Annotated in this window: 49 protein-coding genes, 1 tRNA gene and 1 pseudogene (2 of these 51 cut by a window edge); 22 read left to right on the forward strand and 29 right to left on the reverse strand. The window is 59.0% G+C overall.

Going from position 1 to position 57,671, the window contains the following annotated elements; all coding sequences use genetic code 11:
- The 8 genes from AC1RQB_RS14940 to cobA all read left to right on the forward strand — a co-directional run.
- A protein-coding gene (locus AC1RQB_RS14940; protein ID WP_063343017.1) for a CmpA/NrtA family ABC transporter substrate-binding protein crosses the window boundary here: on the forward strand, nucleotides 1–1,056 show its 3' portion. It extends 156 nt beyond the left edge of the window; only the last 1,056 of its 1,212 coding nucleotides appear in the window; its start codon lies beyond the left edge, outside the window; it ends in the stop codon at nucleotides 1,054–1,056.
- A 15-nt stretch (nucleotides 1,057–1,071) separates the two neighbouring features.
- The gene (locus tag AC1RQB_RS14945; RefSeq protein WP_007896978.1) at nucleotides 1,072–1,647 is read left to right on the forward strand and encodes an ANTAR domain-containing response regulator; all 576 of its coding nucleotides are present in this window, start codon (nucleotides 1,072–1,074) and stop codon (nucleotides 1,645–1,647) included.
- A gap of 337 nt (nucleotides 1,648–1,984) precedes the next feature.
- On the forward strand, nucleotides 1,985–3,196 hold the full coding sequence (locus tag AC1RQB_RS14950) for a nitrate/nitrite transporter (RefSeq protein WP_063343016.1): 1,212 nt from the start codon (nucleotides 1,985–1,987) through the stop codon (nucleotides 3,194–3,196).
- Nucleotides 3,197–3,203: 7 nt separating this feature from the next.
- Nucleotides 3,204–4,874, forward strand: coding sequence for a bifunctional protein-serine/threonine kinase/phosphatase (locus AC1RQB_RS14955; RefSeq protein ID WP_063343015.1), 1,671 nt, complete (start codon nucleotides 3,204–3,206; stop codon nucleotides 4,872–4,874).
- A 387-nt stretch (nucleotides 4,875–5,261) separates the two neighbouring features.
- The gene (nirB, locus tag AC1RQB_RS14960; protein ID WP_063343014.1) at nucleotides 5,262–7,715 is read left to right on the forward strand and encodes a nitrite reductase large subunit NirB; all 2,454 of its coding nucleotides are present in this window, start codon (nucleotides 5,262–5,264) and stop codon (nucleotides 7,713–7,715) included.
- Nucleotides 7,712–8,029: a nitrite reductase small subunit NirD gene (gene nirD, locus AC1RQB_RS14965; RefSeq protein WP_008074088.1), complete on the forward strand. Its 318-nt coding sequence runs from the start codon at nucleotides 7,712–7,714 to the stop codon at nucleotides 8,027–8,029. Before nirB ends, nirD begins: the two co-directional genes overlap by 4 nt.
- Nucleotides 8,029–10,743 (forward strand): nitrate reductase, encoded by a 2,715-nt coding sequence (locus tag AC1RQB_RS14970; protein WP_063343013.1) that lies wholly within the window; start codon nucleotides 8,029–8,031, stop codon nucleotides 10,741–10,743. The genes nirD and AC1RQB_RS14970 overlap by 1 nt, the downstream gene beginning before the upstream one ends.
- A 10-nt stretch (nucleotides 10,744–10,753) precedes the next feature.
- On the forward strand, nucleotides 10,754–11,521 hold the full coding sequence (gene cobA / locus AC1RQB_RS14975) for a uroporphyrinogen-III C-methyltransferase (protein WP_063343012.1): 768 nt from the start codon (nucleotides 10,754–10,756) through the stop codon (nucleotides 11,519–11,521).
- Between the two features lie 170 nt (nucleotides 11,522–11,691).
- Here cobA and AC1RQB_RS14980 read toward each other — a convergent pair whose 3' ends face one another.
- The 8 genes from AC1RQB_RS14980 to ppsA form a co-directional block, all read right to left on the reverse strand.
- A complete protein-coding gene (locus tag AC1RQB_RS14980) occupies nucleotides 11,692–12,726 on the reverse strand; it encodes an OmpA family protein (protein ID WP_007902075.1) in 1,035 nt (344 codons plus the stop codon).
- 107 nt (nucleotides 12,727–12,833) lie between these two features.
- Complete coding sequence (gene sigX / locus AC1RQB_RS14985) at nucleotides 12,834–13,424, reverse strand: RNA polymerase sigma factor SigX (RefSeq protein ID WP_032830573.1); 591 nt, start codon at nucleotides 13,422–13,424, stop codon at nucleotides 12,834–12,836.
- 86 nt (nucleotides 13,425–13,510) lie between these two features.
- Complete coding sequence (locus AC1RQB_RS14990; RefSeq protein WP_007902078.1) at nucleotides 13,511–14,335, reverse strand: mechanosensitive ion channel family protein; 825 nt, start codon at nucleotides 14,333–14,335, stop codon at nucleotides 13,511–13,513.
- Nucleotides 14,336–14,337: 2 nt separating this feature from the next.
- Nucleotides 14,338–14,586: a hypothetical protein gene (locus AC1RQB_RS14995; RefSeq protein WP_007902080.1), complete on the reverse strand. Its 249-nt coding sequence runs from the start codon at nucleotides 14,584–14,586 to the stop codon at nucleotides 14,338–14,340.
- 63 nt (nucleotides 14,587–14,649) lie between these two features.
- Nucleotides 14,650–15,645 carry a zinc transporter ZntB gene (locus AC1RQB_RS15000; protein ID WP_008074093.1) on the reverse strand — a complete coding sequence of 332 codons (996 nt, stop codon included), beginning with the start codon at nucleotides 15,643–15,645 and terminating at the stop codon, nucleotides 14,650–14,652.
- Nucleotides 15,646–15,670: 25 nt separating this feature from the next.
- A complete protein-coding gene (gene rraA / locus AC1RQB_RS15005; protein WP_007902085.1) occupies nucleotides 15,671–16,162 on the reverse strand; it encodes a ribonuclease E activity regulator RraA in 492 nt (163 codons plus the stop codon).
- Between the two features lie 174 nt (nucleotides 16,163–16,336).
- Nucleotides 16,337–17,326, reverse strand: coding sequence for an alpha/beta fold hydrolase (locus AC1RQB_RS15010; protein WP_063343011.1), 990 nt, complete (start codon nucleotides 17,324–17,326; stop codon nucleotides 16,337–16,339).
- A 193-nt stretch (nucleotides 17,327–17,519) separates the two neighbouring features.
- A complete protein-coding gene (gene ppsA, locus AC1RQB_RS15015) occupies nucleotides 17,520–19,895 on the reverse strand; it encodes a phosphoenolpyruvate synthase (RefSeq protein WP_063343010.1) in 2,376 nt (791 codons plus the stop codon).
- 174 nt (nucleotides 19,896–20,069) lie between these two features.
- Between ppsA and ppsR the strand changes: the two genes are divergently transcribed.
- Nucleotides 20,070–20,888, forward strand: a complete 819-nt coding sequence (gene ppsR / locus AC1RQB_RS15020) for a posphoenolpyruvate synthetase regulatory kinase/phosphorylase PpsR (protein ID WP_007902088.1) — start codon at nucleotides 20,070–20,072, stop codon at nucleotides 20,886–20,888.
- A 134-nt stretch (nucleotides 20,889–21,022) separates the two neighbouring features.
- On the opposite strand, the gene prpD is transcribed toward ppsR, so the two are convergent.
- From prpD to AC1RQB_RS15050, 6 genes are all read right to left on the reverse strand, one after another.
- Nucleotides 21,023–22,507, reverse strand: a complete 1,485-nt coding sequence (prpD, locus tag AC1RQB_RS15025) for a 2-methylcitrate dehydratase (protein WP_063343009.1) — start codon at nucleotides 22,505–22,507, stop codon at nucleotides 21,023–21,025.
- Between the two features lie 209 nt (nucleotides 22,508–22,716).
- Entirely contained in the window at nucleotides 22,717–23,907 is a 1,191-nt protein-coding gene (prpF, locus tag AC1RQB_RS15030; RefSeq protein ID WP_063343008.1) for a 2-methylaconitate cis-trans isomerase PrpF, read from the reverse strand.
- Between the two features lie 51 nt (nucleotides 23,908–23,958).
- Nucleotides 23,959–26,553, reverse strand: a complete 2,595-nt coding sequence (acnD, locus tag AC1RQB_RS15035) for a Fe/S-dependent 2-methylisocitrate dehydratase AcnD (protein ID WP_063343007.1) — start codon at nucleotides 26,551–26,553, stop codon at nucleotides 23,959–23,961.
- Between the two features lie 206 nt (nucleotides 26,554–26,759).
- Entirely contained in the window at nucleotides 26,760–27,887 is a 1,128-nt protein-coding gene (prpC, locus tag AC1RQB_RS15040) for a bifunctional 2-methylcitrate synthase/citrate synthase (protein ID WP_063343006.1), read from the reverse strand.
- A gap of 184 nt (nucleotides 27,888–28,071) precedes the next feature.
- A complete protein-coding gene (gene prpB, locus AC1RQB_RS15045) occupies nucleotides 28,072–28,962 on the reverse strand; it encodes a methylisocitrate lyase (RefSeq protein ID WP_063343005.1) in 891 nt (296 codons plus the stop codon).
- Entirely contained in the window at nucleotides 28,959–29,678 is a 720-nt protein-coding gene (locus AC1RQB_RS15050; RefSeq protein ID WP_177319500.1) for a GntR family transcriptional regulator, read from the reverse strand. Before AC1RQB_RS15050 ends, prpB begins: the two co-directional genes overlap by 4 nt.
- 301 nt (nucleotides 29,679–29,979) lie before the next feature.
- Between AC1RQB_RS15050 and rloA the strand changes: the two genes are divergently transcribed.
- The 4 genes from rloA to pabB all read left to right on the forward strand — a co-directional run bounded on the left by rloA (nucleotide 29,980) and on the right by pabB (nucleotide 34,610).
- Nucleotides 29,980–30,516: a retropepsin-like aspartic peptidase RloA gene (gene rloA / locus AC1RQB_RS15055; protein ID WP_007902103.1), complete on the forward strand. Its 537-nt coding sequence runs from the start codon at nucleotides 29,980–29,982 to the stop codon at nucleotides 30,514–30,516.
- A 5-nt stretch (nucleotides 30,517–30,521) separates the two neighbouring features.
- The gene (rloB, locus tag AC1RQB_RS15060) at nucleotides 30,522–32,057 is read left to right on the forward strand and encodes an osmotic stress tolerance membrane protein RloB (protein WP_063343004.1); all 1,536 of its coding nucleotides are present in this window, start codon (nucleotides 30,522–30,524) and stop codon (nucleotides 32,055–32,057) included.
- A complete protein-coding gene (locus AC1RQB_RS15065; RefSeq protein WP_063343003.1) occupies nucleotides 32,057–33,043 on the forward strand; it encodes an alpha-L-glutamate ligase-like protein in 987 nt (328 codons plus the stop codon). Before rloB ends, AC1RQB_RS15065 begins: the two co-directional genes overlap by 1 nt.
- A 229-nt stretch (nucleotides 33,044–33,272) precedes the next feature.
- A complete protein-coding gene (gene pabB, locus AC1RQB_RS15070; RefSeq protein ID WP_063343002.1) occupies nucleotides 33,273–34,610 on the forward strand; it encodes an aminodeoxychorismate synthase component I in 1,338 nt (445 codons plus the stop codon).
- Between the two features lie 92 nt (nucleotides 34,611–34,702).
- On the opposite strand, the gene thrH is transcribed toward pabB, so the two are convergent.
- Nucleotides 34,703–35,320: a bifunctional phosphoserine phosphatase/homoserine phosphotransferase ThrH gene (gene thrH, locus AC1RQB_RS15075; protein ID WP_008074130.1), complete on the reverse strand. Its 618-nt coding sequence runs from the start codon at nucleotides 35,318–35,320 to the stop codon at nucleotides 34,703–34,705.
- A 174-nt stretch (nucleotides 35,321–35,494) separates the two neighbouring features.
- Between thrH and AC1RQB_RS15080 the strand changes: the two genes are divergently transcribed.
- Complete coding sequence (locus tag AC1RQB_RS15080; protein ID WP_063343001.1) at nucleotides 35,495–36,235, forward strand: phosphoadenylyl-sulfate reductase; 741 nt, start codon at nucleotides 35,495–35,497, stop codon at nucleotides 36,233–36,235.
- Nucleotides 36,236–36,293: 58 nt separating this feature from the next.
- Nucleotides 36,294–36,628, forward strand: a pseudogene (locus AC1RQB_RS15085) (aspartate/glutamate racemase family protein); the annotation flags it as partial.
- 507 nt (nucleotides 36,629–37,135) lie between these two features.
- On the opposite strand, the gene AC1RQB_RS15090 reads toward AC1RQB_RS15085, so the two are convergent.
- A complete protein-coding gene (locus AC1RQB_RS15090; protein WP_063343000.1) occupies nucleotides 37,136–38,062 on the reverse strand; it encodes a LysR family transcriptional regulator in 927 nt (308 codons plus the stop codon).
- Between the two features lie 124 nt (nucleotides 38,063–38,186).
- Here AC1RQB_RS15090 and AC1RQB_RS15095 point away from each other — a divergent pair, with 124 nt between their 5' ends.
- Nucleotides 38,187–38,933, forward strand: coding sequence for a 3-oxoacyl-ACP reductase family protein (locus AC1RQB_RS15095; protein ID WP_008074135.1), 747 nt, complete (start codon nucleotides 38,187–38,189; stop codon nucleotides 38,931–38,933).
- 111 nt (nucleotides 38,934–39,044) lie between these two features.
- Here the strand turns inward: AC1RQB_RS15095 and AC1RQB_RS15100 are convergent, their stop codons facing one another.
- Nucleotides 39,045–39,740: an HAD-IA family hydrolase gene (locus AC1RQB_RS15100; RefSeq protein WP_063342999.1), complete on the reverse strand. Its 696-nt coding sequence runs from the start codon at nucleotides 39,738–39,740 to the stop codon at nucleotides 39,045–39,047.
- Nucleotides 39,741–40,003: 263 nt separating this feature from the next.
- Here AC1RQB_RS15100 and AC1RQB_RS15105 point away from each other — a divergent pair, with 263 nt between their 5' ends.
- The gene (locus AC1RQB_RS15105; RefSeq protein ID WP_063342998.1) at nucleotides 40,004–44,881 is read left to right on the forward strand and encodes an RHS repeat-associated core domain-containing protein; all 4,878 of its coding nucleotides are present in this window, start codon (nucleotides 40,004–40,006) and stop codon (nucleotides 44,879–44,881) included.
- Complete coding sequence (locus tag AC1RQB_RS15110; RefSeq protein ID WP_063342997.1) at nucleotides 44,878–45,273, forward strand: hypothetical protein; 396 nt, start codon at nucleotides 44,878–44,880, stop codon at nucleotides 45,271–45,273. Before AC1RQB_RS15105 ends, AC1RQB_RS15110 begins: the two co-directional genes overlap by 4 nt.
- 38 nt (nucleotides 45,274–45,311) lie before the next feature.
- Here AC1RQB_RS15110 and AC1RQB_RS15115 read toward each other — a convergent pair whose 3' ends face one another.
- The 9 genes from AC1RQB_RS15115 to AC1RQB_RS15155 all read right to left on the reverse strand — a co-directional run bounded on the left by AC1RQB_RS15115 (nucleotide 45,312) and on the right by AC1RQB_RS15155 (nucleotide 49,044).
- A complete protein-coding gene (locus AC1RQB_RS15115; RefSeq protein ID WP_081235297.1) occupies nucleotides 45,312–45,659 on the reverse strand; it encodes a hypothetical protein in 348 nt (115 codons plus the stop codon).
- 101 nt (nucleotides 45,660–45,760) lie between these two features.
- Nucleotides 45,761–45,985: a hypothetical protein gene (locus AC1RQB_RS15120; RefSeq protein ID WP_063342996.1), complete on the reverse strand. Its 225-nt coding sequence runs from the start codon at nucleotides 45,983–45,985 to the stop codon at nucleotides 45,761–45,763.
- Between the two features lie 108 nt (nucleotides 45,986–46,093).
- Nucleotides 46,094–46,264 (reverse strand): hypothetical protein, encoded by a 171-nt coding sequence (locus tag AC1RQB_RS15125; protein WP_007902135.1) that lies wholly within the window; start codon nucleotides 46,262–46,264, stop codon nucleotides 46,094–46,096.
- A gap of 126 nt (nucleotides 46,265–46,390) precedes the next feature.
- Nucleotides 46,391–46,816: a glycine zipper domain-containing protein gene (locus AC1RQB_RS15130; RefSeq protein WP_008072997.1), complete on the reverse strand. Its 426-nt coding sequence runs from the start codon at nucleotides 46,814–46,816 to the stop codon at nucleotides 46,391–46,393.
- A gap of 187 nt (nucleotides 46,817–47,003) precedes the next feature.
- Complete coding sequence (locus AC1RQB_RS15135) at nucleotides 47,004–47,369, reverse strand: glycine zipper domain-containing protein (RefSeq protein WP_063342995.1); 366 nt, start codon at nucleotides 47,367–47,369, stop codon at nucleotides 47,004–47,006.
- 339 nt (nucleotides 47,370–47,708) lie between these two features.
- A complete protein-coding gene (locus AC1RQB_RS15140; RefSeq protein ID WP_008072999.1) occupies nucleotides 47,709–47,903 on the reverse strand; it encodes a hypothetical protein in 195 nt (64 codons plus the stop codon).
- 146 nt (nucleotides 47,904–48,049) lie between these two features.
- Nucleotides 48,050–48,370 (reverse strand): YbjQ family protein, encoded by a 321-nt coding sequence (locus tag AC1RQB_RS15145; protein WP_007902143.1) that lies wholly within the window; start codon nucleotides 48,368–48,370, stop codon nucleotides 48,050–48,052.
- 68 nt (nucleotides 48,371–48,438) lie between these two features.
- The gene (locus AC1RQB_RS15150) at nucleotides 48,439–48,621 is read right to left on the reverse strand and encodes a hypothetical protein (RefSeq protein ID WP_008073001.1); all 183 of its coding nucleotides are present in this window, start codon (nucleotides 48,619–48,621) and stop codon (nucleotides 48,439–48,441) included.
- A 333-nt stretch (nucleotides 48,622–48,954) separates the two neighbouring features.
- Nucleotides 48,955–49,044: transfer RNA gene (locus AC1RQB_RS15155), tRNA-Ser, on the reverse strand.
- Between the two features lie 308 nt (nucleotides 49,045–49,352).
- Between AC1RQB_RS15155 and AC1RQB_RS15160 the strand changes: the two genes are divergently transcribed.
- The 3 genes from AC1RQB_RS15160 to AC1RQB_RS15170 all read left to right on the forward strand — a co-directional run bounded on the left by AC1RQB_RS15160 (nucleotide 49,353) and on the right by AC1RQB_RS15170 (nucleotide 52,097).
- A complete protein-coding gene (locus AC1RQB_RS15160; RefSeq protein WP_063342994.1) occupies nucleotides 49,353–50,042 on the forward strand; it encodes a crotonase/enoyl-CoA hydratase family protein in 690 nt (229 codons plus the stop codon).
- Nucleotides 50,043–50,256: 214 nt separating this feature from the next.
- The gene (locus AC1RQB_RS15165) at nucleotides 50,257–50,979 is read left to right on the forward strand and encodes a lysophospholipid acyltransferase family protein (protein WP_008073003.1); all 723 of its coding nucleotides are present in this window, start codon (nucleotides 50,257–50,259) and stop codon (nucleotides 50,977–50,979) included.
- Between the two features lie 146 nt (nucleotides 50,980–51,125).
- Entirely contained in the window at nucleotides 51,126–52,097 is a 972-nt protein-coding gene (locus AC1RQB_RS15170; protein WP_063342993.1) for a magnesium and cobalt transport protein CorA, read from the forward strand.
- Between the two features lie 115 nt (nucleotides 52,098–52,212).
- On the opposite strand, the gene AC1RQB_RS15175 is transcribed toward AC1RQB_RS15170, so the two are convergent.
- From AC1RQB_RS15175 to AC1RQB_RS15185, 3 genes are all read right to left on the reverse strand, one after another.
- Nucleotides 52,213–52,947, reverse strand: coding sequence for an amidotransferase (locus tag AC1RQB_RS15175; RefSeq protein WP_008073005.1), 735 nt, complete (start codon nucleotides 52,945–52,947; stop codon nucleotides 52,213–52,215).
- 107 nt (nucleotides 52,948–53,054) lie between these two features.
- Complete coding sequence (locus AC1RQB_RS15180; RefSeq protein WP_063342992.1) at nucleotides 53,055–55,199, reverse strand: 3-hydroxyacyl-CoA dehydrogenase NAD-binding domain-containing protein; 2,145 nt, start codon at nucleotides 55,197–55,199, stop codon at nucleotides 53,055–53,057.
- Nucleotides 55,200–55,223: 24 nt separating this feature from the next.
- Nucleotides 55,224–56,429 carry an acetyl-CoA C-acetyltransferase gene (locus AC1RQB_RS15185; RefSeq protein ID WP_007902166.1) on the reverse strand — a complete coding sequence of 402 codons (1,206 nt, stop codon included), beginning with the start codon at nucleotides 56,427–56,429 and terminating at the stop codon, nucleotides 55,224–55,226.
- Nucleotides 56,430–57,075: 646 nt separating this feature from the next.
- Here AC1RQB_RS15185 and AC1RQB_RS15190 point away from each other — a divergent pair.
- A protein-coding gene (locus AC1RQB_RS15190; RefSeq protein ID WP_063343934.1) for a c-type cytochrome crosses the window boundary here: on the forward strand, nucleotides 57,076–57,671 show its 5' portion. It continues 226 nt past the right edge of the window; 596 of the gene's 822 nt are visible here — the first part of the coding sequence; it begins with the start codon at nucleotides 57,076–57,078; its stop codon lies beyond the right edge, outside the window.

The following is a 57,671-nucleotide window of genomic DNA, read 5'->3' on the forward strand; positions in this document are numbered from 1 at the left end:
AACCTCAAGCGCCAATCGTCCTGGGCCAACCTGCGTGACAAACTGGTCAGCGGCGAACTCGACGCCGCCCACAGCCTGTACGGCCTGATTTACGCCGTGCACCTGGGCATCGGCGGCGTAGCCTCCACCGACATGGCCGTGCTCATGGGCCTGAACCAGAACGGTCAGAGCATCAACCTCTCCCACGGCTTGCAGGCCCTGGGTGTGACCAGTCCTGAAGCACTCGATCGTCACGTGCACCAAAGTCGCCCAAAACTGACCTTCGCTCAGACATTTCCTACGGGCACCCACGCCATGTGGCTGTATTACTGGCTCGCGAGTCAGGGCATTCATCCGTTGCAGGATGTCGACAGCGTGGTGGTGCCGCCGCCGCAAATGGTCGCGCACCTGCAAGCCGGGCGCATCGACGGTTTCTGCGTCGGCGAGCCATGGGCGGCCAGTGCGGTGCAGCAGAATCTCGGGTTTACGATGGCCACCAGCCAGACCCTGTGGCCCGATCACCCGGAAAAAGTCCTCGGCTGCACCCGCGCCTTTGTCGAGCAATACCCCAACACCGCACGGGCATTGGTGATGGCAATCCTCGAAGCCAGCCGATTCATCGAAGCCAGCCACGAAAATCGCCACAGCACCGCGCAACTGTTGAGTGCGCCGGAATATCTGGATGCACCGCTCGACTGCATCGAACCACGCTTGCTCGGTGATTACGCCGACGGTCTGGGCAATCGCTGGCAAGACCCGCACGCCATGCGTTTCCACGGTGGTGGCGAGGTCAATCTGCCGTATTTGTCCGACGGCATGTGGTTCATGACCCAGTTCCGGCGCTGGGGTTTGTTGCGTGACGACCCGGACTACCTCGGCGTGGCCCGTCAGGTCCAGCAACTAGACTTCTACCGTGAGGCCGCCACTGCTGTCGGTGTGCCCGCCCGGAGTCAGGAAATGCGCAGCAGTCAACTGATCGACGGCAAAGTCTGGGACGGCTCGGACCCGGCTGGCTATGCCCGCAGCTTCACGCTGCACGCCATGAGCGACAGCGCTCCCCTTCTCGCCAGCCGCTGACAGGAGCCTGCGAATATGTTGCGTATCCTGCTGATCAATGACACTGCGAAAAAAGTCGGGCGCCTGAAGGCGGCTCTGACCGAAGCCGGGTTCGAGGTCATCGACGAGTCCGGCCTGACCATTGACCTGCCCGCGCGCGTCGAAACGGTGCGCCCGGACGTGATTTTGATCGATACCGAGTCACCGAGCCGCGATGTGATGGAGCAAGTGGTGCTGGTGACCCGTGACCAACCACGGCCGATTGTGATGTTCACCGACGAGCACGACCCCGACGTGATGCGCCGCGCGATCAAGTCCGGCGTCAGTGCCTACATCGTCGAAGGCATTCACGCACAACGCTTGCAGCCGATTCTCGACGTGGCCATGGCGCGCTTTGAAAGCGACCAGGCCCTACGCGCGCAACTGCACGCTCGCGACCAGCAACTGGCCGAGCGCAAGCGCATCGAGCTGGCCAAGGGGCTGCTGATGAAGATGAAGGACTGCAACGAAGAACAGGCCTACACCCTGATGCGCCGCCAGGCCATGAGCCGCCAGCAGAAGCTGATCCAGGTGGCGGAGCAGATCATTGCCATGAGTGAACTGCTTGGCTGAAGCCTTGTGGTGCATTGGCGGACGCCATCGCGGGCAAGCCCGCTCCCACATGGATCTTCGGTGTCCACAAAACCTGTGGGAGCGGGCTTGCCCGCGATGGCCATAACGCGATCTCACGTGTTGGCACAGTTCTCGCTAAGTAATCACTACAGGTAACCAACGGCGGTTGCCCCACCTACGACGAAGACGTCGCTCACCTCATTCGCCTCCTGGCGGATCGGGTAGCGGCGTTTTTCCGTTTTGGCCCCAGAGACCGGGGCTGGTGGTGCGGCCGTTGCGGCGCCCCACCTGCAAGCTCATGACTCCTTCTTGATACGCCTGACAGCTGAGGTGCGCGATGAATTCAAGCTTCTGGAAATCCGGCCATACCCCGACACTGTTCGCAGCCTTCCTCTATTTCGATCTGAGCTTCATGGTCTGGTACCTGCTCGGCCCTCTCGCGGTGCAGATCGCCGCTGATCTGCACCTGACCACCCAACAGCGTGGGCTGGTGGTGGCCACGCCGATTCTGGCCGGGGCCGTATTGCGCTTTGCGATGGGCCTGCTGGCTGATCGCCTGTCGCCAAAAACCGCCGGGATAATCGGCCAGGTGATCGTCATCTGCGCCCTGTTCGTCGCCTGGAAAGTCGGCATCCACAGTTACGAGCACGCACTGTTGCTGGGCCTGTTCCTCGGCATGGCCGGTGCGTCCTTCGCCGTCGCCCTGCCGTTGGCCTCGCAATGGTACCCGCCGCAGCACCAAGGCAAAGCCATGGGCATCGCCGGTGCCGGTAACTCGGGCACCGTGCTGGCCGCCTTGATTGCCCCGGTGCTGGCCGCCGCGTTTGGCTGGAGCAACGTGTTCGGCTTCGCCCTGATCCCGCTGGTCCTGACCCTGATCGTCTTTACCTGGCTGGCCAAAAATGCACCCGAGCGCCCGAAAGCCAAGTCCGTGTCTGACTACTTCAAGGCCTTGGGTGACCGCGACAGCTGGTGGTTCATGTTTTTCTATAGCGTGACCTTCGGCGGTTTCATCGGTCTGGCCAGCGCCCTGCCCGGCTACTTCAACGACCAGTACGGCCTGAGCCCGGTGACTGCCGGCTACTACACCGCCGCTTGTGTGTTCGGTGGCAGCCTGATGCGTCCATTGGGCGGCGCGCTGGCGGATCGCTTCGGCGGGATTCGCACCTTGCTGGCGATGTACACCGTGGCAGCGATCTGCATTGCAACGGTAGGTTTCAATCTGCCGAGTTCCTACGCCGCGTTGGCGCTTTTCGTCTGCACCATGCTCGGTTTGGGTGCAGGCAACGGTGCGGTATTCCAGTTGGTCCCGCAGCGTTTTCGTCGGGAGATCGGTGTGATGACCGGCCTGATCGGCATGGCCGGCGGCATCGGTGGCTTCGCACTGGCGGCCGGCATGGGCGCGATCAAGCAAAGCACCGGCAGCTATCAAATGGCCTTGTGGTTGTTCGCTAGTCTCGGCGTATTGGCCTGGTTCGGTCTGCACGGTGTGAAACGTCGCTGGAGAACCACTTGGGGTTCGGCAGCCGTCACCGCAGCACGGGTGTGAGGACTGAATGAGCCTGCAACTGAGCTTCGCCGAACACAGCGCCATCGGCCCTCGCGAAGAGAACCAGGACGCTGTGCGCCTGGTCACTCCGGCCCCGGCGCTGGCGGCGAGCAAGGGTTACCTGTTCGCCATCGCCGACGGCGTCAGCCAATGTGCCGATGGCGGGCTCGCGGCCCGTTCGACCTTGCAGGCCCTGGCGCTGGATTACTACGCCACCCCGGAAACCTGGGGCGTCGCCCAGGCATTGGACCGTCTGCTACTGGCGCAAAATCGCTGGTTGCAGGCTAACGGCGGCGGGCAACCGCTGCTGACCACGGTCAGTGCCTTGGTGATGCGCGGCCGGCGTTTCACCCTGGCGCATGTCGGCGATTGCCGGGTTTATCGCTGGCACGCCGACACGCTGCAACGGGTGAGTGAGGATCACGTCTGGGACCAGCCGGGCATGCAACATGTGCTCAAGCGGGCCCTTGGGCTGGATCAACACCTGGTGCTGGACTTTCTCGATGGTGAACTGCGCCTGAACGAGAGTTTCGTGCTGCTCAGCGACGGCATCTGGGCCGTACTGGGCGACACGGCCATTGCGGCGATTCTGCGCGATCAACCTGACCTGAACAGTGCCGCGCAGACCCTGGTCAACGCTGCACATCTGGCCGGCAGTCAGGACAACGCCAGCGCCCTGTTGGTGCGGGTCGATGCCCTCGGTGAAACCAGCATTGGCGACGCGCTGATTCATCTGCAGCAATGGCCGCTCCCGCCAGCGCTGAAGCCGGGCCAGACCTTCGAAGGCTGGCAGGTCGAAGGGATCCTCGGCCAGAGCCAGCAATCGCTGCTCTACCGGGTGCGCGACGCACAACAACAGCCCTGGCTGCTGAAAACCTTGCCCGGTGCGCTCCGTGACGATCATCAGGCCGGGCAGGCATTGTTGTCGGAGGAATGGTTTCTCAAACGGGTGGCCGGGCGGCATTTCCCTGAAGTCCATGCCGCCAGTCAGCGTCAGCATTTGTACTACGTGATGCGGGAATATTCCGGGTCGACCTTGGCTGAGCTGCATGAGCGTGTCGCAACGCTGCCATTGGCTCAATGGCTGGACCTGGCCGAACGCCTGCTGCGGGCCATCGGCATCTTGCATCGACGGCAGATTCTGCATCGCGATATCAAACCGGAGAACCTGCTGCTGGGGGACGACGGCGAGTTGCGCCTGCTGGATTTCGGCCTCGCCTACTGTCCCGGGCTGTCCGAAGATCAAGCTTGCGCCCTGCCCGGAACGCCCAGCTATATCGCGCCGGAAGCTTTTCGAGGCGACCCTCCTACACCACAACAGGATTTGTATGCGGTCGGCGTGACCTTGTATTACCTGCTGACCGGGCATTATCCCTACGGCGAAATCGAAGCGTTCCAGCGCCCTCGGTTTGGTGTGCCTGTCAGCGCCAGTCGCTACCGGCCCGACCTGCCGGAATGGATTGCGCAAAGTCTGGAGCGCGCGGTGGCGGCAGCTCCGGATCAGCGCTTTGAAACAGCGGAAGAATGGTTGTTGCTACTGGAACAGGGAGAACGCCGCAGTTTGAGCGTGCGCCCCAGACCGTTGCTGGAGCGCGAACCGCTGAAAGTCTGGCGGACGTTGGCGCTGGTGTCGTTGCTGGTGAATCTGGTGCTGCTGTTTTTGCTGTTTCATGGTTAAAAGATCAAAAGATCGCAGCCTTCGGCAGCTCCTACGGGTGCCCACGATCTCCTGTAGGAGCTGGCGAAGCCTGCGATCTTTTGATCTTTTTCTGCTTCAAAACCGGGCATCGCGCCTTGAACCGGTGCACACAAACACCCTCCTCCCGTGCTGAGAGCCCATAAATTCCGCATTTGTGCGACTTGGCACAACCACTGCATTACCTTTCCCAACATACATAAAGCCCAACCTTCAACGTAGAAGGCTGCGCTGCCCGAGAGAACGGGACAAGGACAAAGGCGTCCTCGCTAGTTAACTAGCGGGACGCCTTTTTTTGTTTGCGCAAAATTTTGTCGAGCAAGGCCTGAATGCCCTGATGAGGCAGGCCCGAGCTCCCCGGAGAACCTGATGAAAAAACTAAAACTAGTGATGATCGGCAACGGCATGGCCGGGGTTCGTACCCTGGAAGAACTGCTCAAGCTGAGTAATGAGCTGTACGACATCACGGTCTTCGGCGCCGAACCCCATACCAACTACAACCGCATCCTGCTGTCGCCTGTATTGGCCGGCGAACAGACCTTCGAGGAGATCGTGCTCAACGATCTGGACTGGTACCTGGAAAACAACATCAAGTTGTTGCTCAACCGCAAAGTAGTAGAGATCGACCGGGTCAAACGTCGGGTCATCGCCGAAGACGGCACCGAGGCCGAATACGACCGCCTGCTGATTGCCACCGGCTCGACCCCGTTCATCCTGCCGATCCCTGGCAATACCTTGCAGGGCGTGATCGGCTACCGCGACATTGCCGACACCCAGGCGATGATCGACACCGCCAAGACGCACAAGCATGCCGTGGTCATCGGCGGCGGCCTGCTGGGCCTTGAAGCCGCCAACGGCCTGATGCTGCGCGGCATGCACGTCACCGTGGTGCACATCGGCGAATGGTTGCTGGAACGGCAACTGGACAAAACCAGCGGCCAACTCCTGCAAACCGCCCTGGAAGCCCGAGGCCTGCATTTCCGCCTGTGCGAACAGACCCAGGCCCTACACGACGCCGGCAACGGCCGGGTTGGCTCGGTTGAGTTCAAGAACGGCGACATCATCCCTGCCGACCTGGTGGTGATGGCCGCCGGTATTCGTCCCAACACCGAGCTCGCGGAAAAATCCGGCATCCCTTGCAGCCGCGGGATTCTGGTCAACGACACCCTGCAAACCTACGACCCTCGGGTCTACGCCATCGGCGAATGCGCCAGCCACCGTGGCATCGCCTACGGCCTGGTCGCGCCGCTGTTCGAACAGGCCAAGGTGTGCGCCAACCACCTCGCCCAACTGGGTTTCGCCACCTACAAGGGCTCGGTGACGTCGACCAAATTGAAAGTCACCGGCATCGACCTGTTTTCCGCCGGCGACTTCATGGGCGGCGAAGGCACCGAGACCATCACCCTCTCCGACCCGATCGGTGGGGTCTACAAAAAACTGGTGATCAAGGATGACGTGCTGGTCGGGGCTTGTCTGTACGGCGATACGGCAGATGGCGGTTGGTATTTCCGGCAGATTCGTGAGAACCATGCCATCGGCGAGATCCGCGATCACCTGATGTTCGGCGAAAACGCCTTGGGCGACGTAGGACACCAGGGCCAGGACAAAGCCATGAGCATGGCCGACACCGCCGAAGTCTGCGGCTGCAATGGCGTGTGCAAAGGCACCATCGTCAAGGCCATCCAGGAACATGGCCTGTTCAGCGTCGATGACGTGAAAAAACATACCAAAGCTGCCAGTTCTTGCGGCTCCTGCGCCGGCCTCGTCGAGCAGATCCTGATCAACACCGTGGGCGGTGCGGCGGACGTCAAGCCGAAAAGCGAGAAAGCCATCTGCGGTTGCAGTGACCTCAACCACGGGCAAATCCGCCAGGCCATCCGCGACCAGCACCTGCTGACCATCGCCGGCACTATGAGCTACCTGAACTGGCGCACCCCGAACGGTTGCGCCACGTGCCGTCCGGCGCTCAACTACTACCTGATTTCCACTTGGCCCGGCGAAGCCAAGGACGATCCACAATCGCGCCTGATCAACGAACGCGCCCACGCCAACATTCAGAAAGACGGCACTTACTCTGTAGTCCCGCGGATGTGGGGCGGTGTGACCAATCCTTCAGAGCTGCGGCGCATTGCCGACGTGGCCGACAAGTACAACGTGCCGATGGTCAAGGTCACCGGCGGCCAGCGCATCGACTTGCTGGGGATCAAAAAGCAGGACCTGCCAGGCGTCTGGAAAGACCTGGACATGCCGTCCGGTCACGCCTACGGCAAATCCATCCGCACGGTAAAAACCTGTGTCGGCAGCGAGTTCTGCCGCTTCGGCACCCAGAACTCCACGCAACTGGGCATCGAGCTTGAGCACGACCTGTTCAACATGTGGTCGCCGCACAAAGTGAAACTGGCCGTCTCCGGTTGCCCACGCAACTGCTCGGAAGCGGGGATCAAAGACGTCGGAATTATCGGCGTGGATTCCGGCTGGGAGATGTACATCGGTGGCAACGGCGGGATCAAAACCGAAGTCGCGGAGTTCTTCGTCAAACTGAAAACCGCCGAAGAAGTGCGCGAATACAACGGCGCTTTCCTGCAGCTGTATCGCGAAGAAGCCTTCTACCTCGAGCGCACCGTGCACTACCTGCAACGGGTCGGTATGGAACACATCAAGAAAGCCGTGCTGGAAGACCCGGAACGACGCAAGGCACTGAACGATCGCCTGCAATTTTCCCTGTCGTTCGAGCAGGACCCCTGGAAGGAACGCCTCGAACAGCCGCTGCTGAAAAAAGAATTCGAGGTCATTCCCGTGAAGAACCTGGAGGTGCAGGCATGAACTGGCTGGATATCTGCGCACTGGAAGAGATCAACACCCTTGGCTCGCGGATCATCGCCGGCCCGAAAGGCGACATCGCGATTTTTCGTACGAGCGACGATGAGGTTTTCGCCCTCGACGATCGCTGCCCGCACAAGGGCGGGCCGTTGTCCCAGGGTTTGATCTACGGCAAACGAGTGGCCTGCCCGCTGCACAACTGGCAGATCGACCTGGAAACCGGCGAGGCCCAGGCCCCTGATATTGGCTGCGCCCACCATCATTCGGCACGGGTCGAGAACGGCCGGGTGCTGCTGTCCCTGCGGGAAGCAAGCTGATGAACCAGATCACCGCCTCCACCTGCTGCTACTGCGGGGTCGGCTGTGGTGTGCTGATCGAGCACGACGGCGAGCGCATCCTCGGCGTCAGCGGCGATCCGGCGCACCCGGCCAACTTCGGCAAATTGTGCAGTAAAGGTTCGACCCTGCACCTGACCGGCGACCTGACGGCACGGGCGTTGTACCCGGAACTGCGCTTGGGCAAAGGCCTGGCCCGCAGCCGCACCGACTGGGACACTGCCCTCGATCACGCCGCCAACGTCTTCGCCGAAACCATCGCCGAGCATGGCCCGGACAGCGTTGCGTTCTATATCTCCGGGCAATTGCTGACCGAGGACTACTACGCCTTCAACAAACTGGCACGAGCGCTGGTGGGCACCAACAACATCGACAGTAATTCACGGCTGTGCATGTCTTCAGCGGTGGTCGGCTACAAGCGCAGCCTCGGCGCCGACGCTCCGCCCTGCAACTACGAAGACCTGGAATTGAGCGACTGCGTGATGATCGTCGGCAGCAACATGGCCTACGCCCACCCGGTTCTGTTTCGTCGCCTGGAAGAAGCGAAATCCCGCCGCCCACAGATGAAAGTCATCGTCATCGACCCACGGCGCACCGACACCTGCGATTTGGCCGACATGCATTTGGCGATTCTGCCCGGCACCGATGTCGCCTTGTTCCATGGGATTTTGCACCTGTTGCTGTGGGAAGACTGGGTCGACCGCGACTTCATCAAGGCCCACACCGAAGGCCTGGCCGAGCTGAAAAACCTGGTGCGTGATTACACCCCGACAATGGTGTCGCAACTGTGCGGCATCAGCGTCGAGCAACTGCAGCAATGCGCGCAATGGGTCGGCACTTCACCGAGCTTTCTGTCGCTGTGGTGCATGGGGCTGAATCAGTCCACTGCCGGCAGCGCGAAGAACAGCGCGTTGATCAACCTGCACCTGGCCACCGGACAAATCGGCCGGCCCGGTGCAGGACCTTTCTCGCTGACTGGTCAGCCAAATGCCATGGGCGGCCGGGAAACCGGCAGTTTGTCGAACCTGCTGCCAGGCCATCGCGAAGCGGCCAATGCCGAACACCGCGCACAAGTGGCTGACTACTGGGGCGTTGATCAACTGCCCGCGAACACCGGCCTGACGGCCATCGAGCTGTTCGAGCAGATGCGCAGCGGCAAGATCAAAGCCCTGTGGATCGCCTGCACTAACCCTGCACAGTCGCTGCCGGACCAGACCGCTGTGCGCGAGGCACTGCAGGCCTGTCCGTTCGTGGTGTTGCAGGAAGCCTTTCGCACCACCGAAACCGCCGCGTTCGCCGACTTGCTGCTGCCCGCCGCCAGCTGGGGTGAAAAGGACGGCACGGTCACCAACTCCGAACGGCGCATTTCCCACGTCCGCCGGGCCATCGGCGCACCCGGTGAAGCACGGTCCGACTGGGCAATCACCGTGGATTTCGCACAGCGCCTGGAAAAACATCTGCGCCCTGGAGCCACCAGCCTGTTTGCCTTTGAAACCCCGGCGCAGGTCTTCGACGAATACAAACACCTGACTCGCGGCCGCGACCTCGACCTCTCCGGAATCAGCCATGCGCTGATCGACCAGCTCGGCCCGCAGCAATGGCCCTTCCCCGCCGGGGCCCGCGAAGGCACGGCGCGGCTGTATCTCGACGGAGTTTTCCCGACCGCCAGCGGGCGTGCACAGTTCATCACCGACCCGTATCGCGCCGCCAAGGAACAACGCGATGCGCGCTTCCCCCTGACCCTGATCACCGGCCGCCTGCGCGATCAATGGCACGGTATGAGCCGCACCGGCACCGCCGCGCAGCTATTCGGCCATGTCAGTGAAGCCGTGTTGAGCCTGCACCCGGATGAACTGCGTCGGCATCGCCTGCAACCTGGCGATCTGATCAACCTGAAAAGTCGCCGGGGCTCGGTGATCGTGCCGGTCAGCAGCGATGACAGCGTACGTCCGGGCCAGGCGTTTCTGCCCATGCATTGGGGCGACCGCTTTCTCAAGGGCGGCGTGAATACCCTCACCCTTCCCGCCTTCGACCCCTTGTCGAAACAACCGGAACTCAAACACAGCGGTGTGCGACTCGAGCCTGTGCAATTGCCCTGGCAGCTTTTCGCCCTGATAGAGGGCGATGTTCAACAGCATTTGGAGACGCTACGACCGCTCTGCGAGGCGTTTTCCTACGCCAGCCTCAGCCTGACCGGCCGTGAGCGTCCTGCGCTGCTGATACGTGCCGCCAGCGCCGCCGCCCCGGAGCCGCAGTTGTTGCGTGATATCGATCAATGCCTGGGGCTCAACGAAGGCCCAGTATTGGCCTACGACGATCCTCGGCGTTCGATCGGCAAGCGGGTACGGATCGAGAACGGTCGGATCACCGCGATTCGCCTGGCCGGTGAAACGCTGGCCCAACACTGGCTGCAAAGCCTGTGGCTCGAAGGTCGCGCCGACGAACAGCTACGCCGTTGGCTGCTGGCGCCTTTGAGTGCGCCACCGGGCAGCGCTGGCGGTCCGGCATCGGGCACCAAAACCCTGTGCAACTGCATGAACGTCAGCCAGAACGCGGTGTGTGCCGGCATTGGCCGTGGCCTGGATTTGCAGGGTTTGAAACAAGAACTGGGTTGTGGCACGCAATGCGGCTCCTGCGTCCCGGAAATCAAGCGTTTGCTGGCCGCCACCGCGCAGCCAGTCGCCGTCATCTCGTGAGGAAAACACTATGAGCGCAAAAGTCTGGCTGGTGGGTGCGGGTCCTGGCGACCCTGAATTGCTGACCCTCAAGGCGGTTCGAGCGTTGCGCGAAGCGGACGTGGTGCTGATCGACGATCTGGTCAATGAGGCGGTGCTGGAGCATTGCCCGAACGCGCGAATCATTCCTGTGGGTAAGCGCGGTGGCTGTCGCTCCACGCCTCAAGCCTTCATTCATCGCCTGATGTTGCGTTATACCCGTCACGGCAAATGCGTGGTGCGGCTCAAGGGTGGTGATCCGTGCATCTTCGGGCGCGGCGGTGAGGAAGCGCAGTGGCTGCGTGAGCGTGGCGTCGAGGTTGAACTGGTCAATGGCATCACCGCTGGCCTTGCCGGTGCGACCCAATGCGATATTCCGCTGACGCTGAGGGGTGTCGCGCGTGGTGTGACACTGGTCACCGCGCACACTCAGGATGACAGCAGCCTGAACTGGCAGGCCCTGGCGCAAGGGGGCACAACACTGGTGATTTATATGGGCGTGGCGAAACTCAGTGAAATTCGTGAGCAACTGCTGGCCGGCGGAATGGCTGCCGGTACGCCTGTGGCGATGATCGAAAATGCTTCCCTGCCGCACCAACGGGAATGTCGTAGCGACTTGGCAGCCATGGAAAACGATGCCTGTGACTTCCAGCTCAAAAGCCCGGCGATCCTCGTGATCGGTGCTGTGGCGGCCTGCGATGAGATCAAAAGATCGCAACCTGCGGCAGCTCCTGCATTGGCTCGGTGTTTATCCTTGTAAGGATCAAAAGATCGCAGCCTGCGGCAGCTCCTACATGGATTTGGCATTTATCCCAAGGAACTGCCGCAGGCTGCGATCTTTTAGAAACAACGCAAAACCAACGCTGCAACCCAAATCGCAGACAAAGAAAAGCCCGGCCTAAGCCGGGCTTTTCCAGAGCTGCGAGCTAATTACTTAGCGCTAGCTTCAACCTGCGCTTCTACGCGACGGTTTACAGCGCGACCAGCGTCAGTTTTGTTGTCAGCAACTGGGCGGGATTCGCCGTAGCCAACAGACTGAACGCGGGACGATTCAACACCGTACTGGTTGGTCAGAACTTGCTTAACGGCGTTTGCACGACGCTCGGACAGTTTCTGGTTGTAAGCGTCAGGACCGACGGAGTCAGTGTGACCTTCAACAGTAGTAGTGGTGGATGGGTACTGCTTCATGAAGTCAGCCAGGTTTTTGATGTCGCCGTAGCTGTTAGGCTTGACTACCGACTTGTCGAAGTCGAATTTCACGTCCAGCTCAACACGAACAACTTCAGCAACTGCTGGGCAGCCATCAGCGTCAACAGTTACGTTGGCTGGGGTGTCCGGGCACTTGTCAACGTTGTCGCAAACGCCATCGTTGTCGCTGTCGGCGCAGACTTCAGCTGGTGCTGGAACTGGAGCAGCAGCAGGCTTGGAGCCGCCACCGAAGTTCACACCGATACCAACGCTAGGAGCCCACTCGGTGTCGCCCTGGTCGATGTTGTACTGAGCTTCAACGCCGGCACGGGCGTAGAAGTTGTCGGTGAAGTACAACTTGGCACCGCCGCCAACGTTGGCGAAGGTGGAACCGTTACGACCGCTTTTGCCGTTCTGACCAATGCTCTGGTCGGAGAAGCCAGCCGATACGTACGGACGCAGCATGTCGCCCGGGTTGTTGAAGTGGTACAGAGCATCCAGAGCGGTGTTGGAGCCCTTGATGTTACGGCCGTCTTCGGCACGTGCGTTGTGCACTTCGTCGTAGGCCAGACGCAGTTCAACGTCGTCGGTCAGGAAGTAACCGATCGAACCGCCGAACAGGTTGCCGTTGTTCTTGAAGTCACGAGCGCTATCGAACATTTCTTTCTTAGCGAAGCCTTCGATTTCAACTGCGCCTTGGCCTTGTGCCAGAGCGCCGAACGAAGTGGCGGCAATAAGAGAACCAATGGCCAAGCCCAAGGTGTTTTTCAGTTTCATCCGTTAAATCCCCATCTGGTGATTGTGAAGCAGTCCCGCAAACCGGGGGACAACTCGGCGGCAAGTCTATCAGAACTTGCCTACACGTAAGAGATATTTGCGCCGAACTAAGTTTCAGCAATGCCTGCAAATTTCTCACGCAATTTGTCTAGAGCGCGTTTGTAACGCATTTTTGTTGCACTCAAACCCATGTGCATTATGTCTGCGATCTCCTGAAATTCCAGCTCTGCGACAAATCGTAGCACCAGAATTTCTCGGTCGATCGGGTTCACATACACCAGCCAGCGATCAAGTCCGCCCTTTTCCTCGGGTTTCGGCATCTTTTCTTCAGATGCTTCCTCGAGGGGGTCCAGACTCAAAGCGTCCATCAAGCGACGCTTTCGCCGTTCTTTCCGATACTGCGTGATGCACTCGTTGTACGTGATGCTATATAGCCATGTCTTGAACTTCGATTTCCCCTCGAAGTTCTTCAGGCCGTAGAGCACCTTCAACATCACTTCCTGACAGACATCGTCTGCATCACGATCGTTCCCAAGATACCGTGCACAAACGTTAAATAATGTTCGCTGGTAACGCCGCATCAGTTCTTCATAAGCGCGCGTTACGTGAAACAGCTCGGTATGCGAGCGCGCGACCAACTCCTCATCAGAGAGCTCGCGGGGGTCGTAGCGCGTGGAGAGCGATTGAGCTTTATTCAAAACAAGTCTGGCCGACAGTCAGGTCAATGTCCGCCGCAGTCCTTCAGGACATTTTGCGGCGGCATACATTAGCAGGATTTGCCGGGTTAGCGGCTACTCACATGCTGCTCCAAGAGAATCCGATTCGAGAGAGAGACTAGCTCACCCTCATCGGTCAGCACGGTGGTTTTAACCGTGCCGATCTCTTCGATCTGACCTTCGACCTCGCCAACTCGCACTTGTTGCCCAACCTGATACAACTCACGCACATAGATTCCCGCAAGAATCTGACCGGCAATTTCCCGGCTTCCCAAGCCCATGGCCAGCGCAACCGCCAGACCAACGGTAATCAAGACGATCACGATCACATGGTTGAGCAGGTCAGTCTTGACCTCCAACTGGCTGATCGCAACCGAAATACTGATGATGATCACCAGGCCCTGGGCAATTCGCCCCAGACCCGCGGCGTAATCAAGCCCTACGCCTTCAGCCGCGCCACGCACCAGCCCATTGGCCAGTTGCGCCAGCAAGACACCCACCAGCAGTACCAGCGCAGCACCGAATACTTTCGGCAAATACAGCGCCAACATGTCCAGCGTAGCCGAAACTCGCTCAAGTCCAAGAGATTCTGCGGCAGAAACCAGAAATATCAGCAGAACAAACCAATACACGATTTTACCGATCAACGTCGAGATAGGCACCTGAAGGCCTGCTCGGGACAGCAATTTGGTCAACCCGGTGCCGCCCATCAGGCGATCGAGGCCCAGTTTGGCGAGCAATTTGGAGAGCAGTGTGTCCAGCAGTTTGGCCACGACAAAACCCAGCAGCAGCACAACCAGTGCGCCAAACAGGTTCGGAATGAAGTTTGCAACCTTGGTCCATAACGCAGTCATTGCAGTGACGAGGCTCTGAGTCCAGAGATCAAGTTCCATATTCAATCAGCCTTATCAGCAGTGCGAGCGGTAGGTTTACGAAGACGGGAAACCGGCGAGATATGGGCCGATCCGTTATTCAGGGCGATCATCAGCGCGGGCAACCAGCGGCCCAGCAGGCTGAACAGATCGCCGGCACCGACCTGGCGGTTGGCGGTTTTCAGCACGCGGCCCAGGCAGGCATCGTCGTCACGGCTGGACGGCGAAGCTTTGAGCATGTCACGCAAAGACTGTTCAAACGGATCGTGCATACGCACCTCTCGTGATATCTGTGAAAGACGCGGTCAAATTTGGTCGGGTCACATGACTCATCATCAGAACCAGCGCAAACGTCGGAATAGCAACCACTGCCCCAGCGCTACCGAGCCTGCCAGAAGGCAGGCGATCAGGAAGCCATAAGGGCTGGTGGAGAACGGAATACCGCCGACGTTGATGCCCAAAAGACCGGTCAGAAAACTCATCGGCAAAAAAATTCCGGTGATGATCCCGAAGCGGTACATCGTGCGGTTCATGCGCACGCTCAGACGCCGGTCTTCGGCCTCCAGGACCAGCCCCACGCGCTCCCGGGTCAATTCCAGTTCCTCGAGATAACGGGTCAGGCTGTTGTTCAATTCGTTCCAGTAATCGCCATCGTCTTCGACGAACCACGGTAGTTTTATTCGTGTCAACTGACCGAAAATATCCCGCTGCGGTGCCAGAAAACGTTTCAGTGCGGCCGCCCTGCGACGGATCTGCAAAACGGCCCCATGCTCAGGTGTATACCGTTCGTCGGTATCCAGCTTTTCTTCTTCCTCATCGACGATTTCCGAGAGGCAGCTGACCAGATCCTGCACTTTGTTAGTCAGGTACTGCGCCATATAAAGAATGAGTTCGGAGGCGGTTCTCGGCCCTTTGCCTTCAGCCAGTTGCACCAGCAACTCATCGGTGGCGCGCAACGGCCGCAGACGCAGGGAGATCACGCGCTGGGCCGAACCGAAGATCCGCACCGAGACCATGTCTTCCGGCTCGGCACCTGGATTGAGGTTGATCCCGCGCAAAAACAGCAACAGCTCGGCGTCCGGCAGCGGCAAAAGGCGCGGCCGGGTGTTCTCTTCCAGCAACAAGTCGCAACTAAATTCACTCAGACCGCTGTATTTACGCAGCCAGGTCTGGGTTTGCGGATGACTGCGATCCCAGTGCAGCCACAGGCTTTCATGGGCCTGCAACTGCAAGTCATCGAGTTCAGTCCGGGCTATCGAACGCGCACCGCCTTTACCGTCCAGCACCAGGGCATGCACCAGTCCCCACTGCGCGTTTTCTTCCTCGAACATCCTCACCCCTTTAATGAAACGCGCTTTATTCAGGCATCTTCAGCGGGCTTGGCGAAATGATCACGCCGTTGTTATCCGCATAAACATAGTGACCCGGGTGGAAGGTCACACCCGCGAAGGTCACGGCAATATTGAGTTCACCCACACCGCGCCGGTCGGTTTTCATCGGGTGACTGGCCAGGGCTTGAACCCCCAGATCGGTTTGCGCGATGACGTCGACGTCGCGAATGCAACCGTAGATCACCAGCCCTTCCCAACCGTTACTGGCGGCTTTCTCGGCCAGCAGGTCGCCCAACAGCGCGCGGCGCAGGGAACCGCCGCCGTCGACCACCAGCACTTTACCGTTACCCTTGAGCGCTACTTGCTCCTTGACCAGCGAATTATCTTCGAAACATTTGATGGTCACGATTTCGCCGCCGAAAGAATCACGGCCACCGAAATTGCTGAACATCGGTTCCAGCACCTGCACCAGCTCCGGATAGGCATCGCACAGGTCAGGCGTGAGGTAATGGTTCATCGAGAAACTCCTGTAGGAAGGAAGACAATCGAGTAGGCAGCATACGCGGGCCAAGGCTGAACGGCCGCAAACGCGCAGAGCGAAACAGTCACCAAAAGTGACCAGAACCGCTTAATGCGTCATATCTTAGCCGCAAGCCGTTCAGAGCGAAATGCCCTTGTTAGAGCATCAGGTTCAAACGGCCGAGGCCAAATCCGGCTTTCCACCCAGCAAAGGCGTCTGTTGATCTGCCAGCCAACGCGCCACCAACGGCCAGACTTCAGTTTGCGCAGATTTGCTGACAAGCATTTCCACATGACCGAAATTATCGCCAAAGCCTTGCTCGCGGCCAAGGGTGATGAATTGCTTGTTCTCGGAGCCGACCTGATCGAACAGCTTGCGGCAGGCCCAGGTCGGGTCCTGATGATCGCCCGCGGCACTCACGGCCAACACCGGTAACTGAATCTCGGCCAAACCCGCCCACCAGTCCTTGTCGGCATCGCCAAAACGCCCGAACAGCCCGTACCAGCGCATGCTTTCCAGGGCCAGGCCAATCGGCTCGTCCTCCGGGCCGCGCTTGAGGCGTGAACCTGACAGTTGAGCAAACCGCTTGAGGATGAAACGCCCGCTCCACTCCACCGGTGGAAACTTCAACGGCCAGTAGGTACGGCTGACCTGAGTACCGAAGAACGCGGCAGACGCGACGACAGGCTCGCCGATGTATTCCCCACCCAGCGCCGCCGCCAGCGTAATGCCACCCAGCGAGTGACCGATCCAGTGTGGGACCTGGCCGCTCTGTTCGCGCACAAAGGCACCAATGGCCGGCAAGTCGTAACGCGCGTAGTCGGCAACGCGGTTCTTGCGATAGTCCTGATTGCGCTGAGACAGACCATGGCCGCGCATTTCCGGGATCCACACATCGAAGCCCAGACGCGTCAGATAAGCCCCCAACCCCAGACCTTTGGGAGAGAACCAGAACCGTCGATTGGAAAAGCTGCCGTGCAACAGAATCACCGGCACGCCACGCACCGTCGGCTCATCGGCCAGACCCAGGCGTGTCACAGCCAGTTCGACGGTGCCGTCGGGGCTGTTACCGGGTTTCAAACGATAGACGTCTTCGCTCAAATCACCGCGCCGCTCGGCGCTGATCAGGGCGACAGGAAATAGGTTGCTGCTGCTTTGCATAATGCTCTTGCACAAAAAAGGGCGGCATCCAGAGGAGCCCGCCCTACTTGAATATCTGAAAGAGCCGGCCAGTGTGGGAGCGAGCCTGCTCGCGAAGGACGTCAGAACAACGCGTTTATCCAGCAAGTACGCGTTATCGTTTACGACCATCGCGAGCAGGCTCGCTCCCACAGAGAGCGGCCCGTCCACACCATCAGGCCGAAGCCTGACCTTCAGCCAGGAAGAACCAGGTTTCCAGCACGGAATCGGGGTTCAGCGAAACGCTTTCGATGCCCTGCTCCATCAGCCATTTGGCCAGATCAGGGTGGTCCGAAGGGCCCTGACCGCAAATGCCGATGTACTTGCCGGCCTTGTTGCAGGCCTGAATAGCATTGGCCAGCAGCTTCTTGACCGCAGGATTACGCTCGTCGAACAGGTGCGCGATGATCCCGGAGTCACGGTCCAGCCCCAGTGTCAGCTGGGTCAGGTCGTTGGAGCCGATGGAGAAACCGTCGAAGAACTCGAGGAACTCTTCAGCCAGGATCGCGTTGGACGGCAGTTCGCACATCATGATCACGCGCAGACCGTTGTCGCCACGGGCCAGACCGTTTTCGGCCAGCAGATCGACCACCTGGCTCGCCTCGCCCAGGGTGCGAACGAACGGCACCATGATTTCAACGTTGGTCAGGCCCATCTCGTTGCGCACGCGCTTGAGGGCACGGCACTCGAGCTCAAAGCAGTCGCGGAACGATTCGCTGATGTAACGCGATGCGCCACGGAAGCCCAGCATCGGGTTTTCTTCTTCCGGCTCGTAGAGTTTGCCGCCGATCAGGTTCGCGTATTCGTTGGACTTGAAGTCCGACAGACGCACGATGACCTTTTTCGGCCAGAACGCAGCCGCCAGGGTGCTGATGCCTTCGACCAGTTTCTCGACATAGAAACCGACCGGATCGTCGTAACCGGCGATGCGCTTGTCGACGCTGTCCTTGATTTCTTGTGGCAGGCCGTCGTAGTTCAACAGCGCTTTGGGGTGCACGCCGATCATGCGGTTGATGATGAATTCCAGACGGGCCAGGCCCACACCGGCGTTCGGCAGCTGCGCGAAGTCGAAGGCGCGGTCCGGGTTACCAACGTTCATCATGATCTTGAACGGCAGGTCCGGCATGGCATCCACGGAGTTTTTCTTGATGTCGAAGCCCAGTTCGCCCTCGAAGATGTAACCGGTGTCGCCTTCAGCGCAGGAAACGGTCACGCCCTGGCCGTCTTGCAACAGCTGGGTGGCGTTGCCGCAACCGACCACGGCCGGAATACCCAGCTCACGGGCGATAATCGCCGCGTGGCAGGTACGACCGCCACGGTTGGTGACGATGGCGCTGGCGCGCTTCATCACCGGTTCCCAGTCCGGGTCGGTCATGTCGGAAACCAGGACATCGCCCGGCTGGACTTTGTCCATCTCGGACACATCCTTGATGATCCGCACTTTGCCGGCGCCGATGCGCTGGCCGATAGCGCGACCTTCCACCAGCACAGTGCCGGTTTCTTTCAGCAGGTAACGTTCCATGACGTTGGCCTGGGTGCGGCTTTTCACGGTTTCCGGACGGGCCTGCACGATGTAGAGCTTGCCGTCGTCGCCGTCTTTGGCCCATTCGATGTCCATCGGGCACTTGTAGTGCTTTTCGATAATCATCGCTTGTTTGGCCAGCTCGCTGACTTCAGCGTCGCTCAGGCAGAAACGTGCACGATCGGCCTTGTCCACGTCGATGGTCTTGACCGATTTACCGGCCGTGGCCACTTCGCCGTAGATCATCTTGATGGCTTTGCTGCCCAGGTTGCGACGCAGGATGGCCGGACGACCGGCTTGCAGCGTGCCTTTGTGGACATAGAATTCATCCGGGTTCACAGCGCCTTGTACGACGGTTTCACCCAGGCCATAAGCGCCGGTGATGAACACCACGTCACGGAAGCCCGATTCGGTATCGAGGGTGAACATCACGCCGGCAGTGCCGGTTTCGGAGCGGACCATGCGCTGCACGCCGGCCGACAGGGCAACCAGCTTGTGGTCGAAGCCCTGGTGGACGCGGTAGGAAATCGCACGATCGTTGAACAGGGAAGCGAACACCTCTTTAGCGGCGCGAATAACGTTTTCGACACCACGGATGTTCAGGAAGGTTTCCTGCTGGCCAGCAAAGGAAGCGTCCGGCAAGTCTTCGGCGGTAGCGGAAGAGCGCACGGCAACGGCCATGTCAGGGTTGCCGGCCGACAGCGTGGCGAACGCAGTGCGGATCTCGGCGTTGAGCTTCTCGGGGAACTCGGCTTCCATGATCCATTGACGAATCTGGGCGCCGGTTTTGGCCAGGGCGTTGACATCGTCGACATCCAGCGCGTCGAGGGCTGCGTGGATCTGATCGTTCAGACCGCTCAGTTCCAGGAAATCACGATACGCCTGAGCTGTCGTGGCGAAGCCACCGGGCACCGATACACCGGCACCTGCAAGGTTACTGATCATCTCGCCCAGGGATGCGTTCTTGCCCCCCACATGCTCTACATCATGGACGCCGAGCTTATCGAGGGAAACTACGTACTCTACCAAGGTGATCTCTCCACTAACTGTGTTGGAAAAGCTCAGAAGCCGGCGACTCGGGGGAGCATTTGCCGGCTGTATGGCCTGGACCTGGAAAATAAGTGAGAATGCTGGCCACTGGCGGCCGACAAATCGCGCCTACTATATCCAAGAATCGTCACTAGCTTAAGGCCCAAGGTGCAAATGAAACGATCTGCTTTCTTTATCTCCGATGGCACGGGCATTACGGCCGAAACCCTCGGTCAAAGCCTGTTGGCGCAGTTCGAAAACATTACCTTCAGCAAAATCACGCGGCCCTACATCGACAACGCGGATAAAGCGCGGGCCATGGTACAACAAATCAACAAAGCCGCCGAAAACGATGGTTTTCGTCCGATTATTTTCGACACCATCGTCAATCAGGACATTCGTGAGATCCTCGCGACGTCGAATGGTTTCATGATCGACATTTTCTCGACTTTCCTGGCGCCACTGGAACAGGAACTGACCGAGCATTCTTCCTACACCGTCGGCAAATCCCACTCCATCGGTGGCAACTCCAATTACATGGAGCGCATCGAGGCGGTGAACTTCGCCCTCGACAATGACGATGGCGCCCGCACGCACTATTACGACAAAGCTGACCTGATACTAGTGGGTGTGTCGCGCTGTGGTAAAACCCCGACGTGTTTGTACATGGCCATGCAATTCGGCATCCGCGCGGCCAATTACCCGCTGACCGAAGACGACATGGAGCGCCTGCAACTGCCAACCGCCCTGCGCGCCCATCATCACAAGCTGTTCGGCCTGACCATCGACCCGGACCGCCTCACCGCGATTCGCAATGAGCGCAAGCCCAACAGCCGCTATTCGAGCTACGCGCAGTGCGAATTCGAAGTGCGCGAGGTGGAGAATCTGTTTCGCCGCGAGAACATTGCCCACATCAATTCCACGCATTTCTCGGTAGAAGAGATTTCGGCGAAGATTCTGGTGGAGAAAGGTGTGGAGCGGCGGTTCAAGTAGTTTTTCGGCGACTGTGCCACCGCCATCGCGGGCAAGCCCGCTCCCACAGGGATCTGTGTTGAATGCAAATTTTGCAAACAATCGAGAACCTGTGGGAGCGGGCTTGCCCGCGATTGAACGATGACGCGGTGTGACTAGATCACAAACAAATCCACAAACCGGTTCACCGCCGTCTCCTCAAGCCGCGCCTGGTCCTTGCACAACGCAAAGATCTCGGCACTGCGCTGAGCCGTGAAGCGCGTCGCCAGGTTCGCCTTGAACTTGTCCTCCAGCAATGCAATACCCTCGGCGCGGCGACGGCGATGGCCGATCGGGTATTCCACCACTACGTTCTTGGTGCTGGAGCCGTCCTTGAAGAACACCTGCACCGCATTGGCGATGGAGCGTTTATCCGGCTCCAGGTATTCGCGGGTGAAACGCGGGTCTTCGACGATGACCATTTTGTCGCGCAGCACGTCGATGATCGGATGCACGGCGTGGAAATCGTCTTCATATTGCTCGGCCACCAGATTACCGAACACCAAGGGTACGGCGATCATGTACTGGATGCAGTGGTCGCGGTCCGCGGCGTTGGCCAGCGGGCCGACCTTGGAGATGATGCGGATCGCCGATTCGTGGGTGGTGATAACGATCCTGTCGATTTCGTGCAGGCGATTCCTGACCAAGGGGTGCAAGGTGACGGCGGCCTCGCAGGCAGTTTGCGCGTGAAACTCGGCGGGAAAGCTGATCTTGAACAGCACGTTTTCCATCACGTAGCTGCCGAACGGTCGGGAGAAGCTGAAGGCACGTTTGTCTTCAGGCTTGAGCGCCAGGTCGTTGTTGGTGTGGCTGAACAACACGTCGTAGAAACCCCATTGTTTGGCGGTCAACACACCGGGAATACCCATCTCCCCGCGCATCGCAATGTCCGCCAGACGTACGCCACGACTGGACGCATCCCCCGCCGCCCAGGATTTACGCGACCCGGCATTGGGCGCATGCCGGTAAGTACGCAGCGCCTGGCCGTCGGCAAAGGCATGGGACAACGCTGACAGCAGTTGCTCACGATTGGCGCCCATGAGCTTGGCGGCGACAGCGGTCGAGGCGACTTTCACCAGGATGACGTGATCGATACCGACACGATTGAAGGAATTTTCCAGCGCAATCACGCCTTGAATCTCATGCGCCATGATCATCGCTTCCAACACCACACGAATGGTCAGCGGTGCATCGCCATTGGCCAGGCGTTTTTGCGACAGGTGGTCAGCCACCGCGAGAATGGCACCGAGGTTATCGGACGGATGGCCCCATTCGGCGGCGAGCCAAGTGTCGTTGTAATCGAGCCAGCGAACGATGCAACCGATGTCCCACGCCGCTTTGACCGGATCGAGACGGTAACTGGTGCCCGGCACGCGAGCACCGAAGGGAACGACCGTGCCTTCGACGATGGGGCCCAGGTGTTTGGTGCATTCGGGAAAACGCAGCGCCAGCAGACCGCAGCCGAGAGTGTCCATCAGGCAATTGCGGGCGGTATCCAGCGCTTCTGGAGATTCGATTTTGAAGTTGAGGACGTAGTCAGCGATGTCCTGCAGGACCGTGTCGTAGTCGGGGCGGATGTTCAGGTCGACGTTGGCGCTCATGTTCGATTCACTCGGTCAGTGGTTCGCTGATGGGACCTCGGTTCAGGATCAATCTTAGTTGGTGACGCCATTCTTGTTATTGAAATGCAGTCCACTGTGGGAGCGGGCTTTCCCGCGATAGCGGTGTATCAGCCAACATAGATGTTGAATGTGAAGGCCTCATCGCGGACAAGTCCGCTCCCACAGGGTTTTGGGTGACTTCTAAATTGTCAGAAAGAATCCCCCGGCACTCGCACAAACCCTTCCATCAACACCCGCGCACTGCGGCTCATGATGGCTTTTTTCACAGTCCATTCACCATTGACCTGGCTGGCCTCGGCACCCACGCGCAAGGTGCCGGACGGATGGCCGAAGCGCACCGCGTTGCGTTCGATGCCGCCCGCCGCCAGGTTCACCAACGTGCCGGAAATCGCCGCCGCTGTGCCGATGGCCACCGCTGCCGTGCCCATCATCGCGTGGTGCAGTTTGCCCATGGACAGCGCGCGCACCAGCAAGTCAATGTCGGTGGCGGCAATCTTCTTGCCGCTGGAGGCAATGTAATCCGCCGGTTTGGCGACGAACGCCACCTTTGGTGTGTGCTGACGCTTGGCCGCTTCGTCCAGATGCTGAATCAGCCCCATGCGCAACGCGCCGTAAGCGCGGATGGTTTCGAACATCGCCAGGGCCTTCAGGTCGCCGTTGATCGCGCCCTGCAATTCGGTACCGGTGTAACCGATGTCTTCGGCATTGATGAAAATGGTCGGGATGCCAGCGTTGATCAGGGTCGCCTTGAGCGTACCGACGCCCGGCACTTCGAGGTCATCCACCAGATTGCCGGTGGGGAACATCGAACCCCCTTCACCCTCTTCTTCCGCCGCCGGGTCGATGAATTCGAGCTGCACTTCGGCCGCCGGAAAGGTCACGCCATCGAGTTCGAAATCGCCTGTTTCCTGCACCTCACCGTTGGTGATCGGTACGTGGGCGATGATGGTCTTGCCGATATTGGCCTGCCACACGCGCACCACCGCCACGCCGTTGTGCGGAATGCGGCTGGCGTCCACCAGGCCATTGCTGACCGCGAACGAACCGACTGCCGCCGACAAGTTGCCGCAGTTGCCACTCCAGTCGACGAAAGGCTTGTCGATGGAGACCTGACCGAACAGGTAATCGACGTCATGGTCGGCCTTGAGGCTTTTCGACAGGATCACGGTTTTGCTGGTGCTGGACGTCGCACCGCCCATGCCGTCGATTTGCTTGTCGTATGGGTCGGGACTGCCGATCACTCGCAGCAACAACGCATCGCGAGCCGAGCCGGGAATCTGTGCCACTTCGGGCAGGTCTTTCAGGCTGAAGAACACGCCTTTGCTGGTGCCGCCGCGCATGTAGGTAGCAGGAATCTTGATCTGGGGTGTGTGAGCCATATAGATCCTTATCGGCCAGCGCGGGGCTTAACCCCCGCGCGGCTCGTCGTGTTAAACGGCAACCGCCGATTCTTCGAGGAAGTCCTGAGCGAAACGCTGCAACACGCCTCCGGCCTCGTAGATCGACACTTCTTCGGCGGTGTCGAGGCGGCAGGTCACCGGCACTTCGACGCGTTCGCCATTCTTGCGATTGATCACCAGCGTCAGCGTCGCACGCGGGGTGCGGTCGCCGATCACGTCGTAGGTTTCGCTGCCGTCGATGGCCAGGGTGTGACGGTCGGTGCCCGGTTGGAACTCCAGCGGCAACACGCCCATGCCCACCAGGTTGGTGCGGTGGATGCGCTCGAAACCTTCAGCGGCGATCGCTTCCACACCCGCCAGACGCACACCTTTGGCTGCCCAGTCGCGGGACGAACCCTGGCCGTAGTCGGCACCGGCGATGATGATCAGCGGCTGCTTGCGCTCCATGTAGGTTTCGATGGCTTCCCACATGCGCATGACCTGGCCTTCCGGCTCGACCCGCGCCAGGGAACCCTGCTTGACCTTGCCGTTTTCCTGAACCATTTCGTTGAACAGTTTAGGGTTGGCGAAGGTCGCGCGCTGCGCGGTCAAATGGTCGCCGCGGTGAGTGGCGTAGGAGTTGAAGTCTTCTTCCGGCAGGCCCATTTTCGCCAGGTACTCACCGGCTGCGCTGTCGAGCATGATCGCGTTGGAAGGCGACAGGTGATCGGTGGTGATGTTGTCCGGCAGCACCGCCAACGGGCGCATACCCTTGAGCGGACGAGCGCCGGCCAGAGCGCCTTCCCAGTACGGCGGACGGCGGATATAGGTGCTCATCTCGCGCCAGTCATACAGCGGCGCGACCTTCGGACCGGTGTCTTCGTGGATCGCGAACATCGGGATGTACACCTGACGGAACTGCTCCGGTTTCACCGAGGCCTTGACCACCGCGTCAATTTCTTCGTCGCTCGGCCAGATGTCTTTCAGGCGGATTTCCTTGCCATCGACTACGCCCAGTACATCTTTCTCGATGTCGAAACGGATGGTCCCGGCGATGGCGTAAGCCACCACCAATGGCGGTGAAGCGAGGAACGCGTTCTTGGCGTACGGGTGAATCCGGCCGTCGAAGTTGCGGTTGCCTGACAGCACAGCGGTGGCGTACAAGTCGCGATCAATGATCTCTTGCTGAATCACCGGGTCAAGTGCGCCGGACATGCCGTTGCAGGTGGTGCAAGCGAACGCCACGACGCCGAAACCGAGTTGCTCCAGTTCGGAGGTCAGGCCGGCTTCGTCCAGGTACAGCGCCACGGTTTTCGAACCCGGCGCCAGCGAGGATTTGACCCACGGCTTGCGGGTCAGCCCGAGCTTGTTGGCATTGCGCGCCAGCAGGCCGGCGGCAATCACGTTGCGTGGGTTGCTGGTGTTGGTGCAACTGGTGATGGCGGCGATGATCACCGCGCCATCCGGCATCTGGCCGGGCACGTCGTCCCACTGGCCGGAGATACCTTTGGCGGCCAGATCCGAAACCGCCACACGGGCATGCGGATTGCTCGGGCCGGCCATGTTGCGCACGACGCTGGACAGGTCAAACGTCAAGCCGCGCTCGTATTGCGCCCCCTTGAGGCTGTCAGCCCAGAGACCAGTCTGCTTGGCGTAACTCTCGACCAACTGCACTTGCTCGTCTTCACGGCCGGTGAGTTTCAGGTAGTCGATGGTCTGCTGGTCGATGTAGAACATTGCCGCCGTTGCGCCGTATTCCGGGGCCATGTTGGAAATGGTCGCGCGATCGCCCAAGGTCAGCGCCGAAGCACCTTCACCGAAGAATTCCAGCCAGGCGCCGACGACTTTTTGTTTGCGCAGGTATTCGGTCAGCGCCAGCACCATGTCGGTGGCGGTGATGCCCGGTTGCAGCTTACCGGTCAGCTCGACACCGACGCTTTCCGGCAGACGCATCCACGAGGCGCGACCAAGCATCACACTCTCCGCTTCCAGACCACCAACACCAATGGCGATCACGCCCAGCGCATCGACGTGTGGGGTGTGACTGTCGGTGCCGACGCAGGTATCGGGGAAGGCCACGCCGTCGCGCACCTGAATCACCGGCGACATTTTCTCCAGGTTGATCTGGTGCATGATTCCGTTGCCCGGCGGGATCACGTCGACGTTCTTGAAGGCTTTTTTGGTCCAGTTGATGAAGTGGAAACGGTCTTCATTTCGACGGTCTTCAATGGCGCGGTTCTTCTCGAACGCTTCCGGGTCGAAGCCGCCACGCTCGACGGCCAGCGAGTGGTCGACGATCAACTGAGTCGGCACCACCGGGTTCACTTGCGCCGGATCGCCGCCTTGCAGGGCGATGGCGTCGCGCAGGCCGGCGAGGTCGACCAAGGCAGTCTGGCCAAGAATGTCGTGGCATACCACGCGGGCGGGGAACCATGGAAAGTCGAGGTCGCGTTTGCGCTCGATGAATTGTTTGAGCGATTCGGTGAGCGTGGCCGGGTCGCAGCGACGCACAAGGTTTTCCGCCAGCACGCGGGAGGTGTACGGCAGGGTGTCATAGGCGCCAGGCGAAATGGCATCGACCGCCGCGCGGACGTCGAAATAATCCAGATGGCTGCCGGGCAGCGGTTTGCGGAATTCAGTGTTCATCGTCAGGACTCGGTCACGGTGGTTACAAAGGGTGGGCGCCTGGCGCAGCTATTGAAGCAAAACCGAGCCACTGTGGGAGCGGGCTTGCCCGCGATGACTGGGTCACATCCGACAAAGATGTCGACTGACCCACCGCTATCGCGGGCAAGCCCGCTCCCACAGGGTTATTCGTTTTGCCCAGCAACCATTACCGGCCCCTCCCCCGGTCAGCGTTGTTCGATTGGCACGAACTTGCGCTGTTCGACGCCGACGTATTCGGCGCTCGGACGGATGATGCGGTTATTGGCGCGCTGTTCGAACACGTGTGCAGCCCAGCCGGTCAGGCGCGAGCAGACGAAGATTGGCGTGAACAACTTGGTCGGAATGCCCATGAAGTGGTACGTCGACGCATGGTAGAAGTCGGCGTTCGGGAACAGTTTTTTCTGTTCCCACATGGTCTTGTCGATGGCTTCGGACACCGGGAACAGCACCGTGTCGCCCACTTCGTCGGCGAGCTTTTTCGACCAGGCCTTGATCACCTCGTTGCGTGGATCGTTGTCCTTATAGATCGCGTGGCCGAAGCCCATGATCTTGTCCTTGCGCTCGAGCATGCCGAGAGTGCCTTTGATCGCTTCTTCGGGCGACGAAAAGCGCTCGATCATTTCCATCGCCGCTTCATTGGCGCCGCCATGCAGCGGGCCGCGCAGGGAGCCGATGGCCGCCGTGATGCAGGAATACAGATCCGACAGCGTCGAGGCGCACACCCGAGCGGTGAAGGTCGACGCATTGAACTCGTGTTCCGCGTAGAGGATCAGCGAAACGTTCATCACCTTGACGTGCAACTCGCTCGGCTTCTTGTCGTGCAACAGGTGCAGGAAATGGCCGCCGATGCAGGCTTCGTCGGTCACGCAATTGATGCGTTTGCCGTCGTGGCTGAAGCGATACCAGTAGCACATGATCGCAGGGAACGCGGCCAACAGGCGGTCGGTTTTGTCGTGCTGCTCGGAGAAGTCTTTCTCCGGCTCGATGTTGCCCAGAAACGAGCAACCGGTGCGCATCACGTCCATCGGATGGGCGTCGGCGGGGATGCGTTCCAGCACTTCTTTCAGCGCTTGCGGCAGGTCACGCAGCTTGCTCAGTTTCTCGGTGTAGGCAGCCAGTTGTGCCTTGGTCGGCAGTTCGCCGTACAGCAGCAGGTAAGCCACTTCTTCGAATTGTGCGTCAGCCGCCAGTTCGCGAACGTCGTAGCCGCGATAGGTCAGGCCGGCGCCCGACTGGCCCACGGTGGACAGTGCGGTTTGCCCGGCAACCTGGCCACGGAGCCCGGCGCCACTGAGTACTTTTGCTTCGGCCATTGCTGTCTCCAGTTTTTCTTGAATTTGTCAGGGAATCGGCAAATTGTGTTTCATCAGGTTCTTTGTGATGCCGAAAGATCGCAGCCTCGCTTCGCTCGACAGCTCCTACATTGACCGCGTTCGACAACAGCCCTGTAGGAGCTGTCGAGTGAAACGAGGCTGCGATCTTTTGATCTTTTGTTCTTTATTTCTTCGCTGCAAACAACGCATCGAGCTTCTGCTCGAAGGTGTGGTAATCGATGCGATCGTAAAGCTCCATGCGCGTCTGCATGGTGTCGATCACGTTCTGTTGCGTGCCGTCGCGGCGGATCGCGGTGTAGACGTTTTCCGCGGCTTTGTTCATGGCACGGAACGCCGACAGCGGATACAGCACAAGGGACACGTCGGCGGCAGCAAGCTGCTCGGTGGTGTACAGCGGCGTCGCGCCGAATTCGGTGATGTTGGCCAGGATCGGCGCTTTCACGCGGCTGGCGAACAGCTTGTACATCTCAAGCTCGGTGATCGCTTCCGGGAACACCATGTCGGCACCGGCCTCGATGCACGCCGCGGCGCGATCCAGCGCAGATTCAAGACCTTCTACCGCCAGCGCATCAGTGCGGGCCATGATCACGAAGCTGTCATCGGTGCGAGCATCGACGGCCGCTTTGATGCGGTCGACCATTTCCTGCTGCGTGACGATCTCTTTATTAGGGCGGTGACCGCAGCGCTTGGCGCCGACCTGATCTTCGATGTGAATCGCCGCCGCGCCGAACTTGATCATCGACTTCACGGTACGGGCGACGTTGAACGCCGAAGAACCGAAACCGGTGTCCACGTCCACCAACAGTGGCAAGTCGCAGACGTCAGTGATGCGACGCACGTCGGTCAGCACGTCATCCAGACCGGTAATCCCCAGGTCCGGCACGCCGAGGGAGCCGGCAGCCACCCCGCCACCCGACAGGTAAATAGCCTTGAAACCGGCGCGCTTGGCCAGCAGTGCGTGGTTGGCGTTGATCGTGCCGACCACTTGCAGCGGATGTTCGCTGGCGACCGCATCGCGGAAACGCTGGCCTGGAGTGCTCTTGTTGGAACTCATGACTCACCTCGTTCAGTGGCTGTCGGGTTAGCGCCGTCCTGGTAGTGACGGGCGATATTGCGTTTGGAGGCGCCGATGTGACGGCGCATCAACAACTCGGCCAATTCACCGTCACGGTCGGCGATGGCATCGAGAATTCGGTGGTGTTCGGCAAACGCCTGGCGCGGCCGATTGGGTGTGGTGGAAAACTGGATGCGGTACATGCGCACCAGCTGATAGAGCTCACCGCACAGCATCTGGGTCAGGGTGCGGTTGCCGCTGCCCTGGATGATCCGGTAATGAAAGTCGAAATCGCCTTCCTGCTGGTAGTAACCGACACCGGCCTGAAACGCCGCATCGCGCTCGTGGGTTTCGAGGACCCGGCGCAGTTCGTCGATTTCTTCGACCGTCATGCGTTCAGCCGCCAGACGGCACGCCATGCCTTCCAGGGATTCGCGAATTTCGTAGAGTTCCAGCAGTTCGGCGTGGCTCAGCGACACCACCCGCGCGCCGACGTGCGGCACGCGAACCAGCAGGCGCTGGCCTTCCAGACGGTGAATCGCCTCACGCAGCGGCCCGCGGCTAATGCCGTAGGTGCGCGCCAGCTCCGGCTCGGAGATCTTGCTCCCCGGGGCGATCTCGCCTTTGACGATGGCCGCCTGAATGCGTCGGAAGACGTTTTCGGAAAGTGTTTCCGAGTCGTCCTGAATCGTGACCGGGGGATCGAGTTGATCCAGCATATTGTCGACACCTTGAAAACCAATGCCGCAAAAACTAGCGAATATGGCCGGTCACGTCAAAGGATAATTCGATATTGTCGACAATCGTCTAATAACCACCCTGCACCATAAGGAAGCAACACCTCAAGTTATAGCCGTCGGCCAGCGCTGGCGCCATAAACCCACCGTGCTAGAATGCCGCCCGCATTTGCTTGTCATCTGCATTGCCTGTCATAAAAAACAGATAGGCATACGAGGGAGCTTGTGCAGCAATGCCAGGGCCTTGAATTGAAGAACGGACCGCTGCGCACCAGGATTTATGAGACTCAAGCCCTTCACCACATTCCTTTGTCTTTTTGGCCTGCCAGGTTTCGCCGCGGCAGGGGAAAAGACTGTGTACGGCCTCAATGAGTACGCTTCGCTGGACGGCATCAATCTGGAAGTCGCCGCCAAACTCGACACCGGGGCGAAAACCGCTTCGTTGAGCGCCCGCGACATCAAACGTTTCAAACGCAATGGCGAATCCTGGGTGCGCTTCTATCTGGCTATCGACGCCGCGCATTCGCACCCGATCGAACGACCGCTGGCCCGTGTCAGCAAGATCAAGCGCCGGGCCGGTGACTACGACCCGGAAGAAGGCAAAAAGTACACCGCCCGTCCGGTCATCGAGCTGGATATCTGCATGGGTTCGGCTTTACGCAGCATCGAAGTGAACTTGACCGACCGCAGTGCCTTCCAATACCCGCTCCTGATCGGCTCCGAAGCGCTCAAACGCTTCGATGCGCTGGTTGACCCCAGTCTTAAATACGCTGCTGGCAAACCCGCCTGCGCCACCGACGCACATACCGCAGAGTAATTCCAATGCGCGCTCTTACCCTCCATCTGAAACTGCTGATCGCCATCCTGGTGGTGCTGGGCATTTCAGTTACGGCCTATCAGATTTTCGTGCTCGGAATTCCGGTGACCGAAGACGCTACCGACGACTTGTGGAACATCGACGCCAAGGTCGAGTTCGTCGCCAATGCCAAGGATCCGATCAAGATCCAGATGTTCGTACCACCGCTGAGCCGCGACTACGTGAGCCTCAACGAGAGTTTCATTTCCAATAATTACGGCGTGGCGGTGAACCGTGTCGATGGCAACCGCAAAGTCACCTGGTCGGCGCGTCGGGCCAAAGGCAATCAGACCCTTTATTACCGACTGGTGCTGACCAAGCGCTACAGCGGCGAAAAATCCAAGGTCAAAGGCCCGACCTTCCGCGACAGCATCGCCGTCGAAGGCCCGGAGAAAATCGCCGCCGAAGCCCTGCTCGCGCCGATCCGCCAACACTCGGCCGACGTCGAAACCTTCATCGGCGAAGCCATCAAGCGCGTCAACAACCTTAACGACGACAACGTGAAACTGCTGCTGGGCGGCGATCCGTCCACCGCGAACAAAGCCAAAATCGTCGAGTTGGTACTGTCCATCGCCCACGTGCCGATCGAAAAGGTCCACACCATCCGCCTGGTGGCCGATCAACCCCAGATGCCTGAACTCTGGTTGCGCAGCTTCAACGGCACCGACTGGCTGTACTTCAACCCGGAAACCGGCGAACAGGGCCTGCCCACCGACCGTTTGCAGTGGTGGACCGGCGATGAAAACCTGATCACCGTCGATGGCGGCAAAAAAGCCAACGTCACCTTCAGCCTGAACAACAGCGAAATGAACGCCATTCGCCTGGCCAAGCTGACCGACGAAAACTCCGACGCCAACTTCCTTGATTACTCGCTGTACGGTCTGCCGCTGGAAACCCAGCAAACCTTCATGATCATGGTGATGATCCCGATCGGCGTGCTGGTGATCCTGATCCTGCGCAACCTGATCGGCATTCAGACACTCGGCACCTTTACCCCGGTGCTGATCGCCCTCGCCTTCCGGGAAACCCAGCTCGGTTTCGGCATCGTGCTATTTACGATCATCACGACATTGGGCCTGTCGCTGCGCTCCTATCTTGAACACTTGAAGCTGCAAATGCTGCCGAGGCTATCGGTGGTGCTGACCTTCGTGGTGGTGCTGATCGCAGCGATCAGCCTGTTCAGCCACAAACTCGGCCTGGAACGCGGCTTGTCGGTGGCGCTGTTCCCGATGGTGATTCTGACCATGACCATCGAACGCCTGTCGATCACCTGGGAAGAGCGCGGGGGCGGCCATGCCATGAAAGTGGCGATCGGTACCCTGTTCGCCGCCTCTTTGGCGCACCTGATCATGAGCGTGCCTGAGCTGGTGTACTTCGTGTTCACCTTCCCGGCGATCCTGCTGATTCTGGTGGGTTTCATGCTGGCCATGGGTCGCTATCGCGGTTACCGTCTGACCGAACTGGTGCGCTTCAAGGCTTTCCTCAAGAAGGCTGACGCCTGATGTTCGGTCTCTGGAAGACCTGGAAAGCCCTGGAGGCCCGGGGCATCATGGGGATCAATCGGCGCAACGCAGACTACGTGCTCAAGTACAACAAGCGCAGCCTGTACCCGATCGTCGATGACAAGATCATCACCAAGGAGCGCGCCATCGCCGCCGGCATTCATGTGCCGGAGCTGTACGGCGTGATCTCCACCGAGAAAGAAATCGACAACCTCGGCGAGATCATCGGCGGGCGTACCGATTTCGTGGTCAAACCGGCCCAGGGCGCCGGCGGCGACGGCATTCTGGTGATCGCCGACCGCTTCGAGGGTCGCTATCGCACGGTGTCGGGCAAGATCATCAGTCACGAGGAGATCGAGCATCAGATTTCCAGCATCCTGACCGGCCTGTACTCCCTGGGTGGTCACCGCGACCGCGCGCTGATCGAATATCGCGTGACCCCGGACCAGATCTTCAAAAGCATCAGCTATGAAGGTGTGCCGGACATTCGCATCATCGTGCTGATGGGCTATCCGGTGATGGCCATGTTGCGCCTGCCGACCCGCCAGTCTGGCGGCAAGGCCAACCTGCACCAGGGCGCCATCGGCGTCGGTGTCGACCTGGCCACCGGCCTGACATTGCGCGGCACCTGGCTGAACAACATCATTAACAAACACCCGGACACCACCAACGCCGTGGACGGCGTGCAACTGCCCTACTGGGACGGTTTCATGAAGCTCGCGGCCGGCTGCTATGAGCTGTGCGGGTTGGGTTACATCGGTGTCGACATGGTGCTCGACCAGGAGAAAGGGCCGCTGATTCTTGAGCTTAACGCCCGGCCCGGGTTGAACATTCAGATCGCCAACGACTGCGGGTTGACGTTGCGCACCCACGCGGTCGAAGCGCGACTGGAAGAATTGAAAGCGCGCGGGGTTGTTGAGACGGTTCAGGAGCGGGTTGAGTTCGTTCAGGAAATGTTTGGGCATATTCCAGCGGTCGAGGGCTGAACCCTTACACTGATCGTTCCCATGCTCTGCGTTGGGAATGCATCCCGTGACGCTCCGCGTCACAGGCGGACGCAGAGCGTCCGTGGCGGCATTACCACGCGGAGCGTGGGAACGATCAACAGCCCTCAACCCTGTCGCCAATCTACCAATCCCCGACATCCCCTCTAGGAGCAAATCCCGCAGAGGACTACAATCGCTCCCCCGCCTCGATGGCTGATCTGCCCCGCCCATGCTGACCTGTTCCGTACACCCGCTGCCCTATCGCGCCAACCCCGCCGAATACTTCGCGGCGATTCGTCATGCCCCCGGTGCCGTGCTGCTCGACAGCGGCCGGCCGAGCGCCGAGCGTGGGCGTTATGACCTGCTCAGCGCCTGGCCGCTGGAACAACTGGCTGTGTTACCGGATGAAAGCGGCAGCCATTTCCTGCAACGCCTTCGCGACACTCTGAAGCGACTCGGTAAAGCCACTGTTCCTTTCGACCTGCCTTTCGCCGGTGGCCTGATCGGTTATCTGAGCTATGACTTCGGCCGGCATCTGGAAAACCTGCCGAGCCAGGCGCGGGACGACCTGCAATTGCCTGACGCCCGTTTTGGACTGTACGACTGGGCCCTGATCAGCGATCACCACTTGGCCACCAGCCAACTGGTGTTCCATCCGGCGCTGATCGACAGCGAGCGGCAGCGGCTGCTCGAACTGTTCACGCAACCTGCACCTCAGAAAATAGAGCCTTTCAAACTCGACGGCCCGATGAGTGCCGACCTGAGCGCCGACGACTATCGACAAGCCTTCGAACGCATTCAACAGTACATTCAGGCCGGCGACTGCTATCAGGTCAACTTCGCCCAGCGCTTTCGTGCGCAATGCCAGGGCGATCCATGGGCCGCGTACTGCGCGCTGCGGGCGGCGTGCCCGACACCTTTTTCCGGTTTCCAGAGCCTGCCCGACGGCGACGCCGTGCTGAGCCTGTCGCCAGAGCGCTTCGTCAAAGTCAGTGGGCGCCACGTCGAAACCCGCCCGATCAAAGGCACACGCCCCCGCGGCCTGACCGCTGCCGAAGATGCCGCGAACGCCGCCGAACTGCTGGCCAGCCCCAAGGACCGCGCGGAAAACCTGATGATCGTCGATTTGCTGCGCAACGACCTCGGCCGTACCTGCCGCATCGGCTCGGTGCGGGTGCCGGAGTTGTTCAGTCTGGAAAGCTATCCGAACGTGCATCACCTGGTGAGCAGCGTTACCGGCGAGCTGGCGGATGACAAGGATGCGCTGGATTTGATCGCCGGCAGCTTCCCCGGCGGCTCGATTACCGGCGCGCCGAAGATTCGTGCCATGCAGATCATCGATGAGCTGGAACCGACCCGTCGTGGATTGTACTGCGGCTCTCTGCTGTACCTGGACGTGCGCGGCGAGATGGACAGTTCCATCGCCATTCGCAGTTTGCTGGTCAAGGATGGACAGGTGTGCTGCTGGGGTGGCGGCGGGATCGTCGCGGATTCGGACTGGCAGGCGGAATATCAGGAATCGATTACCAAGGTGAAGGTGTTGCTCGATACACTGCAAAACCTTTAAAAGAATCGCGGGCAAGCCCGCTCCCACAGGTTATGTGATCAACACAAATCCTGTGGGAGCGGGCTTGCCCGCGATGGGGCCCTCCCTGACGACTACAAACTCAACGCCCGGTTCGAAGCCTTGATGAACTCTTGCTTCAACTCCGCAAAGCTGTGCACCGCCGGGAACTGTGGAAACTCACGAATCACATTGTCCGGTGCATGGAACAGAATCCCGGCATCCGCCTCGCCCAGCATCGTCGTATCGTTGTAGGAATCCCCCGCCGCGATCACCCGGTAGTAGAGGCTCTTGAACGCCAATACCGACTGACGCTTGGGATCTTTCTGACGCAACTGATAGCCCGTGACCCGACCGGCATCGTCGGTAATCAGACGATGGCAAAGCAAGGTCGGAAAGCCCAGTTGACGCATCAGCGGCTGGGAGAATTCGTAAAAGGTGTCCGACAGAATCACCACCTGAAAGCGCTCGCGCAGCCAGTCGACGAATTCGCTGGCGCCTTCCAGAGGCTTTAGCGTGGCGATCACTTCCTGAATGTCGGAAAGCTTCAGGCCGTGCTCGTCGAGAATCCGCAAGCGCTGCTTCATCAACACGTCGTAGTCGGGAATGTCCCGAGTGGTGGCCCTGAGGGAGTCGATCCCGGTTTTTTCGGCAAAGGCGATCCAGATTTCCGGGACCAGCACACCTTCAAGATCCAGACAGGCAATTTCCACAAGACACTCCCATTTTGTACTGTTTATTGAGTCGAGCGAGCAAAAGGACTGCCGAACTCTAGCGACTCGCCCTTCTCCGTGCAACGCAGAGGGCGCACCAGCCGCCGCAGGATTTTGTTACCATCAGGCACATATAGAGCGCCCAGCGCCACCGACCTGTAGGAAGCCGCCCTGATGAGCCCATCGTTCGATGTCGTGGAACTCGCCACGACCTATGCCAACAAATCCGCTCAGGACATCCTGAAACTCGCGTTCGCCGAGTTCGGCGATGACCTGTGGATATCTTTCAGCGGCGCCGAGGATGTGGTGCTGGTGGACATGGCCTGGAAGCTGAACAAGAACGTCAAGGTGTTCAGCCTCGACACCGGTCGCTTGCACCCCGAGACCTACCGCTTCATCGAACAGGTGCGCGAGCACTACAAGATCGATATCGAAGTCGTGTCGCCGGACTACACAAAGCTCGAACCTTTCGTGAAGGAAAAGGGCCTGTTCAGTTTCTACAAGGACGGTCATGGCGAGTGCTGCGGCATCCGCAAGATCGAGCCGTTGCGTCGCAAGCTCTCGGGCGTGACCGCCTGGGCCACCGGCCAGCGCCGGGACCAGAGCCCGGGCACCCGCAGCGCGGTCGCGGTGCTGGAAATCGATACCGCGTTCTCCACCCCGGAACGCACCCTGTACAAATTCAACCCGCTGGCGCAAATGACCAGCGAAGAGATCTGGGGCTACATCCGCATGCTGGAGCTGCCGTACAACAGCCTGCATGAGCGCGGTTTCATCAGCATCGGCTGCGAGCCTTGCACCCGTCCGGTGCTGCCGAACCAGCATGAGCGCGAAGGTCGTTGGTGGTGGGAAGAAGCCACGCAGAAAGAATGCGGGCTGCATGCCGGGAACATCATCAGCAAATCCAAAACCTAATCCCAAAACATACACACACTTTATATCATCAAGCCTGAAGCGCCCTATCCCGTACAGGCTGCAGGACCGTTGTGCGTCGGTGCGGGCCAGCGGGCTGGCGGTACTGGAACTGGAGTCCGACCCAGAGCGTGCGCTGGAGGCAATTGTTCGGCAGGCGGAACTGGCGGTGCTTGAGGATAAGGCCGAGGTGATCTGCCTGGGCTGCGGCGGCATTGCCGGGCTGAATGAGCAAATTCGTCAGCGCACCGGCGTGCCGGTGGTGGATGGCGCGACGGCGGCGGTGACCATTGCCGAATCGCTGGTGCGGTTGGGGTTGTCGACGTCGAAAGTGCGGACCTATGCGACGCCTCGTCCGAAGACCATTATTGGTTGCCGGGGCGGTTTGGGCGTTGAACCAATTACAGCGGACAAACGAGTAACCTCCTGCCGCTTGTAATGCCGCTTGTCCATGTAGCGAGAAACCATTATTTGGGGCCGCATCCTTGGTTCTAGAGCTTTCGGTTGACTCAAAGGTGGCGGGCAGAACGCTACGCCGGTTCAGATACCTGATACTTCTGACAGTTGTGCCACTGGAAAGAAGCTCGTTTACTCCAGATTCAGCAAATCGGTTCATGGCAGTACGAGTTGCTTTTATGTACCACCAGGAATGTGAACATGAAAAATCTAACTGCTCGTCTTTATGCCTTATTGATCCTCAGCAGCACCTTGGCACTTCTCCACAGCACAGCGGCAACCGCCTCGTTATGTGGTCCAACCTGGTGCCCGTGAAGACAATTCGCAAGTATCAGGGGTAATGTCGTTACCACTGAAGCTTCAATAATGTGCTGTTGATCTAGCTCTTACCTCCGATAAAAGCGATGACGTTTACGCTGGAGGTAAGAGTTCGATCAGCACGATCGCTCACAAAACCGCACTGAACCGCTGCCCCAACCCCTGCTCCGCAAACTGCTCAATGATGAAATCGACAAACGCCCGGGTCTTGCCCGGTAGCAGTTTGTGTTCGGCGTAATAGATGGAGATGTTGCCGTCATCGACGTACCAGTCAGGCAACACCCGCTGCAACGTCCCCGCATCCAGATAACCCACGGCAAACGGCATGCTCACCAATGCAATACCCAACCCCTGAGCCGCCGTGGCGCAGGCGGCTTCCGAATCGCTCATGGTCATCCGCGCCTTGAGCGTTAGCGGACTGTGTTGCCGGGCGCGACTGGTCAACTGCCAGGAACGCACGCGTCCCGTCTGCGGCGAGCGTATCAAGATGCCGTCGTGGTATTTGAGGTCGTCAGGCTCGACGAGCGCCTCGTATTTCGCGAGGTACTCGGCTGAAGCCACCAACACCCGATGGGCGGGCGTCAGCTTGCGCGCCACCACCCCTTGGGGCAGTTCGAATCCGCCACCAATCGCCGCATCGAATCCCTGGCCGATCAGGTCGACCTGGCGGTTATCGAAATGCCAGTCCGGGTTGATCGCCGGAAAGCGCTGCAGAAACTCGCCCAGCAACGGCACGATGTACAAACACCCGAACACTGTGCCCATGCTGACTTTCAATGTGCCGGCGGGACGTCCTTCGGCGCTGGCCAGGTTGGCCACGGCATTCTGGATCGTGTGCAGGCTGGCGCTGACTTCGCCGAGAAACAGCTGACCGGCCTCAGTCAGCGTCAAGCTGCGCGTGCTGCGCTGGAAAAGCCGCACACCCAGTCGCGCCTCCAGCTTGGCAACGCTCTTGCCCACCGCCGCCGGCGTCAGGCTCAAGCGCCGCGCCGCTTCGGCGAAGCTGCCAACCTCGGCGCTACGCACGAAGCATTCGATACTGCTGAAGGTTTCCATAAGCCTCACTATAAACTTCTGGTTTACACAGACTATAGCAATGACGGTCTACCCGCGAAGTAGTGCGAAGCCGATACTCGACTCCAACAACAAGGCAGCCCGCCTTGAATTTCTGGAGATCGACATGACCACTCAACACCTCAGCGGTAAAGTAGCTCTGATTCAAGGCGGTTCACGCGGTATCGGTGCTGCCATCGTCAAACGCCTGGCCGCCGAAGGCGCTACCGTCGCCTTCACTTACGTCAGCTCTACCGCCAAAGCCGAAGAGTTGCAAAACAGCATCACCAGCGCCGGTGGCAACGCCCTGGCCATCAAGGCCGACAGCGCCGATGCCGTCGCGATTCGCAATGCTGTTAAGGTCACCGTCGAAGCCTTCGGTCGCCTGGACATCCTGGTCAACAACGCAGGCGTTCTGGCCGTCGCGTCGCTGGAAGACTTCAAACTCGAAGACTTCGACCAGACCCTGGCGATCAATGTGCGCAGTGTGTTCATCGCCACTCAGGAAGCCGCCAAACACATGACCGAAGGCGGTCGCATCGTCAACATTGGCAGCACCAATGCCGAGCGCATGCCTTTCGCCGGTGGTGGCCCGTACGCCATGAGCAAATCGGCGCTGGTCGGCTTGACCAAAGGCCTGGCCCGCGACCTCGGCCCACGGGGTATCACCATCAACAACGTGCAACCAGGCCCGGTCGACACCGACATGAACCCCGCCAGCGGCGACTTCGCTGAAAGCCTGATCCCGCTGATGGCCGTGGGTCGTTACGGAAGAGTGGAAGAAATCGCCAGCTTCGTCGCTTATCTTGTTGGCCCCGAAGCCGGCTACATCACCGGTGCCAGCCTGACCATCGACGGTGGTTTCGGCGCCTGATGCAGGTCACTGTGGGAGCGGGCTTGCTCGCGAAGGCGTCGTATCAGTCGACATTGATGTTGCCTGACACTCCCTCTTCGCGAGCAAGCCCGCTCCCACATCAGATAGGTGTCAAGCCCACTCAAGTGCCGGCAGGCCACATGCACCGGGCTTGAACGCCTTCAACGTACGAAGAATGCCATCGGCGTGTGCGTACTTTTCGTCGGCCATCGCCGCATCCGGGATCGCAATCGCCGTCATCCCCGCCGCTTTCGCCGCCGTGACACCGAACGGCGAATCCTCGAACACCAGGCAATCCCCGGGTGCGACACCCAGGCGCCGCGCCGCCGTCAGGAAGATATCCGGCGCCGGTTTGGCCGCGCCCACTTCCGGGTCGTCAGCGGTGACGATGAAATCGAACAGCGCGAACCACTCACGGTGCAAGGTGGTTTTCTCGCCGAACGACTGACGTGAAGAACTGGTGCCCACCGCAATAGGAATGTTGTTGGCCTTCAAGTGCCTAACCAGCTCCTCTGCGCCAGGCATCGCCAGCGCCGTCGGAAAACGCTCGCGCATCAGCGGTTCGCGGATCACCAGAAACTCTTCGGCTGTAATTGGCAGGTCCAGCGCCTCGACCACATAGCGCGCCAGATCACCCGCGCCACGACCGATGATGTTCTGTTTGACGCTCCAGTCGAAGGTCCGGCCATAACGCCCGGCAATAATGGACGTGACCTCGGTGTAAATACCCTCGGTGTCCAGCAGCAAGCCGTCCATGTCGAATATCACGGCCTTGATCGGGCCGAACTCATCCAAGGGTGCATTCATCGCATCTGATCCGTTTTCTCATGACATCCCAGGAGCGGCTAAGGCACGCCGGGGTCGTGATGGATTAAAGGGTTCAGCAGCATAGCGAGCGCGGTTGGCAGAGAGCAACGGGCAATGCCTGGCGGACACAAAAAACTGTGTCGAGGACGCCCACGATGATTTAGCGACTTCCCCTACACCAAACACCTCTTTTCCCGACTTCTTTCCTCGTTGATCCCCCGCAAAGTCTTGCGCTCCAGATTAATCAGCGCGAGGGACTGCGAATGTTCGAACCTGACAAGGTCCTGGCCTTGAACAATGCCATCGGCTTGCTGGTGGTCGCCGCCATGAACCCCGAGCAGCCGGACATCGAAGCGTTGCTCGGTGATTTTCGACTCTGCCTCAACGACTACGAGGCCTGGGCGGAAAACTTCTGGACTGGTGGGGCACTGGATGTCGAGCAGGTGTTCAAGGTCGGCAACGAAGTCCGGCTCAGCGCACCGAAGGACTCCACTACCCCTGTCAGTTCAACGCTCGCCATGTGCCCTGCCAGCGGTCCGTTGACCCTGGTTCATATGTTTGAGGCCGCGCGTTTCGTGCCGATCGGCGATACGCCGGTGATGCTCGAACCGGTTATCTCGCAGCGTAATGGTGAACTGACGTTCGGTGAGCCCGTTCACGAAACCATCGGCCCCAGCGGCATCCTCGAAATCCCCGACTGCTGGCGCGGCCAGCGTTATCGCATCACCTTCTTTCCCAATGTTTCCGCGGATCACGTCAAAGCACTCTATGCCTCCTATCAAGGCGTGATCGGCGAGCTGGAAGACTGGTTGCGCAATGAATGGTCGAGCGAATTCGAGCCTTTATGGGCAGGTTTCTCCGAGGCAACCTTCACTCAGCGCTACGGCCTGCTGCAACAGGCCGACTGGCGCGGCTTCGAGCGTTCGCTGCAGGGTTTGTGGGATGACGTGAAGCAGGTCTACGCCCTTCTGGCCGACCTGCAAACCAACAGCGAAAAACTCCTTGAGTACCTGACCCAAGGCGAGCTTGAGACGTTGCTGAATGCCTCGGCTGAAGCCATCGCCAATGTGTTGCTGATGTTGAGCGATGAACCGTTGATGTTCATCCATCTCGCGGCCTTTACCAGTTGGCTGAGGATGCTGCCGCCGCAGTACATCGCCGAAGTCGTGGCGCAAATTCGTACAGAACTATTGATCAGTTTCCTGCTGGTGCGCCTCACCGGCCCTACGGGCCTGAAGCTCGGCATGAGCGCCAAAGTACTGGACAAGATCAAGTCCCGGCAGGCGCGACAGTGGTTGGCGGCGGCCAGCTTGCGACTGGCCGAACTGACGGCCAAATCTGACCTCACAGCCCACGCTGGCGCGCTCAAACCGCTCGTGGTCAGCGCGCGAAATGCATCGCTGAAACCTGCACCAACGGTTCCGCTACAGATCAGCGCCGGCGACTCACCGGTTGTACAGGTGAACAATCCAGTCGCCATTGCTCGCGACAAGTCCGCGGCCATGACCCGGCTGGGCCGTCACGAACCTCACGACGATGAACCGAGTCAGGCGAAAAACCCCAACGGCGACAGCTCCGATTGCGCGGCACTGACCTGCACCAACGGCTGCCCGGTGTCGATGGTCACCGGTGAAGAGCTGCTGACCCTGACCGATGGTTCGCTGGACGGGCTGCTACCGTTTGCCTTTACCCGGTTGTACCGCACCAGCGCGGCGGAGGTCGATTGCGGGCTGGGCTGGGGCTGGAGCCATTCGCTGGCACAGCGGTTGGAGCTGGACGATGAACAGGTCGTCTGGATCGACCATGAAAACCGTCGCACCACCTTTCCGTTGCCGAGCGTCGAGCGCCCGGCGATTCATAACAGCCTGTCGCGGGCAGCGATTTACCTTGGGAATGAGTCGCAAGAGTTGATTCTCGCGTTGGCCGGCGAGACGAGCCGGTTCTATCACTTTCGAGAGGGTCGCTTGACGGCGATCAGCGACGCCTACAACAACCGCCTCCACATCACTCGCGACCGTCAGGATCGCATTCAACGCCTCGATAACGGCGCCGGTCGTTCCCTGCTGTTGCGCTACGAGCGCAGGCACCTCGTCGCCATTGAATATCAGTCGTTTCATCCCGCCGATGCCGTGGTTGAAGCATGGCATACAGAGCAGATGCTGGTTTTCTATCGCTACGACGCCAGCCAACGCTTGATCGAAGCGACCAATGCCGCTGGTGAAAGCGAGCGTTACGATTACGACGACCAGCATGTGATTCTGCAGCGTCAACTGGCCGGTGGCGCGAGTTTCTTCTGGGAGTGGGAAAAGTCCGGCAAGGCCGCGCGATGCGTGCGGCATTGGGCGTCGTTTTCCCAGATGGACACACGTTATGTCTGGGACGACCAGGGCAGCGTCACCGTCCAGAACATCGATGGCAGCGAAGAGGTTTATGTCCACGATGATCGGGCGCGGCTGGTGCGCCGGGTCGAGCTGGATGGCGGCGAACACCTTAAGGCCTACGACGACAATGGCCGGTTGGTAGCCGAGCAGGATCCGCTCGGGGCGGTCACTGAATACCGTTACGATGACGTCGGGCGGTTGGTCACGCTGGTTCCGCCGCAAGACGAGCCAACATCCTACGAATACCGCAATGGTTTCCTGCATGCATGCTATCGCGGCCAAGCGGCGTGGAAATACCAGCGCAATGCCCAGGGCGACGTCACCGAAGCCACCGATCCGGACGGCCAGGTCACTCACTATCAGCACGACGCTCAGGGGCGTTTGCTGTCGATCCGCTTCCCGGACAACAGCCGGCATGTCTTCATCTGGAACGGGCTGGGACAACTACTCGAAGAGACCTTGCCGGACGGTAGTCAGCGGCGCTTTTCCTACGATGCGCTAGGCCGACAGACGACCCGTCAGGACGAACACGGTGCCCTCACTCAGTACCAATGGGATGCCGTCGGGCGACTGGTTCAGGCGACACTTCCCACCGGCGCCAGCCGCGCCTTCAGTTACAACGCCTATGGCAAGATCACCGCCGAGCGCGATGAACTGGGCCGCGTCACCCGCTATGAATATGCCGACGATCTGCACCTGGTCAGCCGCCGCATTAATCCCGATGGCACGCAACTGCGTTATCGCTACGATAACGCGCAGCGGCTGCTCACAGAGATCGAAAACGAAGCCGGCGAACACTATCGCCTGGACTACACGCCCGGCGGATTGATCCGACAAGAAACCGGCTTCGACGGCCGCCGCACCGCTTACAGCTACGATCTTAACGGCCACCTGCTTGAGAAAACCGAGTTCGGTGATGACGACTCGCAGCTGATCACCGGCTATCAGCGGGACTCGGCTGGACGTCTGTTGGTCAAGACCCTGCCCGATGGCGTAAAGGTCAAGTACCGCTATGACCGCCTCGGCCGACTGGTCAGTGTCGATGACGGCCACGACCATCCGCTGGAGTTCGAATACGACGCCCAGGACAGGCTGATCACCGAGCATCAAAGTTGGGGCACATTGCGTTATCGCTACGACGCGTGCGGCCGACTTAACCACCTGCGTCTGCCAGACAACAGCAAACTCGATTACCACCACGCCAAGGGTGGCGCGCTGACGGCCATTGACCTCAATGGCACACGACTCACCCGCCATCAGTTTGCATTCGGCCGCGAGCAGCAACGTCAACAAGGTCAGCTCACCAGCGAATACTCCTACGACGATCAGGGCCGACTGAAAGCGCATGCTGTCAGCCAACAGCAACAAGCGCTCTACCGTCGCGATTATGCCTACAGCGCCAACGGCAATCTTGACCATATTGCCGACACCCGCCATGGCCAGCGCAGCTATCAGTACGACTCGCTCGATCGACTGATCCGCGTCCGCCATTCCCGTGACCAGCTACCGGAAAGCTTCGCCCACGACCCGGCCAGCAACTTGTTGATGCAGGACCGGCCCGGCCCGGCCACCGTCAAAGGCAACCGCCTGTTGATGCTGGGCGACTGCCACTTCGATTACGACGCCTTCGGCAATCTGATCCGCGAACGTCGCGGCACCGCGCAAAAACTCGTTACCGAGTACCGCTACGACGGCCAGCACCGACTGATCGGGGTCATGTTGACGGACAGTCGTTGCGTGAGTTATCGCTACGACGCCTTCGGCCGCCGCATCAGCAAAACCGTCGAGGGCAAAACCACTGAATTCTTCTGGCAAGGCGACCACCTCGTCGCCGAACACAGCCAGGATCACCATCGCAGCTATATCTACGAACCGGGCAGCTTCCGCCCACTGGCCATGCTCGACGGCAAAGGCCCGCGCCAGGCCTGCCCGTTCTACTACCAACTCGACCACCTCGGCACACCGCAAGAACTCACCGACTACAGCGGCGACATCATCTGGGCCGCCCGATACACCGCCTATGGCCGCCTCACCCGCCTCAACCGCGATACCCATCAGGTCCTCGATCAACCGCTGCGCTTTCAAGGCCAGTATTTCGACGCGGAAACCGGTCTGCATTACAACCGCCACCGGTACTACAATCCGGACGTGGGGCGGTATCTGACGCCGGACCCGAGCAAGTTGGCGGGAGGGTTAAACGGGTATCAATACACGCGCAATCCGACGGGCTGGGTTGATCCGTTGGGGTTGAGTGAGTGTCCTGGAGGGGATGGGTGTAAGAAGCCGTCGTTTGGGGATGAGAATCCGGCGGGTAAGGTGGGGGTTGATGAGGGGGAGCCAACAACTCCTTCACCTAAAAAAGAAGAGGATTACTTATACCGCGGAGATGAACGAGAGCCTAATGATGTATTTCAAAACGGTTTTAAAAGCAAAGGGAAAAGTAATGATCTATTGCTCCACTCTATAGATAGTGAAAACCCACCCAGTAATTTCATCAGCACGTCGCCGTCGCGAGATGTTGGCAAACTTTTCGCGACCGGTTATCACACAAAAGTAGGTTACCTCTATACTCTTCAAAAAATAGATGGATATGATTTGCAGAAAGAGCTTGGACAAGCCTACCTTTTCGGAGCAGAAAAAGAGATTGCCATAGCTAACCGAATAGAAAATTCCGACGTACTTGGCGCCACCCTGATCATTGATGATGGCAGAGAGCTCGGTTACTCCATACCAAATCCGTATAGGATAATAAAAAAATGATATCCAAGGTTGAAATAACCATAAGCATTGACGGCACAAAGGAAATCGCCAACCTTATATGCGATAACAAAGACGTAACCATAACTTTCACAATGAAAAATGGCTTTAACAAAACATATTCGGACAGTGACTTTTATAGATGCTTCGCACGTGTTCGAGAGGACAACCCCAACATACAATTTCTCTGCAAGGGATCAAAAATCAACGTACATCCTTCCAGTATGTCATCACAAATGTCTCTTGGGTTGAAAGCATATGAATTGACATTGGGTAAAGCCTCGTCACTCAACGATGTAGTTTATATTTTTGATTATGATGACAACAACCTAACAAATGATCCAAATGAACAGCAATCTTTCTATAGATGTTGGATTGAATCAGAAAAGTTCTAATCATCAAAAGCCCGGCTCACGTCCGGGCTTAAGGATCTCTAACCTCCAGTACCACCATCTGTCCTATCCGTCCCACCACTCTCAGAACCACCTGATTCTCCAGACCCACTTCCAGAACCACTCCCCATCGAACTTCCACCGCTCATCGACCCACTTCCCTCCCCCGGGCTGGTGCTACTCCCGCTGGCATCACCACCATTCCCACCACCAATGGTGTCCGGTGGCGACACCTTCCCATCCGAGGCGCCCGCATTCATTTCCGAGTATGGCGGCATCCCGCCCTTGTCGATCGGCGCATCGCGGCCAGAAGATTGAGCAAACGCCGCCAATGAACTGATCGACAATAAGCCAACCACCGTCAGGGTCGTCAGTTTTGACCTGATCATGGCGCACCTCCTTTAAAGAGTGCTTTACCTGATGTCTGGCAGCGGTCGCTTTTTAAAGACGCCGCGCAATCGACGAGCGGCGATGGATCGCTGCGTTGGTTTCAGCTCGGTTCTCCCGATAGATCGTCACCGGCAATGTCCGGGTCATCGGGATGGGCTTCCACATCCCCGCGCTTCACATCATCGGTATCGGTGGGCACCTGCTCCACGCCGGTGTCGTCATCGTCGGGCGGGCGCTGATCGCGACTCAGGGAGTCGGTGGGTGAAGGCAGCGGATATTCGGGGGTATCGTCGTCGATATCGGAGTCTTTTGGATCAGCGTTCATAACGCACCTCTCAATGGACCTGAAAAGCAGATCCTGACATTTCGAGGAGAACATGATCGATGTGGTTCGATCAGAAGGACGATCGGTCGGCCTGACCGTAAAGCACGATCACTCGTCGTCTTCCTCGTCGTATTCGTCGTATTCACAATTGCCCACATCGCCTGCGTCATCGGCATCGTTGAGCGGCACGGTAGCGTCGTCCATCAGAGACCCCGGATCTTCGTTTCCAGGATCATTGATCGGACCTTCATCTTCCATGCCTTCTGTTTCCGGAGTCATGACATGCCTCACAACGTTCAGGGGTGTATTAGTTCGAGGCGTCCTACGGGCAAACGTTCCAGAGTCCTGGTGACACAAACGAAAAACCCGGCGCGGGGGCCGGGTTTCTTGTCACTCGATATCGAGTTAGTGATGCTTGTACTTATTTTTATGTTTGTGCTTGTGTTTGCCACCGCCGGAATGCGAACTGTCGTTGTCGTTACCCAGGTTGCTGCCCACCGCGCCACCGGCTGCACCGCCCACGCCAGCGCCAATGGTCGAACCGGTGGAGCCGCCCAGACTATTGCCGATCACCGAACCGCCTGCCGCGCCGATACCGCCGCCAACAGCCGCTTCTGTTCGACTGCCCTTGCGCGCACCGACCGCGCTGCCTGCCGCACCGCCGACGCCAGCGCCAACCGCTGCTCCTGTGCTGCCGCCTAGTTGACCGCCGACCACGTTACCCAACGCGCCGCCAAGACCACCGCCCACTGCCGCAGTGCCGTCGTCGGCAGCCATCGCACCCTGAGCAATCAAAAGTCCTAAAACCACCGTGGACAATGTCAAACGCATGATATGAACCTCTAATTTCCGCATCGGGGGAAGATCGTGCCGCGGATAGGCATCAGTCTGGCATCTGCGTCTGTAGAACAGCGAATCAGATACCGACTGTAAGAACTTTGAGCCACATACTGTAGAAACGTTCCAAAACGAAGAAGCCCGGCATTGAGCCGGGCTTCTTCAGCGGATCACCTCAGGATCAGTGGCCTTTTTTGGACAGATTGCTGCCCACACCGCCGCCCAATGCACCGCCCAGGCCGGCACCGATGGTGGAGCCAGTCTTGCCGCCCAAACTGTTGCCGATCAACGACCCCCCCGCCGCGCCGACACCGCCGCCGATGGCCGCTTTGGTGCGGCTGCCTTTGCGTGCTGCAACCGCGCTGCCAGCTGCGCCCGCTACGCCGGCACCAATCGCTGCACCTGTGCTGCCGCCCATTTTCTGACCGACCACATTACCCAGCGCGCCACCCAGACCACCACCGAGCGCAGCAGTACCATCACCGGCAGCCATCGCACCTTGAGCAACCAAAAGGCCCAGAACCAGAGCAGGCAGTGTCAAACGCATAACGAGAACCTCAAAAAAAGGGGGAAACCGAAAGGCCGGAGATTGAATGCTTTAGAGGAGGCAAAGTCCAGACACAAACACGGAACAACCTCGTCATTGGCGACGGTTGGACAGCATTTATAGAAAAGGTTTTATGACAGGCAAAAAAAAGCCCGCTGGGGAGACGGGCCAGGGTACTGCTTTCTAACGGATGAGCTGAGACTACGTAGGCAGGTGTGAAAAGTTTGTGAAAAAACCTGCATGACTGTAGGACATTTCCCCGCATTGCCTCCAAGCACGCTTTTTTCCCTTCAAAAACAAGAAACCCCGCTCAATGGCGGGGTTCGTACGAGTCACTGTTTACTTCCGGGAAGGCGCACCCAGCTTGGGCATGAATTTCGATTTCGGCCCTCGAGTTCGAGGTACCGTAGATTTGATTTTGTTGATTTTGATACGGTCTTCACCGAAGCTCGGCACATAGTCCGTCTGACCACACTGCACACAATTATTGATCGGAAACTCCGCCCCGTCGTCTTCGATGTACGGCTCAGTCATATCTTCGCTCCTCTCAAAACGGGTCGGTACCGGCAAGCCCTATTTGCCTGAAAAATATCGACCACCCAGGATTTTGAGACTAGCCGGTCATTCCCGGACTTGTGATTCAGATTGTTACATGCCCGACGAATGGCCAGCGCGGCGTCCTACCTCAGCTTGACCGCCGTCCCCGTCACAAACACCACCACCATTCCACCTTTACCGGCCGGCATGCTGATCTCATAGTCGAGCCCTACCACCGCATCCGCCTGAAGCGCTCGCGCCCGCTCCTTGATCTCGTCGGTCGCCTGAATCCGCGCATCTTTCAATGCTCGCTCCAACGTTTGAGAGCGCCCACCGAAAAAATCCCGCATACCAGCAAATAGATCGCGGATCACGTTGACGCCCTGCACCGACTCGGCGCTGACGATGTCCAGGTATGCGGTGATTTGCCGGCCTTCGATGGTGTGGGTTGTGGTGGTGATCATGAGATTTCCTTTTTCATAGAGGCACGCATCATTCCCCAGCGCGGAAATGATGAACACAAAAAGCTCGCCTAGAGCAGCTTGATCATCACAGCAGTAACGGTAGCTACCGTACCAATCAACCCAGTAGCAACCGCCACTGGATACCAAAAAGTTTCACGGGTCATCTTGCCGGCCTCGGCGTTCAGCTTGCGCTGTTCAGCGATCAGTTTGACGATCTCCACATGAACCTTTTCCAGCTCCGCCTGTTTCATGGTCATTTCCTGCATAACGTGCGAATGTCCCTTCTGGATAATGGGGGTGGCGTCATTAGCGCTGCCCTTTGATTCATTTTGCACTTTGGATGAGCAAAACAAATACCCCTTCCCAAGATGGCCCAGATGAGGTGCTGGAACCAATGGAAGCACCTAACCGCCTGGCTTTCCAGCATTACTTCCCACACGCTTGGCACTTGTCCTACATCATTTTCGGATGCGTCTTGGCTGATACATCCGGGGCAATTCCGTCGCGAGGCATGAAATCCAGACACCAGAAACCACAAAACCCCTGACTTCTTTCGAAATCAGGGGTTTTGGTTACATCGAATTTGGCGGTGAAGGAGAGATTCGAACTCTCGATACAGTTTCCTGTATACACACTTTCCAGGCGTGCTCCTTAAGCCACTCGGACACTTCACCGTATCTCGTCAAACATGTTCTGTCTGTCGAGGCGCGCTAATGTAGTCGAAAGCTTTTCTGATGGCAAACTTTTTTTGCAGAATTTTCATGCGGTTAGCGATTTAGTCGTTCCGCTGGGTGCCGTGCCATGGCAAACCCGCCAATCTCCGGCTTCGCGCCCTCTTCTATATAGAGGGGAATGCGCGGCTGGCGTGGCCGGCAACGCTTGCCGGGCGGGGAAAAGGGTGACCGGACGGTCAGTCACGGCGCTTTACCTGGCCTACGGCGGTGGGTAACGTCTGCCCTACTTTATTAGAAGGATTGGCGTCATGAGTGAGTTGATTTCCTACCATCTCGAAGACGGTATCGCGACCCTGACCTTGAGCAATGGCAAGGTCAATGCCATCTCACCGGATGTGATTGTTGCGTTTAACGCTGCGCTGGATCGGGCGGTGGCGGATCGGGCGGTGGTGATCATTACCAGTCAGCCGGGCATTTTTTCGGGTGGTTATGACTTGAAGGTGATGACGGCCGGCCCTAAAGAGGCGATTGCACTGGTGGCTGCCGGTTCGACGCTGGCTCGTCGCCTGCTGTCGCACCCGTTCCCGGTGGTCGTGGCGTGCCCTGGGCACGCGGTGGCCAAGGGTGCGTTTATTCTGTTGTCGGCTGACTACCGCATTGGTGTCGATGGCCCGTTCAGCATTGGCCTGAACGAAGTGCAGATCGGCATGACCATGCACCACGCCGGTATCGAACTGGCGCGTGATCGTCTGCGCAAGTCGGCGTTTCATCGTGCGGTGATTAATGCCGAGATGTTCAATCCGCAGAGTGCTGTGGATGCCGGCTTCCTTGATGTGGTGGTGTCGGCCGAAGAGCTGCAAGGCGCAGCGCTGGCGGCGGCTCGTCAGTTGAAGAAGCTCAACATGACTGCCCATAAAAACACCAAGCTGAAAGTGCGCAAGGCGTTGCTGGAGACGCTGGACAACGCGATCATCCTGGATCAGGAGCATATGGGTTAAGCCCGAACGCGCTGTACCGAAAAGCCCGACCGTCGTGTCGGGCTTTTTCTTGCCCGCTTGGTTTAAAACCTTACAACCGCTCTAAACCGCATCTGACCCATAAGTCGGAAACATGCGCTCAAACATCGGCTATCTCCCACTTCTATAGCGGCAATTGCCGAAAACAGTGCACATCCGTACACTGCGCCACCTTTTGTCCCGGTGGGCCCTTTAAATGCTGTTTGTGTTTCGTATGTTATTGATGGGCTTGCACTTTATTCTGGCCGGCATGCTTGGGGTGATTCTCGGTCTGTGCCGGCCGTTCAATCCGGATAACAGCCGTTTATGCGCACGTTTATACGCGTGGCCGGCGATGTGCATTCTGCGTTTGCGGGTGAAGGCCGACGTCGGGCCATTAATGGATAAGCCTGACAGCTGCGTGATCATTGCCAACCACCAGTCCAACTACGATCTGTTTGTGTTCGGCAACGTGGTGCCCCGCCGCACCGTGTGCATTGGCAAGAAGAGCCTGAAGTGGGTGCCTTTATTCGGGCAGTTGTTCTGGCTGGCCGGCAATGTGTTGATCGACCGCGGCAATGCGCACAAGGCACGCCAGTCGATGCTGACCACGACTCGCACCTTGCAGCATGAAGACACCTCGATCTGGGTTTTCCCCGAAGGCACGCGCAACCTCGGCGAAGAGCTGCTGCCGTTCAAAAAAGGTGCATTCCAGATGGCGATTGCCGCGGGCGTGCCGATTGTTCCGGTGTGTGTCAGCAGTTACGTCAAACACATGCGATTGAACCGCTGGCGCAGTGGGAAGATTCTGATCCGTTCGCTGCCGGCGATTCCTACGGCTGGATTGAGTCTGGATGACATGCCGATGCTGATCGCCCAATGCCGCGAGCAGATGCGCGAATGCATCGACTCGATGGATCGGCAACTACAGGCTGCCTGAATGAAACCCGCCCTGTGCGGGTTTTCTTTTGCCTGCGAACTCTACAGATTTCGCTGACTCTGAAGCAGCAGACAAGGTTAAGCTGAATTCTGCTTGCCACTGCATTTTTGCTAATACAAAGCGCTGATAAGAAGTGAATCAAAATCATGGGTAGAGTCGTTGCTGCTGCGGTTTACAGTGCCGGTAAGAAGGTCATTAATATCACGCTCGACGAAGGCGCTGCCTGGGCAGCCAAGCCTGGCCACTTTGTCTGGATTGGTCTGGAAGAGCCGAACGCCGAAGAGCTGTTCAATCTGCAACGTCAGTTCAACCTGCATGAACTGGCCATCGAAGACGCCTTGGAAAAACACAGCCGACCGAAGCTGGAAACGTTCGGCGACGCGCTGTTTATCGTGACGTATTCGCCGGTCCGCAAGGAAGGAAAACTGGAGTTCATCGAGACTCATATCTTCGCCGGAAAAGGCTACATCATTACCGCACGCAATGGTCATTCAGCGTCCTACGCCTATGTCCGACAGCGTTGTGAGGCGCGGCCGCTGCTGCTGGAGCACGGGGAAGATTTCGTACTCTATGCCATCCTCGACTTCGTGATTGAAAACTATCAGCCCGTGGGTGAAGCGATCCATGCCGAGATCGATGAGCTGGAACACAACGTCATGCACAGCTCCTTGAACGAGCATGACATCCAGAAACTCCATAGCCTGCGCCGCGATGTATTGCGCTTGCGCCGGTATGCGGCACCGATGGTGGAGATCGGTGAGGAACTGCAAAAGCTGAGCTTTCCGTTCATCGACAAGAACATGCGCCCGTATTTCCGTGATGTGCAGATTCATGTCACGCGGCAGATGGAAGACCTGACGACCCTGGCGGACATTGCCAGCCAGACCATCGAGGTCGGGGTATTGCTGGAGGCGTCACGCCAGAGTTTGGTGCAGCGCAAGTTTGCAGCGTGGGCGGCGATTCTGGCGTTCCCGACGGCGGTGGCCGGGATCTACGGGATGAACTTCGAGAACATGCCGGAGTTGAGTTGGCATTACGGGTATTTCGGGGTATTGGGATTTATCACCGTTGGGTGCGTCGGTTTGTGGACGAGCTTCAAGCGGTCGGGGTGGTTGTAAGACCGTGGGCTTTCAGTAAGAACCGACTGCCCCCATTCGCGAGCAAGCCCGCTCCCACATTGGATCTGTGTCACGACGAAGATCCAATGTGGGAGCGGGCTTGCTCGCGAAGCTTTTAGCGTTTAACCGCCTCACCCTCAGGCTTATGCGCCACAAACCGCATCATCCACTCTGCGACGGTAGTGCCGTGATGCTCGTGTTCAAGACTGGCCATACCTTTCGAATAAATCTGCTCGCCCAGCGCTTCCTGACGAATATCCAGCAACGCCCGTGAGTAATCGTGAATGAACTCCGGATGCCCCTGGAAGCACAGCACTTGATCGTTGATGTGGTACGCGGCGAACGGGCAGAAATCGCTCGAAGCGATGACCGTAGCGTTTTCCGGCAGCGCCGTGACCTGATCCTGATGACTGATCAGCAGCGTCAGTTCTTCCCTCACCGGGCTCATCCACGGCGCCTTGGCAGCGAGTTTGTATTTGTGGGTGCCGACACCCCAGCCTTGGGTCGCCCGCTCGCTCTTGCCACCCAACAGCAGCGCCAGCAGTTGATGGCCGAAGCACACGCCCAGCAGTTTGTCGCCGCGCTCATAACGTTTCAGCAGGTACGTCTTGAGGGTTTGAATCCACGGGTCGGTGCCGAAGGAATCGGCCTTGCTGCCGGTAACCAGATACGCATCAAAGGTCAGGTCATCGCTGGGATAATCGCCCTGCATCACGTTGTACACGGTGAACTCGGCAGCGATGGGTTGCTGCGAAAACAGACGCTGGAACATCTGCCCGTAACCCTGATATTGATCGACCAGTTCCGGACGCAGGATGTCGGTTTCCAGAATGCAGATGCGTAACGACATAAAAAATACCTGACACATGATGGGAATAATGCACACCCCAGAGCCTGCCTTGAAACACGGGGGCAAGGCAAGCCCCGGAACGCGTCATCGGTCCCTTAGAACGCCCCTTAGAACAACGCGTTTTTGGCGGCTTTCTCCAACAGCAGTGCAGGTGGAGTGAAGCGCTCGCCGTACTGCTCGGCCAGGTACTGGGCGCGGGCGACGAAGTCTTTCACGCCGTACTGATTGATGAACTGCAGCGCACCGCCGGTCCATGCCGCGAAGCCGATGCCGAAGATCGAGCCGACGTTGGCATCCGCCGTCGAGGTCAGCACGCCCTCTTCCATGCAGCGCACGGTTTCGATAGCTTGGACGAACAGCAGTCGATCGCGTATGTCCTGCGGCGAAATCTGCCCATCGGCTTTCTCGAAACGGCTTTTCAGCTCAGGCCACAAATGCTTCTGCCCTGTGGCCGGGTAATCGTAGAAACCACCTCCAGCGGCCTTACCCGGACGCTTGTATTCCTTGAGCAACAAGTCAATCACGGCGAATGCCGGGTGCTCAATCAGGGTTTTCCCTTCTGCTCGCAGGTCTTTCGCTGTTTGCTCGCGGATATGGCTCATGAGGCTGAGGGAAACTTCGTCGGAGATCGCCAGAGGTCCGACGGGCATACCGGCCTTGCGCGCTTCGGTCTCGATCATCGGCGCGCTCACGCCTTCGCCGAGCATGGCGATGCCTTCGTTGGTGAAGGTGCCGAACACCCGCGAGGTAAAGAAGCCGCGACTGTCGTTGACCACAATCGGCGTTTTCTTGATTTGCAGGACGAAATCGAAACCGCGAGCCAGGGTTTCGTCGCTGGTATGGACGCCCTTGATGATTTCCACCAACGGCATTTTCTCCACGGGACTGAAGAAATGCAGGCCGATAAATTTCGTCTGGTCCGGCACGGCGATGGCCAGGCCGCTGATCGGCAAGGTCGAGGTGTTGGAGGCGATAACCGCATCCGGCCCGACGACGGCTTGCGCGGCTGATGAGACCTTGGTCTTCAGTTCGCGATCTTCAAACACCGCTTCAATGACCAAATCGCAACCGGCCAGATCCGCATCGTTTTCGGTGGCATGGATTCGCGCCAGAATTTCCTCGCGCTGCTCACGAGTTAACTGACCACGCGCAACCTTCTTGTCCAGCAACGCCGCCGAGTGCGCCTTGCCCTTCTCTGCCGCGGCGAGATTGATGTCTTTGAGTACCACGTCGATGCCGGCCAATGCGCTGACAAACGCGATGCCCGCGCCCATCATCCCGGCACCGAGCACGCCGACTTTCTTCGTCACGTAAGGCGCTATGCCTTGGGGCCGAGAGCCGCCGGCATTGATTTCATTGAGCTGAAACCAGAACGTGCCAATGAGGTTTTTCGACACCTGGCCGGTGGTCAGCTCGGTGAAGTAGCGGGTTTCGATCAGGTGCGCCGTGTCGAAATCCACTTGAGCGCCTTCCACCGCAGCACAGAGGATTTTCTCCGGCGCGGGCAGGCAGCCCTGGGTTTTGCTGCGCAGAATCGATGGCGTGATAGCAAGCATCGGCGCGAGCTTGGGATCCGACGGCGTGCCGCCAGGAATCTGATAACCCTTCACGTCCCAGCGCTGCACAGCGACCGGGTGATCGACAATCCACGCCCGCGCCTTGGCCATCAGTTCATCGCGATCGGCGGCCAACTCGTCGATCAACCGCGCCTGCAACGCCTGTTGCGGGCGGATTTTCTTGCCTTCAAGCAAATACGGCAGAGCTTTTTCGATGCCCAGCATGCGGACCATGCGCACTACCCCGCCGCCGCCCGGCAGCAGGCCAAGAGTGACTTCCGGCAGGCCCAGCAGCACCGACGGATCGTCCAGCACCACGCGATGGTGGCACGCCAGGCAGATTTCCCAACCACCACCAAGCGCCGCACCGTTAATGGCGGCGACCACCGGTTTTCCGAGGGTTTCCAGGGTACGCAGTTGACCCTTGAGGATCAGCACCATGTCGTAAAAGGCTTTGGCTTCGGGTTTGCCGACTTTGATCAGTTCATTGAGGTCGCCGCCGGCGAAGAAGGTTTTCTTGGCCGAAGTGATGATGACGCCGGCAATGGCGTCCTTTTCAGCGACCAATCGGGCGACGCAGGTGGCCATGGCGTCGCGGTAGACCGCGTTCATGGTGTTGGCACTCTGGCCCGGCATATCGATGGTCAGGACAACGATTTGATCCTGGCCCTTTTCGTAACGGATGGCTTGGGTCATGGCAATGTTCCTTGAAGTCAGGGCTCAGAGGCGTTCGATGATGGTGGCAATGCCCATGCCGCCGCCGACACACAATGTCGCCAGGCCATAGCGCAGGCGCCGGGCTTCCAGTTCATCGAGCAGCGTGCCGAGAATCGCGCAGCCGGTGGCGCCGAGCGGGTGGCCCATGGCGATGGAGCCGCCGTTGACGTTGACCTTGTCCGGGTCGATGGCCATGTCCTTGATGAACTTGAGCACCACCGAGGCGAACGCTTCGTTGACTTCGAACAGGTCGATGTCTTCGACCCGTAGCCCGGCCTTGGCCAGCGCCTTGCGGGTCGCCGGCGCGGGGCCGGTGAGCATGATGGTCGGATCGGTGCTGGTGACCGCCGTGGCAACAATTCGCGCTCGGGGCTGCAAGCCCAGCGCCCGGCCCTTCGCTTCGGAGCCGATCAGCATCAGCGCCGCGCCATCGACGATCCCGGAGCTGTTGCCCGGCGTATGAACGTGGTTAATCCGCTCCACCTGGCTGTAAACCCGCAATGCGGTGGCGTCGAAGCCCATTTGCCCGATCATTTCGAAGCTCGGCTTGAGCTTGCCCAGGCCTTCCATCGTTGAGTCGGCACGAATGAACTCATCGTGATCGAGCAGGATGATGCCGTTCTGGTCCTGCACCGGCACCAGCGACTTGTTGAATGAACCATTCGCCCGCGCCCGCGCTGCCTTCTGCTGGGAGTGCAAGGCGAAGGCATCGACGTCCTGACGGCTGAAACCTTCAATCGTGGCGATCAGGTCCGCACCCACGCCCTGGGGCGTGAAGTGGTTGTGCAAATTGGTTTCCGGGTCCAGCGCCCAAGCCCCGCCATCGCTGCCCATGGGCACGCGGGACATCGACTCGACGCCACCGACCACCACCAGGTCTTCGAAGCCGGAACGCACTTTCATCGCGCCGAGGTTCACCGCTTCCAGCCCCGACGCGCAGAAGCGATTGAGCTGCATACCGGCCACGCTGACGTCCCAATCGGCCACCTGCGTGGCGGTCTTGGCGATGTCAGAACCCTGATCGCCGATGGGCGTCACGCAGCCGAGCACCACATCATCGACCTGACTGGTGTCCAAGGACGTGCGCTGCTGCAGCGCCGTCAACAATCCGGCCACCAGATTCACTGGCTTGACGCTGTGCAAGGCGCCATTGGCCTTGCCTTTACCACGGGGCGTGCGTAACGCGTCGAATATCAAAGCCTGGGTCATGACGTCCTCGAAACCTGATGGTGAATGAAGATCAAAAGATCAAAAGATCGCAGTCTTCGGCGGCTCCTGCAGGAGACCGTGTGACCCTGATCTTTATGCCCTCACCTTATGCCGAGCAGCCGTGGATTCAATGACCACAGTGCTCATTGACGTTGACGCTCACGCTCAGACGAACGGTAGTCTGCTACCGGATAAACCGATTCCCATCACCAAGCTGTCTAGCAAACGGGCGCCCAAGAAGCTGGCCATAAGCCTCATGCCTTTTTTGCAGCGATGAGTGCTAATTCCATACGAAATGGATCTAAGTCAAGCCTGACGCGGACCCTAAGGTAAACCTGTACGAAGTTGTCGTCGGGTTTTGCCGAGGCACTCGTCGCCCTACAGGAAGTGCAACGCTCTGCCGTCATGGATATGCAGGCAGGCACCAGGAAATAACAAAAAAGGCGGTCAAGCCATGTTCAAGCATTCGAAAGTTCGTCAAGCCGGGCTCATTCTATTTGCCACTACGCTGTTGTTGATTTTGCCGAACCTGACCAAGGTGATCGGCTGATCGAGCATCAGGGTTTTCATTTCGCCTGATAAAAATGTGATTGGCTCGCTATTCGAGCCGTCGTGGCTGTGCCAACCTTTGCGGCACATCCACGACATGGACGGCGATCACTTGAAAGCGCTCATTGTGTTTGGGGCCTTGCTGCTCAGCATGCCTCTGTCTGCCGCACAGCTGAATCTGGAGCTGGGCGCAAGTTCTCGCACCTGGCAGACCGAGCAATTGCTCAAGCATCCTCAGGTTCAGACCATCACGATCACCAACGACGTTTCCTACAAACGGGACATGAGCTACCGTGCCGTGCCGTTGGCGGCGTTGTTGACGGGCATCAAGCCTGAGGATCATCTGCAAGCCGTTGCCCTGGACGGTTTTGCCGCCGAACTGGCCGCCGCACCGTTGCTCAATACCCAAGGCGCGCGGGCCTGGCTGGCGATTGAAGACCCGGCCAGGCCGTGGCCACCGTTGTCAGAGGGCAAGCCCAGTGCGGGGCCGTTTTACCTGGTCTGGACCGATCCGCAAACGGGCAATATCAGCCCCGAGCAATGGCCGTTCGAAGTAGCGAGCATCAAGCGCATGGCCCCGGTGGCCGAGCGCTTCCCTGCCCTGCTGCCCGATCCTGCGCTGAAGGCGGACGATCCGGTGAACAAGGGCTTTGCGCTGTTTCAGAAGAACTGCCTGGCGTGTCATCGATTGAA

It is taken from the genome of Pseudomonas sp. GW822-FHT02E03 (genome assembly GCF_058802325.1).

Coding starts and splice junctions, on each gene's coding strand:
- AC1RQB_RS14945 (WP_007896978.1), top strand. CDS start 1,072: ATGTTGCGTATCCTGCTGATCAATGACACTGCGAAAAAAGTCGGGCGC.
- AC1RQB_RS14950 (WP_063343016.1), top strand. CDS start 1,985: ATGAATTCAAGCTTCTGGAAATCCGGCCATACCCCGACACTGTTCGCA.
- AC1RQB_RS14955 (WP_063343015.1), top strand. CDS start 3,204: ATGAGCCTGCAACTGAGCTTCGCCGAACACAGCGCCATCGGCCCTCGC.
- nirB (WP_063343014.1), top strand. CDS start 5,262: ATGAAAAAACTAAAACTAGTGATGATCGGCAACGGCATGGCCGGGGTT.
- nirD (WP_008074088.1), top strand. CDS start 7,712: ATGAACTGGCTGGATATCTGCGCACTGGAAGAGATCAACACCCTTGGC.
- AC1RQB_RS14970 (WP_063343013.1), top strand. CDS start 8,029: ATGAACCAGATCACCGCCTCCACCTGCTGCTACTGCGGGGTCGGCTGT.
- cobA (WP_063343012.1), top strand. CDS start 10,754: ATGAGCGCAAAAGTCTGGCTGGTGGGTGCGGGTCCTGGCGACCCTGAA.
- AC1RQB_RS14980 (WP_007902075.1), bottom strand. CDS start 12,726: ATGAAACTGAAAAACACCTTGGGCTTGGCCATTGGTTCTCTTATTGCC.
- AC1RQB_RS14990 (WP_007902078.1), bottom strand. CDS start 14,335: ATGGAACTTGATCTCTGGACTCAGAGCCTCGTCACTGCAATGACTGCG.
- AC1RQB_RS14995 (WP_007902080.1), bottom strand. CDS start 14,586: ATGCACGATCCGTTTGAACAGTCTTTGCGTGACATGCTCAAAGCTTCG.
- AC1RQB_RS15000 (WP_008074093.1), bottom strand. CDS start 15,645: ATGTTCGAGGAAGAAAACGCGCAGTGGGGACTGGTGCATGCCCTGGTG.
- rraA (WP_007902085.1), bottom strand. CDS start 16,162: ATGAACCATTACCTCACGCCTGACCTGTGCGATGCCTATCCGGAGCTG.
- AC1RQB_RS15010 (WP_063343011.1), bottom strand. CDS start 17,326: ATGCAAAGCAGCAGCAACCTATTTCCTGTCGCCCTGATCAGCGCCGAG.
- ppsR (WP_007902088.1), top strand. CDS start 20,070: ATGAAACGATCTGCTTTCTTTATCTCCGATGGCACGGGCATTACGGCC.
- prpD (WP_063343009.1), bottom strand. CDS start 22,507: ATGAGCGCCAACGTCGACCTGAACATCCGCCCCGACTACGACACGGTC.
- prpF (WP_063343008.1), bottom strand. CDS start 23,907: ATGGCTCACACACCCCAGATCAAGATTCCTGCTACCTACATGCGCGGC.
- acnD (WP_063343007.1), bottom strand. CDS start 26,553: ATGAACACTGAATTCCGCAAACCGCTGCCCGGCAGCCATCTGGATTAT.
- prpC (WP_063343006.1), bottom strand. CDS start 27,887: ATGGCCGAAGCAAAAGTACTCAGTGGCGCCGGGCTCCGTGGCCAGGTT.
- prpB (WP_063343005.1), bottom strand. CDS start 28,962: ATGAGTTCCAACAAGAGCACTCCAGGCCAGCGTTTCCGCGATGCGGTC.
- rloA (WP_007902103.1), top strand. CDS start 29,980: ATGAGACTCAAGCCCTTCACCACATTCCTTTGTCTTTTTGGCCTGCCA.
- rloB (WP_063343004.1), top strand. CDS start 30,522: ATGCGCGCTCTTACCCTCCATCTGAAACTGCTGATCGCCATCCTGGTG.
- AC1RQB_RS15065 (WP_063343003.1), top strand. CDS start 32,057: ATGTTCGGTCTCTGGAAGACCTGGAAAGCCCTGGAGGCCCGGGGCATC.
- pabB (WP_063343002.1), top strand. CDS start 33,273: ATGCTGACCTGTTCCGTACACCCGCTGCCCTATCGCGCCAACCCCGCC.
- AC1RQB_RS15080 (WP_063343001.1), top strand. CDS start 35,495: ATGAGCCCATCGTTCGATGTCGTGGAACTCGCCACGACCTATGCCAAC.
- AC1RQB_RS15090 (WP_063343000.1), bottom strand. CDS start 38,062: ATGGAAACCTTCAGCAGTATCGAATGCTTCGTGCGTAGCGCCGAGGTT.
- AC1RQB_RS15095 (WP_008074135.1), top strand. CDS start 38,187: ATGACCACTCAACACCTCAGCGGTAAAGTAGCTCTGATTCAAGGCGGT.
- AC1RQB_RS15100 (WP_063342999.1), bottom strand. CDS start 39,740: ATGAATGCACCCTTGGATGAGTTCGGCCCGATCAAGGCCGTGATATTC.
- AC1RQB_RS15105 (WP_063342998.1), top strand. CDS start 40,004: ATGTTCGAACCTGACAAGGTCCTGGCCTTGAACAATGCCATCGGCTTG.
- AC1RQB_RS15110 (WP_063342997.1), top strand. CDS start 44,878: ATGATATCCAAGGTTGAAATAACCATAAGCATTGACGGCACAAAGGAA.
- AC1RQB_RS15115 (WP_081235297.1), bottom strand. CDS start 45,659: ATGATCAGGTCAAAACTGACGACCCTGACGGTGGTTGGCTTATTGTCG.
- AC1RQB_RS15120 (WP_063342996.1), bottom strand. CDS start 45,985: ATGAACGCTGATCCAAAAGACTCCGATATCGACGACGATACCCCCGAA.
- AC1RQB_RS15125 (WP_007902135.1), bottom strand. CDS start 46,264: ATGACTCCGGAAACAGAAGGCATGGAAGATGAAGGTCCGATCAATGAT.
- AC1RQB_RS15130 (WP_008072997.1), bottom strand. CDS start 46,816: ATGCGTTTGACATTGTCCACGGTGGTTTTAGGACTTTTGATTGCTCAG.
- AC1RQB_RS15135 (WP_063342995.1), bottom strand. CDS start 47,369: ATGCGTTTGACACTGCCTGCTCTGGTTCTGGGCCTTTTGGTTGCTCAA.
- AC1RQB_RS15140 (WP_008072999.1), bottom strand. CDS start 47,903: ATGACTGAGCCGTACATCGAAGACGACGGGGCGGAGTTTCCGATCAAT.
- AC1RQB_RS15145 (WP_007902143.1), bottom strand. CDS start 48,370: ATGATCACCACCACAACCCACACCATCGAAGGCCGGCAAATCACCGCA.
- AC1RQB_RS15150 (WP_008073001.1), bottom strand. CDS start 48,621: ATGAAACAGGCGGAGCTGGAAAAGGTTCATGTGGAGATCGTCAAACTG.
- AC1RQB_RS15160 (WP_063342994.1), top strand. CDS start 49,353: ATGAGTGAGTTGATTTCCTACCATCTCGAAGACGGTATCGCGACCCTG.
- AC1RQB_RS15165 (WP_008073003.1), top strand. CDS start 50,257: ATGCTGTTTGTGTTTCGTATGTTATTGATGGGCTTGCACTTTATTCTG.
- AC1RQB_RS15170 (WP_063342993.1), top strand. CDS start 51,126: ATGGGTAGAGTCGTTGCTGCTGCGGTTTACAGTGCCGGTAAGAAGGTC.
- AC1RQB_RS15175 (WP_008073005.1), bottom strand. CDS start 52,947: ATGTCGTTACGCATCTGCATTCTGGAAACCGACATCCTGCGTCCGGAA.
- AC1RQB_RS15180 (WP_063342992.1), bottom strand. CDS start 55,199: ATGACCCAAGCCATCCGTTACGAAAAGGGCCAGGATCAAATCGTTGTC.
- AC1RQB_RS15185 (WP_007902166.1), bottom strand. CDS start 56,429: ATGACCCAGGCTTTGATATTCGACGCGTTACGCACGCCCCGTGGTAAA.